Origin of the sequence: Nocardioides litoris (assembly GCF_006346315.1) — a bacterium.
Classification (GTDB): Bacteria; Actinomycetota; Actinomycetes; order Propionibacteriales; family Nocardioidaceae; genus Nocardioides; species Nocardioides litoris.
In genome coordinates this window covers 1-57031 of the sequence record NZ_VDMR01000003.1, presented here as the reverse complement: position 1 = coordinate 57031, position 57031 = coordinate 1, and the positions used below count along the sequence as shown (strand labels likewise).

The window sequence follows — 57031 nt, the reverse complement described above, 5'->3', positions numbered from 1 at the left end:
TCCGGCTCGGCCGAGGGCGACGTGACGTTCGCCCGGTCCGGGCAGGAGGCGCCCAACAGCGGGGCGACGCTGCTCGAGCAGGCCGAGGCCCTCGGGCTCTCGCCGGAGTTCGGCTGCCGCATGGGCATCTGCTTCTCCTGCACGTCCCGCAAGACCGAGGGCACGGTCCGCAACGTGCTCACCGGCACCACCTCGTCGATGCCCGACGAGGACATCCAGATCTGCGTCAGCGCCCCCGAGGGCGACTGCACCGTCGAGCTCTGACCACCCGCCAGAGGAAGGACACACCAGCATGGTTGCCGCACCCAGCTACATCGACGAGGTCCTCGAGCACGTCGACCTCCAGGAGACCAAGCGCCTGACCGAGGAGCAGCTCGAGCAGTTCGGCGCCGAGATGGACGCCATCCGCCAGCGCATCCTCGACGACCTCGGCGAGAAGGACGCGAGCTACATCCGCAAGGTCGTGAAGTACCAGCGCGGCTTCGAGATCGCCGGCCGCGCGCTGTTCTACCTGCCGCCGGCCTGGCCGCTGGCCGTGGCCTCGCTCTCCATCTCCAAGATCCTGGAGAACATGGAGATCGGCCACAACGTCATGCACGGCCAGTACGACTGGATGGGCGACCCGGGCCTGAACTCCCGCATGTACGACTGGGACAACGTCTGCCCCGGCGAGCAGTGGAAGTACAGCCACAACTACATCCACCACACGTTCACCAACGTGCTCGGCAAGGACCGCGACATCGGGTACGGGATCCTCCGCATGGACGAGGACCAGAAGTGGCACCCGTACTACCTGGGCAACCCGCTGTACGCGTTCCTGCTGATGATCTTCTTCGAGTGGGGCGTGGCGATGCACGACCTCGAGGTCGAGAACATCGTCAACGGATCCCGCAAGATCGAGGAGAACAAGGCCCTCCACGCGGGCATCATGCGCAAGGTCAAGCGCCAGGCGCTCAAGGACTACCTGCTCTTCCCCGCGCTCACCGGCCCGCTGTTCCCGCTGACCTTCGCGGGCAACGTGACGGCCAACCTCATCCGCAACATCTGGGCCTTCAACATCATCTTCTGCGGCCACTTCCCGGCCGGCGTCGCCACCTTCACCCAGGAGGAGTGCGAGGACGAGAGCCGCGGCCACTGGTACTACCGCCAGCTGCTCGGCTCGGCCAACATCACCGGCGGCCCGCTGATGCACCTGATGTCGGGCAACCTCTCCCACCAGATCGAGCACCACCTGTTCCCCGACCTGCCGGCCCGCCGCTACCCGGAGGTGGCCGAGGAGGTCCGCGAGATCTGCGAGCGCTACGGCCTGCAGTACAACACCGGGCCGCTGCACAAGCAGCTGGGCAGCGTGGCCAAGAAGATCTTCACGATGGCGCTCCCTCCGAAGAAGGGCTGACCGGACCGGTCATCCCGGCCGGCGCGGGCCGCGTGTGACGCGGCCCGCGTTGGCGTCGTGACCTGGGACGTCCACACTGGGGGGATGGGCGACCAGGGCACGGGCCGTGACCACCTGAGCAAGGCCGAGATCAACAAGGACACCATCCAGGCGACTGCCGAGGCGGCCGCCGGTGCCGTCGGCGAGGTGGCCACGATCATCACCAAGGCCGTCAAGGACGTCGCGGGCGCCATCGGCGGCTTCGCGACCGAGGTCTTCGAGATCCGCGAGTCGGCCCGCCGGGCCGGCGAGGAGCACGGCACCGACTGACCGCTGACCCGTCGTGGGTTCACGACGGGTCAGCGTCGTCTGCGGCCCCGTCGAGCAGCCGGGCGAGCTTCCTCGGCGCCAGCAGCCGGTAGCTCTCGTTCACCAGCTCGGCCACCTCGGCCCAGTCGGTCTCGTCGTCGAGCACCATCGCCACGACGGTCGGCGCCCAGTCGGGCTTCAGGAACGGGAGGCCGTGGGCCTCCAGGGCCAGCAGCTCGTCGCCGCAGGACCGGAAGGTGACGACGGTCCGCTCACCCAGCCCGGGCGACCAGCGCTCGGCCCAGTGCCCGGCCAGCACGTGCACGTGCGCGAACGTCCGGGTCCGCACCCGCCAGCGGACGCCGGTCCAGGCCTCCTCCTCGTCCGCCTCCGGCAGCGCCCGCGCCAGGGTGCCGACCCGCTCGACGAGGTCGAGCGGCGGCTCGGGGCGGCCCTTGACCACGTGCGACCGCGCCCGGCCTCAGCCGAACGACATCCGGAACGACGCCATCCGCACCGACGCCAGCGGCCGGGCAGCCTGCAGCCAGCCCAGCGGGCCGTCGGCGGCGAAGTCCCAGCGGGCGCGGGCGGGCAGGGTCTTGGCGGTGCCCTGCAGCACGGCGCTCTTCTCCCCGCCGCCCTCGGGCAGCTCCGGCTGCCAGGTGACGCCCTTGAACGGCGTGCGCGGCGCCACCCGGGACAGGTCGGTGAACGACGCGCTCGCGACCGGGCGCCGCTCGAGCGTGGCCGACCAGTCGGTGGTCGTGAGCGGACCGCGGTGGCTGGTGTCGAGGTCGAAGTCGGCCAGGCCCTTGGGGATCGCCCACAGCTCGCGACCGCCGGCCACGGACTCGGGGGAGTCGACCCAGATGTCGGTGATGGAGACCTTGCTGCGCAGCGCCGCCAGCGGGCTGCGCGACCCGGTCGGCAGGGCCCGCGCGACCAGCAGCTCGGAGTAGGTGAGCGGGCTGCCCTCGGCGTAGGAGACGAACGCCGCGCCGTACACGCCCCGCGGCCGCGGCGTCCCGTCGACGGCCACCGCGTCCTGCCCGAGCCGCAGCACCGTCAGCCACATCGAGCCGACCATCGGCCACGGCGCACCGGGGTAGGTGATGCCGGCGGGCTTGGTGTAGGGCGCCTGCGCGGGGGTCGTCATGGCGACCAAGACTAGGGTCGGGGCGTGATCGTGGTGAACCGCTTCCGCGTGCCGGAACCCGACGGCGACGCCTTCCGCGGCGACCTGCAGCGGGCCCACGACGCGCTGGCCGCCCGGCCCGGCTACCTCGCGGGCGCGATCGGCCGCAACGTCGACGACCCGACGCTGTGGGTTCTCACCACCACCTGGGAGCACGTCGGCGCCTACCGACGCGCCCTCTCGGCGTACGACGTCAAGCTGCACGCCGTGCCGACGCTGAGCCGCGCGCTCGACGAGCCCAGCGCCTACGAGGACGCCGAGCCCGGATCGGACCTCAACGTGCGTGCCTCGAGGTCGTTAGGCTGACCGCTCCTCGGTCGGCAGCCAGCCGACCGTCGGACCCAGGAGCCACCCGTGCCCAAGCGCGCCGCGACCGCCCTCGCCGACGTCGTCTCCCTGGCCCGGCGGCGGGGCTTCGCCTATCCCTCCGGTGAGGTGTACGGCGCCACGCGGGCGGCCTGGGACCTCGGCCCGCTGGGGGTCGAGCTGCGCGACAACCTGCGGCGCCAGTGGTGGCGCGCCGTCGTCCACGGCCGCGACGACGTGGTCGGCCTCGACGCCTCGATCATCCTCCCGCCGGCCACGTGGGTGGCGAGCGGCCACGAGGACGGGTTCGCCGACCCGCTCACCGAGTGCCGCAGCTGCCGGCAGCGGTTCCGGGTCGACCACCTGCGCGACGGCGAGACCGGCGACGACGACGGCAGGCCCGCCGACCTCGTCTCGGCCGTCTGCCCCTCCTGCGGCACCCGCGGTGCGTGGACCGAGCCGCGCCGCTTCTCGGGCCTCCTCACCACCCACGTCGGCGCCGCCGAGGGCGACGAGGGCGAGGGCGGACGCCACCACCTGCGGCCCGAGGCCGCGCAGGGGGTCTTCCTCAACCTGGCCAACGTGGTGACGACCAGCCGCAGCAAGCCGCCGTTCGGCATCGCCCAGGTCGCCACGTGCTTCCGCAACGAGATCACCCCGGGTGACTTCCTGTTCCGCACCCGCGAGTTCGAGCAGATGTCGCTGGCCTGGTTCGTGAAGCCGGGGGAGGGCCCGCGCTGGCACACCTACTGGCTCGAGGAGCGCACCCGCTGGTACGTCGACCTCGGGATCGACCCCGACGACCTCCGCCACCACGAGCACCCCCGTCCCGGGCCCGGTGAGCACACCACCCACACCGTCGACATCGACTTCCGCTTCGGGCTGCCCGGCTCGGAGTGGGGGGCGCTCGAGGGCGTGACCGACCGGGCCGACCACGACCTGCGCGCCCACGCGGAGGCCTCGGGCCGCGACCTGTCCTTCTTCGACCAGGCCGCGGGGGAGCGGTGGTTGCCTCACGTCGTCGAGCCCGCGGCCGGCCTGTCGCGGGCCGTGATGGCCTTCCTCGTGGCCGCGCACGCCACCGACGAGGCACCCAACACCAAGGGCGGCGTCGACCAGCGCACCGTGCTGCGGCTCGACCCGCGCCTGGCCCCGGTCAAGGCCGCGGTGCTGCCCCTGAGCCGCAACGCCGAGCTGTCGCCGCGGGCCCGCGCGCTCGCGACCGAGCTGCGGGCCTCCTGGCCCGTCGAGTTCGACGACGCGGGCGCGATCGGCAAGCGCTACCGGCGCCAGGACGAGATCGGCACGCCCTACTGTGTGACCGTCGACTTCGAGACCCTCGACGACGAGGCGGTGACCGTGCGGGAGCGCGACACGATGCAGCAGACGCGGGTGCCCCTGGCCGGCGTCGCCGACCTCCTGGCCCAGAAGCTGCGGGGCTGCTGAGGTGCCCTCCCGTCACCGCGTCGTGACGTCGGCGGCCGTCCTCATCCTGGCCCTGGCCCTGGCCGGCTGCGGGGGCGGCGGGGCCGGCGGCGCCGCGGCCCCGTCCGCTGGGTCGACCTCGACCTCGACCTCGACCTCGACCGAGCCCAGCGCCACCCCGACCTCGACGGCGCCGTCCGCCCCCAGCGCCACCGCGACCGACTACCTCCCCGTGCCGCCCGACCGCACCCTCACCCCGCCCGGCACCGACCTGCCCTTCCGCGAGGGCGCCCTCGTCGCCTGGCAGCCGCGCCAGGACCTCGTCGGCGTCGTCGGCGTCGAGGTGCTGCGCGTCGAGCGCTCGACCGTCGCCGACCTGCTCGACGGCTACGACCTCGACGCCCAGGCGGCCGCGTCGACGCCGTACCTCGTCACGATGAAGGTGGGCAACGGCGGTGACACCGACCTCGGCGGCCGCACGCTGCCGGTCTACGTCGTCGACAGCGAGCAGCGCCTCGTGCCGCCCACCGGCACCGACCGCACGTTCGCACCCTGCCGGGGCTCGGTGCTGCCGCCGGTCTTCGCGCCCGGCGACGCCGCCCGGTCGTGCCTGCTCTTCCTCGTCCCCGACGGCGCGAGCCTGGCCTCGGTGATGTTCCGCCCGCCCGAGGGCGTCGTGCCGATCACCTGGACCGGCCCGGTCAAGGACCTCGGCAAGCGGGGCGGCACCCGCGGTCGCACGCCCCGCTGATTCCGCCCGACCCGCGCGGGCGCGGCATCATGGACCGGTGACCGCCCCGACCGCCCCGTTGCAGCTCGGACCCCTCACGGTCGCGACGCCGGTGGTGCTCGCGCCCATGGCCGGGGTCACCAACGCCGCCTTCCGGCGCCTGTGCGCCGAGCAGGGCGCCGGCCTGTACGTCTGCGAGATGATCACCTCCCGCGGGCTCGTCGAGGGCGACCAGCACACCCGCGACATGCTGGTCTTCGACGAGGCCGAGACCGTCCGGTCGGTCCAGCTCTACGGCACCGACCCCGTCTACGTCGCCAAGGCCACCGAGATCCTGTGCGGCGAGCACGGTGTCGCCCACGTCGACCTCAACTTCGGCTGCCCCGTGCCCAAGGTGACCCGCAAGGGCGGCGGCGGGGCCCTGCCCTGGAAGCGGGCCCTGCTGGGCCGCATCCTCGAGCAGGCCGTGGCCGCGGCCGCGCCGTACGGCGTCCCGGTCACGATGAAGACCCGCAAGGGCCTCGACGACGACCACCTCACCTACCTCGACGCCGGACGCATCGCCCAGGAGTCCGGCGTCGCCGCGATCGCCCTGCACGGTCGCACGGTCGCCCAGGCCTACAGCGGACGTGCTGACTGGGACTCCATCGCCCACCTCGTCGACCACGTCGACATCCCGGTGCTCGGCAACGGCGACGTCTGGGAGGCCGCAGACGCCCTGCGCATGGTCGAGCAGACCGGCGCCGCCGGCGTCGTCGTGGGCCGCGGCTGCCTGGGCCGCCCGTGGCTGTTCCGCGACCTCGCCGCCGCCTTCGCCGGCGAGGAGGCGCAGACCCTGCCCGCCCTCGGCGAGGTCATCACGATGATGCGCCGCCACGCCGAGCTCCTGTGCGAGCACATGGGGGAGGAACGCGGCTGCAAGGAGTTCCGCAAGCACGTCTCCTGGTACCTCAAGGGCTTCGCCGCGGGCGGCACCGTACGCCGCTCGCTCGGCCTGGTCTCGACCCTCGCCGACCTCGACGCGCTGCTGGCCGACCTCGACCCGACCGAGCCCTTCCCGGTGGCCGAGCTCGGCACCCCCCGAGGCCGCCAGGGCAGCCCGCGCGACCGGGTCGTGCTCCCCGAGGGGTGGCTCGACGACACCGACGGCACCGACAGCATCGCCGCCGAGGACGCGGGCGAGACCAGCGGCGGCTGACCGCCCCGTCGGGTGTGGACGGTGCGTCGGCACGCTGACCTGCGGTTTTTGCCGACGTGACCGACCGCACCGTGTGAAGGAAGCATGCAGATGCCGTGCCGGCGTCCGGGCTGTGCTTGACTCGCCATTCATGCCCGCCGTGACCCGGTGGGCATCGCCCTGTCTTCGACCGCAAAGGATCAGCGCTGTGGCAGATCATCGCCACAAGCGGGACACCAATGCCCGCCGGCTCCTCGGAGCCCTGCCCACCCGTCTCAAGGCGACCACGCTCGCCGCTCCGCTGGCCGTCGTGGCGACCGCCGGGATCGTGTCCTTCGGCGTCCTCGGCGCCGACGTGACGCCCGCCGACGTCGCCGGCGCGGCGCCCGTCGTCGGAGACTCCCTCGGCCCTGCCGCCGAGGCGGCCTCCGTCGCCGAGCGCACCCCGACGCTCTCGCGCGGCACCGCCGCCCGGTCCGACGCCGTCCAGGGTCGCGAGGCCGCGGCCCCCGTCGTCCCCGCCGAGCCCGCCACGCCGACCAAGCCGACCAAGGCCGAGCTGTTGATGCGCGCGCCGGCCGTCAAGGCCGCCATCAAGGACGCCGAGACCGAGCTCTGGACCACCGAGGCCCTCAACCTCTGGGCCAACCCCTCCGAGGACGCCCGCCAGCTCGGCGAGATCGCGCCCGGCGAGCAGGTCACCGTCACCGGTCGCTCGCTCAACGGGCGCGAGGAGATCGTCTGGAAGGGCGAGGACGTCCGCTGGGTCACCGCGGGCTACCTGTCCGAGGAGGAGCCCTTCACCCTCGGCGGCGACTGCACCAACGGCACCACCGTCCCCGCCGGCGTCTCGGAGAACATCAAGAAGGTCCACGCCGCCGTCTGCGCCGAGTTCCCCGAGATCACCACCTACGGCACCTTCCGCGGCGACGGCGAGCACGCCCAGGGCATCGCCGTCGACATCATGGTCTCCGGCGACCGCGGCTGGGAGGTCGCGGAGTTCGTCCGCAAGTACTACGCCGACCTCGGCGTCAGCTACGTCATCTACTCCCAGAACATCTGGTCGGTCCAGCGTTCCGGCGAGGGCTGGCGGGGCATGGAGGACCGCGGGTCCACCACCGCCAACCACTACGACCACGTCCACGTCACCACCTACTGATCTGGTCGCCTCCGGGCCCGCAGCCGCGGCGCCCCCGCGTCGCTTCCCGAAGGCTGCCGCGACCTGGTACGGCGGGGCCGACCCGCGACCGGCAGGCCCTCCGGCTCCGTGCGCCCTCTGGCCCGGTCCTGCTGCGGCCCGGGCGCCAGCGCGTGCTTGTCTTGGTCGCCTCCGGGCCCGCAGCCGCGGCGCCCCCGCGTCGCTTCCCGAGGGCTGCCGCGACCTGGTACGGCGGGGCCGACCTGCGACCGGCAGGCCCTCCGGCTCCGTGCGCCCTCTGGCCCGGTCCTGCTGCGGCCCGGGCGCCCCGCGTGGTCGGAGACCATGGCCGACCCCACGGTGGTCGAGGAAGGCCGCCTGGCGGCCTGTCTCGAGACCACGCACCCCCGGCCCTAGGCTGCACCCGATGGACCCGACCGAGCTGTACGACGAGGCGGCGCGGGAGCGGCTGGTGGTCGAGCCGCCCAAGCGCGTCGACGCGCCGGTGCGGGCGCCGTTCGAGCGCGACCGGGCGCGGGTGGTGCACGCCGCGTCCTCGCGGCGCCTGGCCGCCAAGACCCAGGTCGTCGGGCCCCAGTCCGACGACTTCGTCCGCAACCGGCTCACCCACTCCCTCGAGGTCGCCCAGGTCGCCCGCGACCTGTCCCGCGCGCTCGGCAGCCAGCCCGACATCGCCGAGACCGCGGCCCTGGCCCACGACCTCGGCCACCCGCCGTTCGGCCACAACGGCGAGCGGGCGCTGGCGGCCGTCGCCGAGCCCTGCGGCGGGTTCGAGGGCAACGCGCAGACGCTGCGCCTGCTGACCAGGCTCGAGGCCAAGACGGTCGACGCCGAGGGCCGCTCGGCCGGCCTCAACCTGACCCGCGCCACCCTCGACGCCTGCACCAAGTACCCCTGGGAGCGCGCCGCGGCCGGACCCGACGCCCGCAAGTTCGGGGTGTACGCCGACGAGCGGGCGGTCTTCACCTGGCTGCGCGACCAGACGCCCGGCCGACGGCTCTGCCTGGAGGCGCAGGTGATGGACCTCGCCGACGACGTCGCCTACTCCGTCCACGACGTCGAGGACGGCGTGGTCGCGGGACGCCTCGACCTCACCGACGTCGACCGCCCGGCCGTGTGGGAGACCCTGCGCCACTGGTACCTCCCCGACGCCCGCGACGACGACCTCGACGACGTCCTCGACGGGTTGCGCGCCGTCGGCACCTGGCCCACGGCGCCGTACGACGGCAGCCGGCGCCACCTGGCCGCGCTGAAGAACCTCACCAGCGACCTCATCGGTCGCTTCTGCGGCGACGTGCAGGCCGCGACGTTCGCGGCGGGCGCCGGGCCCTTCGTCCGGCACGACGCCGACCTGGTGCTGCCCGAGCGCACGGTGCTGGAGATCGCGGTGCTCAAGGGCCTCGCGGCCCACTACGTCATGCAGGCCGCCGACCGGGTGGCCGCGCTGGAGCACCAGCGCGAGCTGCTGACCGAGCTGGTCGCGGCGCTGCTCGGCCGCGGCCCCGACGCCCTCGACCGGCCCTTCGCCGACGACTGGCACGACGCGCCCGACGACGCCGCCCGGCTCCGCGTGGTCGTCGACCAGGTCGCCTCGTTGACCGACGCGAGCGCCGTGGCCCGGCACGCCAGGATGGTGTCGTGACCGACCGACCCGACCCGCTCGTGTGGCTGCCCTTCGACCCCGACGAGCTCGGCGACCCGCCGACCGGCCTGCGCTACGAGGTGGTTGACCCCGTCGACGGCGACGTCCCCGACTCGATCGGCGACGTGCGGTTCTACGTGCCGCCCTACCGCCTCGGCCCCGAGGTCACCGAGGTCCTCCCGCGGATGACCTCCCTGGAGGTCGTCCAGACCCTCACCGCCGGTGTCGACAACGTCCGCCTGCACCTGCCCGACGGCGTCACCCTCTGCTCCGGACGCGGCATCCACGACGCCTCCACGGCCGAGCTCGCCGTCACCCTCACCCTCGCGTCCCTGCGCGGCGTCCCGGAGGCCGTCCGCGGCCAGCAGCGGCACGCCTGGGCCGCGGGCTGGCGCACCTCGCTGGCCGACCGCCGCGTCCTCGTCGTCGGGTACGGCGCCATCGGCCGCGCGATCGAGGCGCGGCTCTCGCCGTTCGAGGTCGAGGTCGTCCGGGTGGCCCGCACCGCGCGTGACGGTCGCGACGGCGGCCCGGACGTCCACGGGTTCGACGAGCTGCCGGTCCTGGTCCCCGAGGTCGACGTCGTCGTCCTCGTCGTGCCGCTCACCGACGAGACCCGCGGCCTGGTCGACGCCGGCTTCCTGGCCCGCATGCGCCCGGGTGCCCTGCTGGTCAACGTGGCCCGCGGACCGGTCGTCGTCACCGACGACCTCGTGGCCGCGCTGGTCGAGCGGAGGGTCACCGCGGCCCTCGACGTCACCGATCCCGAGCCGCTGCCCGCCGACCACCCGCTCTGGGACGCCCCAGGCCTCCTGCTCACCCCGCACGTCGGCGGCATGACCAGCGCCATGTGGCCCCGGGCCCACCGCCTGGTCCGCGACCAGCTCCACCGGTACGCCGCCGGGGAGCGTCTCCACAACGAGCTGACCGGCGCCTACTGACCCCTCGTCGGCCCCGTAGGATCGCGACGTGGCAGGGCGGATCCGCGAGGACGACATCGCAGAGGTCCGCGAGAAGACCCGCATCGACGAGGTCATCGGCGAGTACGTCACGCTCCGCAACGCCGGGGGCGGCTCGATGAAGGGCCTGTGCCCCTTCCACGACGAGAAGACGCCGTCGTTCAACGTCAACCCCCAGCGCGGCTTCTTCCACTGCTTCGGCTGCCAGGAGGGCGGCGACGCCGTCACCTTCGTGATGAAGATCGACGGCCTGGGCTTTGCCGAGGCCGTCGAGCGGCTGGCTGAGAAGGCCGGGGTGCAGCTGCGCCGCGAGGAGACCGACGGCCGCGAGCAGCAGCAGCCCAAGGGCCCGCCGCGCCAGCGCCTCGTCGAGGCCAACCGGCTCGCCCAGGAGTTCTACGCCGAGCGCCTCGGCGGCGCCGACGCCGTCGAGGCCCGCCGGTTCCTCTCCGAGCGCGGCTTCGACCAGGACTCCGCCGAGCACTTCGGCGTCGGCTTCGCGCCCCGCGACGGGGAGGCGCTCGTGCGCCACCTGCGCGGACGCGGCTTCAGCACCGACGAGCTCGTCGCCGCCGACCTCGCCGGGGTCGGCCGCTCGCCGTACGACCGGTTCCGCGGACGGCTGCTGTGGCCGATCCGCGACCCGGGCGGCGCCACCATCGGCTTCGGCGCGCGCCGGATCTTCGACGACGACCGTGTCGACGCCAAGTACCTCAACACCCGCGAGACCCCGCTCTACAAGAAGAGCCAGGTCCTCTACGGCATCGACCTCGCCCGCACCTCGATCGGCAAGACGTCGCAGGCCGTGGTCGTCGAGGGCTACACCGACGTCATGGCCTGCCACCTCGCCGGCGTCACCACCGCCGTCGCCTCCTGCGGCACGGCCTTCGGTGATGAGCACACCCGCGTGCTGCGCCGCTTCCTCCACGACCACGAGACCATGACCGGCGAGGTCATCTTCACCTTCGACGGCGACGCCGCCGGCCAGGCCGCGGCCCTGAAGACGTTCAAGGGCGACGACAAGTTCGTCGGCCAGACCTACGTGACCGTGCAGCCTGATGGCCTCGACCCCTGCGACCTGCGCATCCGCGACGGCGACGAGGCCGTCCGCGACCTCATCGCCCGCCGCGAGCCGCTCTACCGCTTCGTGCTGCGCAACGTGGTCTCCAAGTACGACCTCGACCGGGCCGACGCCCGCGTCGCGGCGGTGCGCGAGGCGGCAGGACTGGTGGTCAGCAGCCGCGACTCCGCGGTGACCAAGGGCTCCTTCGCCCGCGAGATCTCGGCGCTCACCGGCGTCGACCCCAACGACGTCCAGGCCGAGGTCGAGCGCGTCGGCCGGTCCTCCGGCCGCGCCGCCCCGGCCGCCCCCGAGCGCCCGCGCCAGGCCGGTCCCGACCTCCGCGACCCGCGGTTCACCGTCGAGCGCGAGACCCTCAAGCTCTGCCTGCAGCACCCCATGGTCATCGGCCGGGCCACCACCGACATCGGCGTCAACGACTTCACCCACCCCGTCTACCGCGGGGTCTGGGAGCGCGTCGAGGCCGCCGGGGGGCTCGTCGCCGGCTCCGACGACCCGGCGTGGGTCGGCCGCATCCGCGACGCGGCCTCCGACGACCCCGAGGTCGCCTCGGCCGTCAGCGCGTTGGCCGTCGAGCCGCTCAAGCGCACCCCCGACGCGGCGTACGTCGTGCAGCACGTCTTCCGGTTGCTCGAGCTCACCGCCGCTCGCCGCATCGCCGAGGTCAAGTCGCGCATGCAGCGCACCAACCCCGAGAAGCAGGAGGCGGAGTACAACCGCATGTTCGGAGAGCTCGCCGCCCTGGAGCAGTACCGCCGCCAGCTGCGCGACCAGATCGTCGGCGTCCAGTGAGGGCGCGGCGGCGGCGCCCCGACCTCGAGGTCGGGCCGGGGGAGCGGTTGCTCGCCTGGGCCACGACCGACGACGGCGTGGTCATCGGCGGCACCCGGGACGCCTTCTACGCCCCCGTCCGCGTGCCCTGGGAGCAGGTGGAGGCAGCCGACTGGGACTCCGAGACCGGGTCGCTGCGGCTCAGCGAGGTCGGCGAGTGGGGCCGCCCCCGACCCGAGCACGTGTACGCCGTCGCCGATCCCGGCCGGTTGCTGCAGCTGGTCCGCGAGCGGGTCACCGCGTCGGTGGTCTACCAGCGGCACGTGCCGATCACGGGTCGCCGCGGCATCCGGGTCATCGCCCGCCGGCCACCCGCCCGCACCACCGAGGTCACCTGGGTCTACGAGTTCGACGAGGGCATCGACCCCGACGACCCTTTCACCCGGCTCGCGGCGGCCGAGGCGCTGGCCGCGGCCCGCATCGAGGTCGGCCTGGAGTGAGCCCCGTCGCGGGTTACCCTCGTCGCGTGCGGACGGCGACCTGGGGACGACTCGTGGCCGCGGCCGCGCTCGCGCTCGCGCCGCTCGTCCCGGTGGTCGTCGCCGCCCCGGCCGTCGCGGGGGCCGCCGGGTGCGAGCAGGGCCTCACCGGCGGCAACGAGGAGCCCTCGACCACGTCGTGGGCCCAGGAGCGCCTCGCCTTCGCCCGGGTCCGCGAGCTCGCCACCGGCAGGGGCCAGACCGTCGCGGTGATCGACAGCGGCGTCAGCAACCTGCACCCGCAGGTCAAGCAGATCCGCTACCGCGACCCGGCCAACTTCGTCTACCCCGGCAGTCCCGTCATCGACTGCGAGAAGGTCGGTCACGGGTCCGGCGTCGCCGGGGTCATCGCCGCGCCGGTGCAGACCGACGTGGGGTTCGAGGGCATCGCGCCCGGCGCCGAGATCGTGCCGATCAAGCAGTACGACAGCGACGACGACGAGCTGGACACGCCCGCGACCCTGGCCGGCAGCATCGACTACGCGGTCGCTGCCGGGGCCGACGTCATCAACATCTCCCTCTGGATCCCCGAGGACGACCCGGCCGTCCGCCAGGCCGTCGTCGACGCCGGCAAGGCCGACGTCGTCGTCGTGGCTGCGGCCGGCAACATCGTCGAGGGCGCAGAGACGTTGTTCCACTTCCCGGCCGAGTACGCCGGCACCGGACCGGAGTTCGACCACGTGCTGGCGGTCGGCGCCACCAACCGCGACGACACCCTGGTCGAGGAGTCCGTCCGGGGCGCCTTCGTCGGCATCGCTGCGCCCGGGGGCGAGGTCCTGCTCCCGACCGGGATCGAGGGCTACCACGTCACGAGCGGCACGAGCTTCGCCGCGCCCTTCGTGAGCGGCGCGGCCGCCCTGGTGCGCGAGCGTCACCCCGAGCTGTCAGCCGCCGAGGTGGTGACCCGCCTCGAGGCCACCGCCGACCGGCCCGGCGTCGCGGTCCCCGACGACGGCTACGGCTGGGGCATCCTCAACCCCTACGTCGCCCTGACCTCCGAGCGCGACGACGGCGCGCCGCTCCCGGCCGCCGAGGCAGCCGCACCGATCCCCGCCCCCGACCTCCCCGGCCCCGAGGACCGCACCCTGCAGAACGTCGCGTACGCCGTGACCGGCGGCCTCGTCGCGGCCGGCGCGGTCGTCGCCGTCGGCGCCGCCGCCTGGCGTCGTACGTCGGCCGAGCACGCGCGCGGCAGCAGCTCGGCCGCGGCCGGCCCGCCCGTCTAGGCCTCAGCCGGTGGGGCTCGGCTCTTCGACCGGCAGGACCTTGCCGGTCATCGACCCACGGTCCACGGCCACGACGGCGTCGGCCACGGCCTCGGTCGGCACCCGCGACGGGAACGCGTCGGGGGCGATGGCGTTGACCCGCACCCCGAAGGTGGCGAACTCCTGCGCGGTGTAGCGGGTCAGGTGGTTGAGCGCCGCCTTGCTCGCGGCGTACACGCCCTGCCCGCCGGGGTAGACCCGGCTGCCCGAGAGGCTCGAGACGTTGACGACGTTGCGGTTGGCCGCGCGGTTGCCGTGGTCGTCGTGCCGCCAGGACCGCTGCGAGAGCCGGACGGCGAGCCGCGCAGGCACCTCCACGTTGAGGGCGAAGTAGCGCGCCATGTCGTCCAGGGCGGCGTCGCCGTCGCCGAGACCCGCGTGGAAGCGCATCACGGCCGCGTTGTTGACCAGCAGGTCGACCCGGCCGTAGCGGGCCAGCACGAGGTCGACCAGGTGCTCCGGCTCGCCCTCCTTCTCCAGGTCGGTCTGCACGACGAAGACCCGGCCCCGGTCGGAGGTGGCGCCGGGGTCGAGGGGGTCGACGAAGGAGTCGTGCTGCGACGGGGCGGCGGGCGCGCGGTGGCGGTAGACGGCGACGATGTCGTACTCGTCGGCGTACTTCTGGCAGAACGCGTTGCCGAGGGTGCCGCCGGCTCCGGTCAGGAGGCAGACGCGTCGCTCGGCCGTGCGCGGCCGGTCACTTCCAGTAGACAATGTTCTCGCCTCCCCAGCGCTCGATGACGTCCTGCTTGCGGCGGTGGACCCACATGACGACGCTGGTGCGGGGCGTCCGGTTGCTGAGGAACGCGTGCCAGCTGAACGGCGTGCACTCGAAGAAGACCGCCGAGTTGTTGATCGGCGGCACGGCGGCCGCGGGGCCGAGGTGCGCGCCGCTGGCGGACTCGAACAGGCCGGTCTCACCACCGTCCCCGGGCGACCACTCCGGGTTGCCCAGGTAGAACAGCGCAGCCACGCCCCGCACGGTCTCCCGGGCCTCGACGCCCTCGGCGCGCTCACCGGTGTGCGCGTCGACCTCGGTGGTCGACAGCCCGACCTCGTGCCTGCCCGGCTCGTCCGCCCCGGGGAACCACGCCGTGGTGAGGTCGTTGTGGGGCCAGCCGCTCCGGCCGCCCGGTGCGTGGTGGTGCAGGCTCGCGATCACGTCGCCGGTCGCCTCGACGTCCCACAGGCCAGCCATCACGTCGTGCCAGGCCCGGGACAGGAACACGTCGAGCGGCCCGCCGGGGTGCTGCTGCACCATGCTCGACGAGGCGTCGTAGCGGCCCATGTTGCGCTCGCGGAAGGTTTCCGACTCGATCAACCCGGTCACCTGGCGGTGCAGGGCGTCGTAGAAGTCGGGCACGAAGACGTCGCGGGCCACGACGTGCGAGAACGGGCGGGCCTTGCGCACCCAGCCCCGGTGGGCGAGCAGCGGCGCCAGGTCATCGACGTCGCGCAGGCCGCGGTAGGCGCTGACGGACCCGGCCGTCCCCGGCCGGGTCGTCTGGTCGGTGGTCATCGTGGTCCTCCGGGGGGGCGGTGGGGGTGGGGGTGGGTAGGTGCCCGGCGGCGGCGGCCAGGCCGTCGCGGGTGGGGCCGGTGGCCCAGCCGTGCGGGGGCGCCGCGCCAGGGCCACCCCGAGGGCGGCGAGGCCGAGGACCACCAGGGTCGCGAGGCCGACGATGCCCGGGACGAGGCCGGACGAACCCGCTCCGCCGGGATCGGCGCCGGTGGCCTCCGGCGCTGGCGGCCCGGCGCCCGGATCGGCCGGGCTGTGGAGCAGTGGCGCCGGTCGCCGGCCCTGCGAACGACGCCGCGGACGACGCGAGGGCGAGCGCCACCGCGGCTGCTGACCGGGGAGCTCGCCGTCGCATCGCTGTCCTTCGTCAGCCGGGGGCGCTCATCAGGGAGCGCCGGGGGGTGGGGGCGGAGGAGGCGGCGGGGCGGCGCCCGGCTGCGGCGGCCACGGCCCGGCTGGAGGTCCTCCGGCGTGCGGCCACGTCGGGGCCGACGGGCCTCCGGCCGGCGACCGGCGGCGGCTGCTGGCGACGACGAGCGCGACCACACCGAGGACGGCGAGGACGCCGAGGCCCACGATGCCCAGCACCAGGCCGCCGGAGCCGCTCGACTCGCTCGAGCCGGCGCTCTCGGTGTTGTCGGACGGAGGGGCCTGCCCCGGGTCGGTTGGAGGAGGGGTCGTCTCCGGCGTGGCCGGGGTGGACCCGGAGCCGTCCGGCTCCCCGGCGCCCGTCCCCGGGCTGCCGCCCGGCGGGACGGCGGCGTCGAGGGCGTCGTAGATGGGGTTGGGCGCGTCGGCGGGGATGTCTTCCTCGATGGCTCCGCGGGGACGGATCGTCCCGAGCCCGGAGCTCGGGTCGCGGACACCGGTCTGCTTGCTGCCGTCGAGCGGGGCGGCCGTGGCCAGGACGCGAGCCACGAGCTCCCTGGACGGCATGTCGGGGAACGCAGCACGGACGAGCGCCAGCGAGCCCGAGACGATCGCAGCGGCACCGCTGGTGCCCTCGGCCTTGAAGGCCTCGTCGGTGCCGGGCTTGAAGTTCAGCAGGTCGTCACCAGGACCCACGAGGTACATGTTGTCGGGTGTGGCACTGCCGCTCCACATGCGCAGGTCGGGACCGTCGGCGGTGTTGCCGTAGAAGCCGTAGGCGCCGACCGTGATCACCCCCGCGCAGTTGCTCGGGTAGTTGGACGGGGTCGACGGGCCGTCGTTCCCCGGGCCACTGACCAGGATCATGCCGGCGTCGACGGCGACCCGGACGGCCTGCTGGAGACCAGCCGGGCAAGGTCCGTCGTCGCCGTAGGACATGTTCACGATCTCCGGGGGGTCGGGCAGCTCGGCGAGGCGCTGGAGAGCATCGGCCGTCCCGTCACCCAGGGCCTTCTCCGGGCCCTTGACGGGGAGGATCGTCGACTCCGGAGCCATGCCCAGGAGGCCGGGCCCGGTGCCTCGACCAGCGATCGCGGCAGCCATGCCGGAGCCGTGGAACCTGGTCGGCTCCCCAATGTCACCGCGGCCGCCGCCACTGAGGTCGAAGCCCTTCTCGACGGCGCCCTCGAGGTCACCCGTGGGTTCGACACCGGTGTCGATGACCGCGACCACCACGCCTGCGCCGCGGGTGTGGTCCGCCCAGATCCGTTCGGCGCCGAGCGCGTCGAGCCACCACTGCTCGGCCCGGACGTCGAAGTTCGGCTTGGCGGCCGGCGGGACGGTGTCGCTGGGAGAGCCAGGAGAAGCCGACGCGGGACCGAGCAGCGTCGGGACGACGAGGACCGCGGCGGCGAGGGCGCCGGCGGCCAGCCGCCGACGCCCTCGCACGACCCCGAGACGTGAGTTCACAGAACCATTCTCGCTCAGGTGAGGCTCGGGGGCAGGTCGTCGCCACCCCAGACGTCCTCGTCCTCGGACAGCCAGGTGGAGCGCTCGTTCTCCTGCTCCTCGTTCTGGTTGCCGTGCATCGGCATCATGCCGGGCATGCCGCCGCGGGCTCCCGCCGCACCGCCGGCCGCGCCGCCGGCGCCGCCCGTCGGACTGCCGGAACCACTGCCGCCCGCACCGGGCATGCCTCCCACCAGGCCACCGCCGCCGGCGCCACCGGACAGCCCACCGGCGCTGCCGAGCCCACCACCGGGACCGGCGCCCAGGCCGGGGGCACCGGGCCCACCACCGGGGCCGATGCCGGCCAGCTGGGAGCCGTTGTCGAGCCTGATGCCGTCGGCCGGCCCGACGCCCGGTGAGCCGGGGTAACCGGGATAACCGGGGCTGCCGGGGTAGTCACCCGGGCCGCCCGGCAGGCCGGGGAGCTCGGGGGGCGCCTCGGAGGGGAGGCCGGGGGGCGGTGGCGGCTGGGTCGGCGGCGGCTGGCTCGGCAGGCTGGGCGAGCCGATCGAGGGGCCACCGGTGCCGTTGAAGCTGGGGCCGCCGCCGAGGCCGGTCGGAGTGGAGCCGTTGCCACCACCGGTGCCACCGAAGCCCTGGTTGTTCCAGTGCTCCTGCGAGCCGTCGTTGACCAGGTGCGTGCTCGACTGGTTGGGCATCATGTGGACGGCGTCGCGGTAGTTGTCCACGATCTTCTGCAGGTAGGCGCGCGCGTCCTCGTCGCTGGTGTTGTTCATGGTGGTGACGGCGCCGACCCCCACGGCCGCCACCGGCCCGAAGGGTGCGCCCTTGGCCGCACCCTCGAGGAACGAGGAGTCGTCGATGTTGTGGGCGGAGTTCTTGACCTCCACCCAGGACTGCTTGAAGGCCGACAGCGGACCGTGGACGCGGCCGGCCTCGTCGTACATCGCCTCACCGTTCTTGCGCAGGCCCTCCACGGTGCTCAGCGCCGCCTTGGACTCACCGCCGCGCCAGGCGTTGGCCAGCCGGTTGTGGATCGAGGCCAGGCTCGAGGCGACGTGCTCGCCCATGGCCTGGGCGTCCTCCATGCCCGAGATGATCGGGTCGAGCAGGTTGGGATCGCTCTCGAGCAGCTGCTTCTTGATGCCGCCGGCGTCACCCTCGCTGTTGACCGTCCCGCCGGCGAAGCTGCTGGCCCCCGTGCTGTAGCTGGACTCGCGGATGTTGTTCATCCGGTCACCTCCTGGGCAGGTCCGCCCTGGTTCACCTGGTTGACGTTGGTCGCGACCTGCTGGTCGGTGTCGCGGTAGCCGTTGGCCGTGGAGCGGCAGGCCTGCTCCAACCACGTCAGGCCCTCGACGAGCGCGGTGTACTTGTTGCTGATGCTCTCGTACTGGTCGTTGTAGACGGCGACCTTGTAGTCGTTCAGCGACCCGCCGTCCTCCTTGAACAGCGACGTCCACGCGGTCGCCATCTGGGACGGCGTCGCGTTCGTCTGGAAGTCCATCTGATTGCCGGTCGCATTGGTGTCACCGGACACGTCGTCGAGCAGGTCGGCGATCGCGTCGGCGATGCTCAGCAGCTCATCGGGGTCGACCTCGACACCCGAGCCCTGTCCTGTCATGTGCTCTCCCCTTTCTGAGTTCTACGCCCGACAGCGGCCGGGGGCCGTGGCCCCCGGCCGCTGTCCGTGACGTGCCCGTCGGTCGGCCCGCCGGCCTGGCCTCAGGACCAGGTGTTGGTGGCGGCCTTCTCGGCGTTGGTGTAGTTCTGGTGCGCGTTGCCGACCAGCTGGCCGATCTGCTGGAGCGTGGTGGACATCTGCTCGGCGGCGGAGTCCCACTCCTGCTTGCACCGGTAGTAGGCCTCGCGGGCCTCACCGTCCCAGGTGGAGAGCATGGGCTGCAGGCTGGCCTCCAGGTCGTCGAGCGTGCCGACGAGCTGGCCGTGCGTGGTCATGATGCCGGCCTGGCCGCCCTCGAGGGAACCAAAGTTGACGCGGATCTCGCTCATGTGTCTGCTCCTCAAGCCTCGTTGATCTGACCAGCCATGCTGGTGATGTTGGACGTCTCCTGCTCCTCCTGCGTCGCGTACGTCTTCTGCGTCGCGCCGAGGGCCTCGTGCATCGCGCGGAGCGCGTTGTTGATGCGGTTGGCCTGAGCCTCGAAGTTCTGGTGCAGGACGCCGAAGGCGTTGGACGCCTCACCGCCCCAGCCGCCGCGCATGGTGTCGACCTCGGTGCGCAGGGTGTTGATCTGGCCCTGCACCTGCTCGGTGGTCTCGTTGACGGCGACGGCACCTGCCGCCATCGCCTCCTGGCTGGTTCCGAATCCGGCCACGGTGGGTTCCTCCTTGGTTGGTGGTCACGTGACCACATGCCTTCCCGGCGACCACACCCCTAAACCGCACGAATCCGCGCGATCTTCGAGGCCTCCGGGGCCGAGCTCGTCCGGAGACGGTCAGGAGCCGGCAGCGCCGGCGACCGGGGCGGGCTCCTCGGCCCCGGGGTCGAGCACCTGCGGTCGCCTGGCGTCCTCACGGTCGAAGCCGGGGCCGTCCGGGATGACGGCGACCAGCTCGTCAGGGAGCGTCTGCACCTGGTCCTCGGAGTACCCGAAGCCGCCGAGGGTCGCCAGGTCGGTGGCCGGGAACCGCAGGCCAGGGCCCAGCACCAGGTTGACGGCTGCGGCCTGGGGCGTCCTGGCGAGCAGCCCGGAACCCGTGCGCACGTCGACCCGGTCGACCAGCCCGGCCGTCGCGTTGGGGCCGTCGGCCGTGGGCGGACGGGTCGCGGGGTCCGTGCGCGGCACGCCCAGGACTGCGGGCTCACCGCCGCCGTCGCGACCGTCGAAGGTGGCGCACACCCCGACCTGGTCGACGGCGTCGTCGCTGAGCTCGGGCGTGGCGTCGGGGAGCCCGCGCGTGAGGTCGTTGAAGTCGGCGACCTGCTCGTCGGACGGAGCCGCCTCCACGATGTCCGCCTCGGGGAGGGACACCGGCGGCGCCGGCTGCTCGCGCTGCGGCAGGGCCAGCAGGAGCTCCGCCTGCAGCGACGTGACCGGGATCAGGCTGTCCTCACCGACGACGACACGCTGGTCCTCGGGATCGGTGTCGGAGGTGACGAGCTGGCCCACCTCGAGCGCCCGGCCGGCGACCTGGACGGGCTGACCGCGTCCGGGCACCTCGAGGGGCGCCAGCGGGGTGGGGCTGACCGGGAGCGCGGCGAGGAAGGAACGCCCGACGGGGACGGCCTGGTCGGCCGAGAACAGGGCGTCCTCCACCCGTTCGTTGGCGATCGGGTAGCGCACGCCCCCGAGGAGCAACGAGCTCTCGTCGGGTTCGCCCGACGACGTCAGGGTGGTGACCAGGACCCCGGTCCCGTCGGGGAGAGGATCGGGCGCCTCGCCCGTGCCGACCTCGAGCGAGACCTCGGTCCGGGCGCTGGCGTTGCCCTCGGCGGAGGCGGACTGGGAGCACAGCACCACCGGCGCCTGGATCAACGACTCCTCGGACGGGACCGAGTCGGGCAGCCCGGCGATCCCGATGGTGTCGCCCGGCGGGAGCTCGTCGAGCTTGTCGCTGCGCACGAGCTCGACCTTGACCTTGCCCTGGGACCCTGACGCGAGCACGGCCGACGGGTAGTTGAGGACGGGGTGGAGCTCCTCGCCGAGGATGACGTAGCGGGCCCCCGTGTCGCGCTCGACGATGACGACGCCCTCGGCCTTCCACTGGTCGCCGCCACCCGGGCGCAGCAGCCCGATGATCGCGAACACGGCCGCGACGGCGATGGCCACCATCACGCCGCTCAGGGTCATGACGACGAGGCGCCGCATGGGCGGCTCGACCGTGTCGGGCTCGCCCGTGACGAGTGCGGACATGGCCCGCCGCGTCATGAAGCGGTAGGCGTGCAGCTGGTCGCGGCGGGTCTGCACCGACGGCTCCTTCGTCCGGCACGACAGGGACCCGCCACACCCTACGGCTTCGTGCATACTCGGCCGCATGTCGCGGTCGGTCCTCGTCCAGCTCGTGCTGCTGGAGGTCGCGGTGGCGGGCGTGCTGGTCGGCCTCGCCGAGGAGGGGCTCTGGCTCCCCGTCGGCGTCGCGGTGGCCGTCGTGTGCCTGGTGCTGCTGCTGCCGTGGCGCCGCCGCAGCCTCTACCGCTCGCTGCGCTCCTCCCTCGGCATGCGGGCGCGCCGTCGCGCGCTCCGCGGCTCCGGCATCGCCTCCCTCGTCGGCGGGACCTACGAGGTCGTCACGGTCCCGCGCGGCAGCGGGGGAGTCTCGGTCGGCGCCGTGCGCGACGCCGCGACGTGGACGGTGGCGCTCGGGCTGCCCCTCCAGGACGTGTTCAACGAGGACCCGCCGGTGCCGGTCGACGGGTTGGTCCGCCTGCTCACGGTCGAGGACGTGCCGTTGTCCAGCGTCCGGGTCGTCACCCTCCTCTCGCCGCCCACCCCCGGCGGCGGCCAGGCCCCCGGCCTCCGTGGTCCGGTCAGCCGGCTCGTCACCCGGTTCATGGTGCTCACGCTCGACACGCGGTACGCCGCCGAGGTGATCTCGCGGCGCGGGGGGAGCGCGGCCGTGCAGCAGGTGCTCCGGCGCTGCGTGCTCCGGGCCGAGGAGGTCATGAACGGTGCGGGCGTCGTCGTGCGCCGCCTCCCCGCGAGCTCGGTCGAGATGCACAACGCCGGCAGCCTCGGCCCGCTGCCACCCGGTCCGGACGGGCAGGTCCCGCCGGCCCGCGAGCACGCCGACCACGTCGCCGTCGGGGGGTCGGCCTCGATGACCTTCGCCCTGCGGGGCTCCGAGGCCGTCGCGCACGTCGACCACCTCGCGGCGTCCCTCGCCGCCCCGGTCGTGGCCACGACCGTCGCGGTCCAGCCCGGCCCGCCCCCGCACCGCGTGCCCGTCACCCGGGTGCTCGTGCGCGTCACCGGGCCCGAGCCCGTCGTGCGCGACGCCGCCCGCGCGCTGGAGGGGATGGCCCGCGAGCGCGGCCTCTCGATGGACCGGTTGACCGGGGAGCAGGTGCCCGAGCTGCGCGCCACCATGTTGCTCGGCGTCCCGGCAGGGGTGGCCTGATGGCACGCCACGCCGCGGGCCGCGGCCAGGACCCGTCGTCGTACGCCGCGCCGCCGCCCTTCACCGGAGCCCCGGCCACGCGCGGTGCGGCCGGCACCCCCCCGCCGATCGAGGAGCCGGCACCGGACGGCCCGCTGCTGCCCGCGGCCCTGAGCGGGGCCTACCTCGGCTCGGGCCGACGCGGACCCTTCGTCATGCGGCTGCTGCGACCCACGCCGACGCGGGTGCTCGTCTTCTCGGGTGGGTTCGCGGCGCAGCTGCTGACGCTGCGCTCGGCACTGTCCGGCGTACCTGTGCGGGTGCTGAGCGCCCGGTCGTCCGCGTGGGCGCCTGTGCTCCAGCACGGCGCCGACGCGCGGCTGCTGCCGGGGGAGACCTCGCTCGCCGGCCACTCGGGCCCGCTCGTCGTGGTCGACGACCTGGCCGAGCAGCGGCGGGCCGTGCGCGAGGTCGGCGCCTGGCAGTGCCTGCTCGACGTCCGCACGCTGCCGCACGCCGCCGGGCGTGACCTCGCGCTGGCCTTCGTCCAGGCCTTCGCCTCGGCCGACGTCGCCGTCTTCGGAGTGCTCAACCACGACCTCGCCGGTGCCGCCGCTCGGGTCTGGGGACTCGACGAGCGCACCACCTCCGAGCTCTCCGCGGGCCTGCCCGCCCAGGCCGTCGCCGTGGTCACCCGTGGCAAGGCCGCCGTGGTCCGGGTGGACGCGACACCCACCGAGGCCCAGGTGCTGCGCTCGGCGGTGCTGCACTCCGGTGCCCGCTGAGCCTGGTCGGGACCAGGACGGCCACGGTCAGAGCAGGCCGCGGATCCAGTCGTAGACACCGATGACGCCGAGGATCAGCGGCAGCACGGAGAGCACCAGGATGGCCTCGACGACGTCGGCCGCGCGCCCGCTCGGCGGGTTGTAGCGGCGACCAGGCAGCACGATCCCGAGCGCGAGCATGCCGAGGGCCAGCAGGCCCGCGGGCAGCACGACGGCGAGCAGCCGCATCGTGCCGTCGGTGTGCAGGGCGAGGTCGGCCAGGACGGCCACCGCGGCGACGGCTCCCGCGAGCAGGAGCGAGGTGCGCTGCGAGCGGCCGGTGAACAACCGCGCCCGGAGCAGGCAGATGCCGACCACGACGCCGGCCAGGACCTGGGCGGCCGTGCCGGCCCCGGAGAGGATGACCGCGCTGCCCCCGAGGACCGCGGCCAGCGCGACGACGTGGCCCGTCATGAACTGGTCGGCCCGCGCGGCCTGGGCCAGGACGCGGGTGCCCTCGACGGTGCTGGTGTCGGCCCGCAGGTCGGCGGCGCCGGTCGGCACGAAGGGGAGCGCGAGGCGCGAGAGCTTGAAGGCCACCATCGGGATCAGCGGCGAGAGCAGGAGGGCCACGCCCGAGGTGAACGCGGCCGTGGCGGCGACGTCGAAGTCGCCGAGGTCGGCCGCAGCGGCGCCGATCGCGGTCAGCAGCCCGGTGACGGTGACGGCCACGAAGCCGGGCACGCCGCGCGTGAGCAGGACCAGGCAGACGACCGAGACGAGGACGGCGGCCGCTCCGGCCGGCATCACCTGGGTGACGCCCCACGCCCACGGCTGCTCGTCGCCGCCCACGACCATCGCGCCCGCGACCGTGCCGGCGACGACCGCCCAGGTGGCCGCGGTCAACGCCGCGCCGTGCTGCTGGTAGGCCCGGTCGAGGGCCACCGCCGCGCCGACCAGCAGGATGGCGAGCCCGCCCGTGACCGCGGCCGGCACCGCCCAGCCGGGGCCGGTCAGCAGCGCGGCCACCACGACGAAGGCGGCCAGCAGGGACATCCCGACCAGGCAGGCCCGGGCGGTGTGGTCGGCGGTCCAGCGCACCGAGCGGGTCAGGACCCCGGTGGCCACGGCGTCCAGCACGTCGTCGTACGCGACCTCGGGCATCTGGGCCGACCGCATGCGCAGGTGCAGCACGTCACCGTCGCGCACGTCGCTGGCCCGCAGCGAGGTCGCGGGGTCGAGCGGTGCCTCGGCGGCGCGCTGCAGGACGAAGCCGCCGGCGGCGGCGCCCTGGTCGGAGACCTGGGGACCGAGCGTGCGCAGGAGCGTCACCATCAGCTCCGAGACCGTGAGGTCGAGCGGGACGGCGAGATCCAGGCGGGTCTGCGTGGTCATCACGGTCACCCGGCACAGGTTCGTCGTGGCAGTGGCGGCCACGGCACCTCCTTGGACGTCGTCGGTGGCGGTCGTTACCATCCTGACCCATCCGCAGCCCTGGCGCCGCCACCGGGCAGAGAACGGCGCGGTGACCCCCTCGGAGGTGCACGTGAGCACTCACCTGTTCCGGCGCCCGGCGCGCCAGAAGGCGCCCGCTGAGCCGCGGGGCGAGATCGTGCTCGAGTCCCCGCCCGAGCTGCCCGAGACCACGGTCGGCGGCGGCGCGGCCCAGGCGTTGATGGTGCTGCCGATGCTCGCCGGTGCCGGCGGCATGGGCCTGATGCTGACGGTGCGCAGCCAGGGCGGCGGCGGCAACAACACGCTGCAGATGGTGGCGATGGGCATGCTGGCCATCAGCTTCGGCGCGATGGCCCTCGGCGGCATCGGACGGCAGGCGGGGGAGAAGCGCCGGCAGCTCGACGCCGACCGCCGCGACTACCAGCGCTACCTCGTCCAGGTACGCCGACGCGTGCGCAAGGCGGCCGACCAGCAGCGCAAGGCCGCGCTGTGGCACCACCCCGACCCGGCCACCTTGTGGTGCATCGCCATGGGCACCCGGTTGTGGGAGCGGCGTGCCAGCGACGTCGACCACCTCGCCGTCCGGATCGGCCGCGGCCCGCAGCGGCTCGCGGTCGCACTGGTCACGCCCGAGACCAAGCCGGTCGAGGACCTGGAACCCATCTCCTCCGGTGCCCTGCGCCGCTTCGTCAGCACGCACAAGCGTGTCTCCGACCTGCCGGTCGCGGTCTCCCTGCGCGCCTTCGGCCTCGTCAGCATCGACGGGCCGGTCGAGGACGCCCGGGCCCTGGCCCGGGCGATGGTGGCCCAGCTGGCCACGCTGCAGACGCCCGACGACGTCCGCATCGCCGTGTGTGCAGGTCGCGCCGCCGCGGGCCGCTGGGAGTGGTTGAAGTGGCTGCCGCACGCCCTGGCCGACGAGGACGACGCCGTCGGCCAGGTGCGCCTGGTCAACGAGGACCTGCTGACCATCGAGTCCCACATGGGTGACGCGCTGCGCAACCGGCCCCGGTTCGGGGCGGAGGCGACGGCCGACGGACCCCACCTCGTGGTGATCCTCGACGGTGGACGCGTGCCGCCCGAGGCCCAGCTGACCTCCGGGCTGGTCGCCGGCGTGACCGTCATCGACATCCGGGCCGTGCTGCCCACCGACCGCACCCAGGGCGTCCTGCGCCTGGAGCTCGGCGGGGGTTCCATCGCCATGGTGCGCAAGGAGGGCCGCCAGGGCGAGGTCACCCGGTCGACCATCGGCGTTCCCGACGCCCTCTCGCTCGTCGAGTGCGAGACCCTCGCCCGCTCCATGTCGGGCTACCGGATGTCGTCGGGCTCGGCCGAGGAGCCCACCGACCTGCTCACCGTCGACATGACGCTGCCCGAGCTGCTGCGGCTCGGCGACCCCTACCTGATCGACGCCACGACGACGTGGCGCCCGCGCGCGCCACGCGACCGGCTCCGGGTGCCGATCGGCATCGGGCCGTCGGGCCAGCCCATCGACCTCGACATCAAGGAGTCGGCCCAGGGCGGCATGGGCCCCCACGGCCTGGCCATCGGTGCGACCGGGTCGGGCAAGTCCGAGCTCCTGCGCACGCTCGTGCTCGGCCTCGCCGTGACGCACACGCCCGAGATGCTCAACTTCGTGCTCGTCGACTTCAAGGGCGGCGCGACCTTCGCCAGCCTCGACGTGCTGCCGCACACCTCGGCGGTCATCACCAACCTCGAGGACGAGCTCATCCTCGTCGACCGCATGAAGGACGCGATCGAGGGCGAGATGGTGCGCCGGCAGGAGCTGCTGCGCGCCGCGGGCAACTACTCCTCGCTCAAGGACTACGAGAAGGCCCGCGAGCAGGGCGCCGACCTGGAGCCGCTGCCGTCGCTGTTCATCGTCGTCGACGAGTTCAGCGAGCTGCTCAGCGCCAAGCCCGACTTCATCGACCTCTTCGTCATGATCGGTCGCCTGGGCCGCTCGCTCGGCGTCCACCTCATGCTGGCCTCGCAGCGCCTCGAGGAGGGCAAGCTGCGCGGCCTCGACACCCACCTGTCCTACCGCATCGGCCTGCGCACCTTCTCCGGCGCCGAGAGCCGGTCGGTCCTCGGTGTGCCCGACGCCTACGAGCTGCCCAGCGCCCCCGGCCACGGCTACCTCAAGGAGGCCACCGAGGGCCTGGTGCGGTTCCGGGCGGCGTACGTGTCGGCGCCGTACAAGCGCACCACGACCGTCACCGCCGGCGGGTCGGGCACCCGGGTCGAGGACCGGGTGCTGCCCTACCAGGTCGACTACATCCCGGTGCACGAGGAGGCGGCCCCCGAGGAGCAGGTCGTCGAGGCTGCGCCGACAGGGCCGAGCGAGACCCTGATGGACATCATCGTGGGCCGGCTGCGGGGGCACGGGGCGCCGGCCCGCCAGATCTGGCTGCCGCCCCTCGACGCGCCGCCGTCGCTCGACGCGCTGCTGCCGCAGCTGGTCACCAGCCCCCGCGGCCTGCACCCGCAGCGCCAGGACCCGGCCCGCTTCCTGAGCGCGCCGGTCGGCATCGAGGACAAGCCCTTCGAGCAGCGGCGCGACCCGCTGTGGGTCAACGTGTCCAACTCGCACATGGTGGTCGTGGGCGGCCCCCAGAGCGGCAAGAGCACGATGCTGCGCTCGCTCATCTGCAGCCTGGCCCTGACCCACACCCCGCAGGAGGCGCAGTTCTACTGCATCGACTTCGGCGGCGGCACGCTGACCAGTCTCGGCGACCTGCCGCACGTGGGGTCGGTCGCGACCCGGCTCGACCCGGAGCGCCTGCGCCGCACCGTCGCGGAGATGCGGGCCCTGCTCGACGCCCGCGAGGCGACGTTCACCGAGCACCGCATCGACTCCATGCAGACCTACCGGCGGATGGTCCAGGCCGGGCGGCTGCCGGGCGACGGGTTCGGCGACGTGTACCTGGTCGTCGACGGCTGGGGCACGATCCGCTCCGACCACGAGGACCTCGAGTCCCAGATCACCCAGATCGCCACGCGCGGCCTGGGATTCGGTGTGCACATCGTCGTCTCGATCCAGCGGTGGCTCGAGCTGCGACCGGCCATCCGTGACCTCATCACGACCCGGCTCGAGCTCCGGCTCGGCGACCCGGCCGAGTCCGACGTCGACCGCCGGGCGGCCAAGAACGTCCCGGAGAAGTCGCCCGGTCGCGGCCTGAGCCGCAACAAGCTCCACTACCTGACCGCGCTGCCGCGCATCGACGGCTCCGACGACCCCAGCACCCTCGGCGACGGCGTCGCCGACCTGGTCAAGCAGATCAGCGGCGCGTGGTCCGGCCCGGCCGCGCCGCAGGTGCGGCTGCTCCCGCGCAAGATGCCGTACGCCGAGCTGCCGGCCCCCGATCCGGAGCGCAACGCGCTGCCGATCGGCATCGACGAGGAGACGCTCTCGCCGGTGTTCGTCAACTTCGACGCCGAGCCGCACTTCCTCGTGCTCGGCGACGTCGAGTCCGGCAAGTCCAACCTGCTGCGCACGATCGCCCGGGGCATCACGACGCGCTACACGCCCAAGCAGGCCAAGATCGTCACCTTCGACTACCGCCGCGGCATGCTCGGCGCCATCACGACCGGGCACCAGCTGGCCTACGTGATGAACTCCGCCGACGCGCCCGAGATGGTCAAGCAGATCGCGGCCGCGCTGCGCGAGCGGTTGGCCGGGATCAAGGTCGACCCGACGGCCCAGGAGGTCCCGCGCTGGGAGGGGCCCAAGCTGTTCCTGCTCATCGACGACTACGAGATGATCGCGGCGATGCAGCCCAACCCGATGCACGCCCTGCTCGAGTTCCTCCCGCAGGCGCGCGACATCGGCCTGCACGTCGTGCTGAGCCGGGCCGCCGGTGGCTCCGGGACGGGCGGCTTCGAGCCCATCCAGAAGCGCCTCAAGGAGCTGGGCACGCCCGGCGTCCTGCTCTCGGGCTCCAAGGAGGAGGGCGTGGCCCTGCACGGCAACAAGTTCGAGCCGATGCCGCAGGGACGGGGCAAGCTGGTCGACCGCCGCATCGGGACCAAGGTCATCCAGAGCCCGCTCATGAGCCTGAAGTAGGCGAGCGGCATCCCGGTTTCGGATGCCGCGCGGGCCTTGCTAACGTATGGCCCGCACGATCCCCTGTAGCTCAACTGGCAGAGCATTCGGCTGTTAACCGGAGGGTTGTTGGTTCGAGTCCAACCGGGGGAGCAAGCGACGAGGGCCCGGGCCGCCACGGCGGTCCGGGCCCTCGTGCGTCTGCGGCGTACCGTCGAGGGCGTGGAGAGGGCGACCCGCCGGCGTGCGTACTTCTGGATGATGGGCACCTGCGTGGTGCTCATCCTGCTGGCGTGGAACCTGGTGCGCCTGTGGTCGACGACGGCCGCGGTCGTGATGACGATCGTGGCTGCGGTGATCCCGCCGGCCGCGGCCGTGGTGGCCAACCTCGGCGCCCTGGACCGCTCGGCCCCCGCGGCCGGCGACGAGCTGCCCCGCCGGCCGCGCTGAGACCCGGGCGCCACCGGCCCGAGTGCCGGGTCCGCACGCCACCCGGGTGCTAGTTTGTGGCGCCGGACCGCCCGGCGCGCGAATGTGCGCCCTCCCGACGCGAGGACGTCCCACCGAGATGAGCCACCACGCATGAGCGACCCGGTGGGCAACGACCCCGAGTCCCGTCCGGCCGGCGGCAGCCGCCGGGCCGCGCGGTCGTCGCGGTGGCCGGGGCGGCTCGGCCGGAGCACGGGGGGAGCGCGCGCCCGCCGCGAGCGGCGCCGCGCCCGCGGCTTGGCCGGCACGGTCGGGCTGACGACCCTCGGGGCCTTCGTCCCCGGCTCCGGCTACCTCCTCACCGGGCGCCGCGCGCTCGGCGCGGTCGTGCTGCTCGCCTGGCTCGGCGCGGTGGGCGGGCTGGTCTGGTACTTCGGCCGGGGGCTCGACCAGGCGCTCGACCTGGCCTTCAACCCCACCGCCGTCCGCTTGGCCGCGGTCGGGCTCGGACTGGCTCTGCTGGCCTGGGCGTTCGTGGTGGTCACCTCCCACCGGATGATCCGTCCCCGGGTGCGGCCGCGCTCGCACACCGTGCTCGGGAACGTGCTGGTGGTCGCGCTCGTGCTCGTCGGCGCCGCCCCCGTCGTCCGCGCGGCGCAGTACGCCGCCGTGACGGCCAACGGGGTCGAGGACGTGCTCGACGAGAACCCCGAGAGCGCCACGGCGCCCCGGGGCGTGACGGCCGAGGACCCCTGGGCCGGGCAGGAGCGGGTCAACGTGCTGCTGCTCGGCGGCGACGGCGGCGACGACCGCACGGGCGTGCGCACCGACTCGGTGATCCTCGCGAGCATCGACACCCGCAGCGGGCGCACGGTGATGTTCAGCCTCCCGCGCAACATGATGTACGCCCAGTTCCCCGAGGGCTCGCCGCTGCACGACCTCTACCCCGACGGCTTCCGCACCGGCCAGGGCGACGACGGCTTCGACATGCTCAACGCGATCTACGGCCAGGTGCCACAGCTGCACCCCGGCGTCCTCGGCACGAGCGACAACGAGGGTGCCGACGCCGTCAAGCAGGCGGTCGAGGGCAGTCTCGGCATCCCGGTCGACTACTACCTATTGGTCAACCTCAAGGGCTTCCAGTCCGTCGTCGACGCCCTCGGTGGCATCACGGTCAACATCAACGAGCGGGTCGCGATCAACGGCAACCAGTCCGCCGGCATCGAGCCGACCGGGTGGCTCGAGCCCGGCCCCGAGCAGCACCTCGACGGCTTCCACGCCCTGTGGTTCGCGCGAGGTCGCTACAGCTCCGACGACTACGCCCGCATGGACCGCCAGCGCTGCGCCATCGACGCGATGATCGAGGCGGCCGACCCCGCCACGCTCTTCACCCGCTACGTCGACATCGTCAAGGCCGGCAGCGAGATCGTCTACACCGACATCCCCCGGCGCATCGCGCAGGACTTCGTGCAGCTGATGCTCAAGGTCAAGGAGGGCAAGATCCGCTCGGTCGTGTTCAAGCCGTCCGCGCAGTTCAGCTCCAGCGACCCCGACTACGACTACGTGCGCGAGACCGTGGCCAACGCCCTCGACCCGCCGCGACGGCCGGCGGGGACGCCCAAGGTGCGGCGGGCGGAGAACCCGGTCGACGTGTGCGCGTGGAACCCCGTCGACGGCGAGGGGACGACCGGCTCGGCCGCCGCCGACTGACCCGGCACCTGCGGCCCGGGCCGGCTCGGCTCAAGACAACCGCTCCTGCAGGGCCAACGCGTCCCACGGCGCTCGCCCGCGGGCGTCGTTGTCGAAGAAGACGTACACGTCGGCCTCCCGGGCCCACGCCCGGCACCGCTCCGCCCACCGGTCCAGCGACCCGGGGGAGTAGCCGCCGGCGTACAGCTCGCCCTCGCCGTGCAGCCGGACGTGGACGACGTCGCTGGTGACCGCGTCGAGCTGGGGCCACCGTTGCGCGGAGTCGGCGACGACGCAGCCCACTCCGTGCCGGCGCAGGAGCGCGAGGGCCGCCGGCTCGCCGAAGCTGGGGTGGCGGGGCTCGAGCACGTGGCGCAGCGGCCGGTCGACGGTGGCGGTGGTCAGGGCACGGTCGTCGGCCAGCCGGTCGTCGTGCCGGGCGGCGACCTCCGCGGCCCTGGCCGTGGACCGCGGCAGCAGGTCGAGGAACGCCTCCATCCGGTCGGGGTCGAAGGACAGCCGCTCCGGCAGCTGCCACAGCACCGGGCCGAGGGCATCGCCCAGGGCGAGGAGCCCGCTCGCCAGGAAGTTGGCCAGCGGCACCTCGACGTCGCGCAGCTTCCTCAGGTGGGTGATGAAGCGGCTGCCCTTGACGGCGAGCTCGACACCGGGCGGGAGGACGTCGCGCCAGGCGGCGTACGACGTGGGCCGCTGCAGGGCGTAGAACGAGGCGTTGAGCTCGATGGCCCCCATCCGCTCGGCGCACCACTGCAGCTCGTCGCGCTGGCGCAGGCCGGGCGGGTAGAAGTCGCCGCGCCAGTGCGGGTAGCTCCACCCGGAGACACCGACGCGCACCTGCCCCACCTCGCCGAGGCTGGCACGGGCGCCACCGGACCGCGGCACCCGCAGGGGCGGGCACGGTCGGAGGTGCACTAGCGTGGGCGCGCCACGGGGCGGTAGCTCAGCCGGTCAGAGCAGAGGACTCATAAGGCCAAATTTGCCGTTCTAGAAAACTGCTGGAGGTCGACGGTCATTGCCGAAAACCCCCTCTGACCTGGACGAACGTCTCGGAGTGACGATGCGACGGTGATGACCATTTGTGGTCTCAATCGGTCGGTCGTGGCTCTGATGCGGACTATTTGCGGACTGCTGGCCCTCGGGCAACCTGGACCGGCTTCGTCATCGCGTGGATTTCGCTCGAGGCCGTCGACGAGCAGTTTTTGCGGACAGGTTTGCGGACTGATTGCGGACCAAGTGCAGCCTAGGCCAATACGCAACTTCAACTCCTTTGCTCGTCAGATTCTCGGAGTCGACTTGCCAAGTTTGCAGCAGGCTCCTGGTCCTGAGGGGAATGGTCACGACGTCGCGTTGCGCCCCTACGGCGGCATGATCGGGCGTTTGGCGTTCTGACGAGCCGAGCGGACAGTCGTGGCGTGGCTCTACAACCTGGCGTCCTGCTCACGGACCTATCGCCGTGAGTGCTCGGCGTCAGACCGTCGAGCACTCACGGCCAACTAGATCTCAGTCGAGCAGTGTCTTCATGGTCTCGATCTCTGCGCTCTGCGACTCGATGATGTTCCTGGCGAGGTCGATAGCGGGCTTGTACTGACCACCTTCTGTCTCAGTGTTCGCCATCTGCACGGCTCCGGTGTGATGCTCGATCATCATGGTGAGCCACATGTCCTGGAACTCGGAGTCGGGGGCGGATTCCAGGGCGGTCATCTCGTTGGCGCTCATCATGCCGGGCATGTCGGTGTCCATGCCTTCCATCGAGTCACCCATGTCGCCGGAGTCGTCTATGTCGTGGTCGGCGTTGGCGTGGTCGCGCATGGTGGCGGGGACTTCTTCGTCCCAGTCGGTGAGCCAGCTGCTGAAGCTCTCGATCTCGGGTGCCTGAGCCTCACGGATCTCATCGGCGATGGCTTGGACTTCGGGGTCGAGGGTGCGGCCCTGGGTCAGGTCGACCATTGACAGTGCCTGTGCGTGGTGCTGGAGCATGTCGGAGGCGAAGGTGACGTCGGCGTCGTTGTGCTCGGTTGCGGACGGCTCGGTGCTCGCCGAGTTCGGGTCGCCGGTGTCGTCGCCGCAGGCAGCGACGGTGAAGGCGAGGGTGAGGCCGAGGGCGGTTGCGCCAAGGGCGCGAGACGTACGGACGGTGCGGTTGGTGCGCATGATGGGTTCTCCTGTTGGGTGCTGACGGGTGGGGTCGCGTGCCGCGCCTCGGCGTTGTCGCGGGAAGGCGGCTGGCTACCTGTCAGCACCTGATGACGGAGAACTCCCATGTCGGTGGTGGTCCGGTCGCGAGGCGGGCTGTCGTTCGTGTGATGACGGCGCAAAAAGCGGGAAGGCTGGTGCGCCAGGTTGCACTGGTACGGCCAAGCGCAAGAAGGAGGAGAGTTGCTCCGGCTGCGGCGGCGAGCATGACGGCGCAGAGCATGACCATGGAACCCGTCTGACCGCCGTGACCGTCGCCCGTGGCGGCGACTGCGGGCGCATCGACAGCAGGGGTAAGGGCGGTGTGGGAGGCGGAGGACGAGGCCCCGTAGCGGTGGCTCATGCCGCTCATGCCGCTCATGCCGCTCATGCCGTTTGTGGCGGCCGTCGGGACTGACGAGTTGGTGCTGGGCATCGCGCTCATGCGGGTCATGCCCGGACCGTGATGGGTCCCGTGAGCCGTGAGGACATGCATCGCGAGGATCCCGAGAACGATGGCGGCGACAGCGACGACGAGTCCGAGGCGCGCGCGTTCGCGGTCCTGTTCAGCATCAGGCCGGTTTGCCGCGGCGGTGGTCATGGTGTCACCTCCTGCGGCCATGTTATCGAGGACTGTTCACCCACCGGAATATACCCCCCCTGGGTACCCGTTAGGCCCGACATCTGACCGATGCCACGAACGGAGCGACGAGCGATGAGCGACACGCCTCACCAGACCCACATCAGCCACCACACCGACCACCACACCGAACACGAGGCGCACGGCGGGCACGGCGGGCACGGCGGGCACCATGACAATGGGTCGATGGCTAACCGCGCAATGGCCGTCAGCGCCACGCTGCACTGCCTCACCGGCTGCGCGATCGGTGAGATCGCCGGGCTCATGATCGGCACCGCCGCCGGGCTGAGCAACGGGTGGACCATCGTGTTGTCGATCGCCTTGGCGTTCGTGTTCGGCTACACCCTGTCCACGCTGCCGCTGCTCAAGGCCGGACTCGGTGTCGCTACCGCGCTCAGCGTCGTCCTTGCCGCCGACACCGTCTCGATCGCGACCATGGAGGTCGCCGACAACGTGGTCATGGCCCTTATCCCAGGCGCGATGGACGCGGGGCTCGTGAACGTCACCTTCTGGGTCGGCATGGCGATTGCGCTGACCGTGGCCGGGTTCGCGGCCTACCCGGTCAACAAGTACCTGCTTGCCCACGGCAAGGGCCACGCCCTGACCCACGAGTACCACGGTGCGAGCGGCCCGACCGAGGGGTTCCGGGCACACACTCCGTCCCTTGCCACCAGCACGCTTGTCGCAGCCATTACTGCGTTCATGCTCGGCGGGTTGGTCGTCTCCGTGGCTGATTTCATGGGTTCAGACCAGGACTCGGCGCATAACCCAACCTCCAGCAGCACCCACTAGGGACCGCCGTCATGCTCCTCACCCTCACCTGTCACAGCTGCGACCACGCGGTGTCGGCCGACGACCTGGAGCACCTCGTAGCGCAGACCACGCCATGGCCACGGACACACTTCAACGCCACTTCGCGAGCACGTCATCGTTAAGATTCGTCGGGAGAACCCTGAAGTACCCGCAGGCGACTGATGTCGAGCCCGACTTTCGGCAGTGTCGGGCGCTTGTGCCAGGTCCTCGGTTCACCGATGGCCGTGGCCGGGACGGTGTGCAGTCCGCAGGGAGTCCGCAGAACAACCGCAACAGGCGCTAGAGGACACCGAACGTCCATGACTTCAGTGCAGGTCAGCGCATAAGCCCGCAATCCCCGTCACCGACCGTTCCGTCGTGGTCAGTTTTGGATCAACGACCCAACGGTGGTTCATTAGAGATCGCTGAGCTTGGGTCCGCGACACAAAAGGACGCCGCCTCAACGCGCCGCTCATAACCCAGAGGTCGCAGGTTCAAATCCTGCCCCCGCTACAAAGTGAAACAGCAGGTCAGAGGCGGGTTCGGAGGGATCTGACGCCGGCCAGTGCTCCGGTGACGGCCCGTGGTGATCATGCGCGAAAGCTGGCACGGTGCTGGCGAGGGTTGTGGCGCTCATCGAGGCTTCGGGTAGGCGGTCAGGCCTCTTACTGATTCTGCCTTCCCCGTCCGGCTGAAGTGCGGTGCCCCTTGGGTTGCCTCACTCCAATTGCGAGGCATGCGCCTTGGGGTGCAGCGGTGCCCGTCGGCGGTAGGTGGATTCAGATTCGCCTCAGGGCGCGCCGTTGATGCGGAAGTCGACTGTCTCGACCTTGGAGGCGACGCCGATGGCTTCGAGGTCGCGGCGGTCGATGCGGCCGTCGGCGTTCTGGTCGGTGACGACGGCGGGTGCGTCGTTGTAGATGCCGTCGTGGTTCAGGTCGTCGATGACGGCGACGGTCAGCGTGGTGGTGACGTCCTTGCCGGCGATCGGGGCGCCGACGATCCAGGTGTCCCTGAGCTCGACGTCGTTCTTGGAACGGTCGGTGACGCCGGTGAGGTTGAACAGGTTGGCCAGGTTGGTTCCCGGGCCGGAGAAGCCGGGCAGGGTGTTGTTGGTGGTGCTGGTGAGCACGACCAGGCCGGGCATCCGGTCGTCGGTTCCGGTGGAGAAGGTGCCGGGGAACGGAGCGGTGTTGTTGTGCGCGAGCGGACCGGTCAGCTGGTTGGCGGTGAATCCGGTGCCAGCGAGCGAGGTGTCGTCGAATTCGATGTCGAGGTCGACGAACCACCCGGCTCCGCCGATGCCGGCGTTGTCGCCGCGTCCGGGGGCGAGGATCTCGACGTCCACGGTCTTGGCCGCTTGCTGGCGGTCGCGGTGGCCCGGTCCAGGGGTGGCGGAGGCGCCGCCGGCGGTGGCGGCGTAGGTGCCGGCGAGCGCTGCGGTCACGGTGAGAGCGGTCAGGGCGGTGGCGGTCTTCTTCATGGTGGGTCCCTTTCGTCGGATGTCAGGCAGGAGTACGCCGTCTCCCGCGGATCGGTTCACCTGGTTGCGGTGGAGAGCACTAAATCGCCGTCGGAGTCGGTGACGCGCACCTGGGCCACGTCTTGGGGGGCGAGTGCGGCGGCCCCGGTCACCTGCGCCTCGCCGTTGTCGGTCGATCCCCAGGTGGCGACCTGCTGGCGCTCCCCTTCGGGCGAGACGAGCCAGGCGACGAACTGCTCGTCTTGTGGGAGCCCCCGCAGGTCGAGGTCGACCGACGTGCCCCACGGCTTGGCCCTCAATGAGGTTGCTCCGGTTGCGCTCACGCCCGCCGGGGCGCTCAGGGCGAGGGTCGTGGAGACCGGTTCATCGGGTCCGAGGACCACCGCCGTGCCGGCACCCGCTCCCGCGACCAGCACGACCGCGGCGGCAGCGGTGAGGAGCAGCCGGCGTCGACGACGGGTCCGCAGGGCTTCGATCGCGTCCCCCAGGCCGGCGTCGGGAGTCACGCGGAGCGCGGATGCGGGCGCCCCGGCCCGCAGCAGCGCCGGCAGCCCGGCGTACGTCGCGAGCTCGTCGCGACACGGCGCGCAGGTCGGCAGGTGGGACTCGAGCTGGGCCCGGTCGTCGGCGTCGAGACCGCCCAGGACGTAGGGACCCAGCAGCTCGCGCAGCCGGGTGTGGGCCCGGTCCTCCTCGTGCTTGTTCATCGCTCGACTCCCATCTCCTCGAATGCGGTCCGCAGGATGCGGATCGCGTAGTACGAGCGTGACTTCACGGTGCCCGGGCGCAGTCCGAGGGTGGTCGCGGCCTCGGTGACCGTGGCACCGCGGTAGTAGAGCTCGTCGACCACGGCCCGGTGCTCGGGTGAGAGCCGGTCCAGCGCCTGCACGACGACGTAGGCGTCGACGAGCGCGTCCGCACGGTCACCGACCGCCTGCGCCGCGACGGTGTCGTCGTCGCCGACGAGTCGTGGGCGGCGCTCGTCGGCGCGCCACAGATCGATCACCAGGTTGCGGGCCACCGCGAACAGGTAGGCCCGCGGGTCGCCGCGGGTCGGATCAATTCGGTCGAGATTGCGCCAGCCGCGCAGCATCGTCTCCTGCACGACGTCCTCGGCCCGGCCCCGGTCATCGACCAGGCGCAGCACGAAGGTCATCAGGGCCGTCCCGTGCCGTAGGTAGAGCTCGGTCAGCACCCGCTCGTCGGCCTCGGCCGTCGTCCTTCCGGGTGCCCGAGAGCCAGGGCGCAGCGATCTCACGATCCTGGGTACGACTCGCGCTCCGGATCGGTTCACCGTGTCGCGCCACGCACGTCTGCTCCGCGCGGTCTCATGGGGCAGCGAAGCGCTTGAGGCGTTGGAGCATCGCCTCGAGGACCGGACCGGCCTGGTCTGTGGCGAAGATGTTCTGCGCGTGGGCCGAGCCCGGCAGGATCGTCACCTCGTTCTCCTCACCGGGGGAGGAGGCGGCCAGCTCCGTCGAGACGTTGGCCACGGGCTCGTCCTCGCTGGCCACGAAGAGCTTCGGCTCCTCCCCGAGACCGTCGACCGTTGCGTTCGGCGACAGCAAGATCAGCTGATCGGCCAGACCTGGGTCCTGGCTCGCGAGATCGAGGATGGCATCGGCCCCAGCGCTGGCCCCGACGAGCGCAACGTCAGCGACTCCCTGATCCTGCAGCAGTTCTACCGCGGCGCGAATCGCATCGGAGTCGATGTCCTCGACCGCGACCACGGTGGCTCCCTGGTCGGCGATCGCGACGGCTTGCTCCTCCCAGCTGGCAGCGTCGAAGGCGGCGCCGTGCGCGAGGACGACCCCGTAGTCGCCCTCGCCCCATCTCAGCGCTGGGGAGCCGGCCACGGAGATCGTCTGTCCCGAGGAGTCGCCAGCCGGGCTGCTGGTCGTCTCGGGTGCCCCTCCGCAGCTGGCGAGGGCCAGCACGACGAGAGTTGTCATTGCGGTTCGCCTCAGAGTCCCGAGCATGTCCGCCACAGTAGGTCGCCTGGTGGCCGACGTGCGCCTACGAGGGGTCGGCGGCAATTGGCTTCGCACCAGGGAGTGGGCCGCTCACCGGCAGAGATCTGCGGCTCGTTCCAGTGCGGCGGTGGTCCGCTGGAGAGCCTCCTGGCGCCGGTGTCCGTTGACGGGTGAGGGATGGGGAACGGCCAGGGTGGGGACGACGACCGGATGCTCGGCGAGCGTGAGGTACCTCATCCAGCCCTCGAGCGCCGCGCTGCCGAGGGGCACGACCACCCGGAGGTCGACCAGCTCGGCGAGCAGCGCGCTCAAGGCGGGCCGGGCGTCTTCCAGGTCATCGACCCGGGGGCTGCGGCGCCGACCATCAGGTCCGGTCAACGCCCAGGGGACGACGTTCCACCGCAGGCACTGCGCCGGGTCGAGCCTGGAGGGGGTCAGCGCCCGACGGACCTGACGGGTGGTGGGATCGTCGTTGTCGAGCGAACTGAAGCCGAGGTCGCCCGCGGCGACCGTCCTGGGCCCCGGCGCCTCCATCAGCAGCAGGACCTGGGCGCGGGTGCCCGCGCCGTCGGGGTCGAACCAGGGCACGAACCTGGAACTGCTCGGGCCTGCTAACCGCCACCGTTCGGCGAGCTCGTTCAAGCGGCCAACCGGGTCGTCGTGGACGCGCGCTCGTTTGCTGGCGGGGTCAGCCAGCACGGTGTCCGCTCCAGCCCACGGGCGCAACACCGACAGCCAGGCAGATGCCCGCGAATCCGGCGGCCAGCGGGAGCGGGAACGCCTGCTCATCCCGTACATGCGGCGGCGACGTCACAAAGGAAACCCTATGCCGAACCAGCGGCGAGCCATGTGCCCGCACCCGGCTCCACTTCGTGGGCCACCAGTTCATTGTGTAGGCGCTCTGGTGGTCAGCGCTCAGCCGCACGCGCGATCGCGACGAGGTCACGCACTACCCCGGCCGGCGGGTTCTTGGTTCCGACCCAGACGGCGCGGAAGTACCGTCGCAGATCGAGGTCCAGTACGGCCACGACGCTCAGGCTCCCGGAATCCACGTCGCGCGCGACGACGCGACGGCTGAGGAACGCCGGCGCGCTGCCGGCAAGGACTGCTTCGCGGACGGCGGTCGCGGTGGTGAGCTCCACCTCCGGGTCGCCCACCGCCAAGCCATGTTTGGCCAAGGCGATCTCAAGAACCTCGCGGGTTCCCGAGCCCTGCTCACGACTGGTCAGCGCAAGTTCTGCCACCTCCTCGGGCAACAGCGGGGTGCGTCGTCGACTCAGCGGTGTGCCGGCCGCCGCGACCAGAACGAGCTCGTCCTGGGCGACGGTCACCGACCGCACCGCCGCCGGCGCCTCGACTCCCTCGACGAAGCCCACGTGGGCTGTTCCTGCGCGAACCGCTTCGACCACGTCTCGGCTGTTGGAGGCATTGAGACTCACAGCCGTCGCCCGGTAGCCCTCGCCAAGCTGTCGTTGGCGCAACTGCACCAGCCAGCGGGGGATGAGACTCTCCGCGATCGTCATGCTGGCCCACACCACGAGCTCGCGACTGCGGTCGCCGCGCAACCCCTCGATCGCGGTGTCTACCTCGTCGGCTAGATCGAGCAGCCGCGCCGCCCACTCGGCTACGACCACGCCGGCCTCGGTGAGCTGTGATCCACGTGCGCCGCGTCGCACGAGCGTCAGCCCTGTCTGGGCCTCCATTCCCCGCACACGTTCGGACGCGGCCTGCTGGCTCATGCCGTTGGCGCGTGCCGTGCCACCGATGCTGCCATGGCGGGCGATGCCTACGAGCAGCCGCAGTCCATCGAGATCGGGAAGATGGGAAGACACAGGGCAAACTTACCGGTAGTCACAAGCCTTGGTTGTGGATGCACAGCTGGGCGGGGACTACTGAGCGACTGTGCGCGCTCGCAGACTGAAGTCATGAGCATTCTCGAATCCCGCACCAGCTCCAGCGTGCGCCCCGCGGATCGTCGTACCTTCCTGAGCGCTCTCGAGGGACGGCCCGCGTTCGGATTTATCGGTCCGAACTGGTTCGCCTCGGTGATGGGCACCGGCATCGTCGCGAACGCCGCCGCGACCTTGCCCGTCGAGGTCCCCGGTCTGCTGCTCTTCGCACGGGCCGTGTGGGTGCTCGACGTGATCCTGCTCGCTGTCATCAGTATGGCCACGCTCATCCACTGGACGCAGCACCCCCGCACCGCGCGGGGACACCTCGACGACCCGGCGATGTCGCACTTCTACGGCGCCCCGGCCATGGCGCTGATGACCGTCGGGGCAGGCGCCCTGCTGGTCGGTCAGCCGCTAGTCGGCCAGGGCACAGCCGTGGGCATGGACTTCGTGCTCTGGACTGCCGGCACCCTGCTCGGTCTCTGGACCGCGGTGGCGGTGCCCTACAAGGCCTTCACCACCCACGAGGTGAAGCAGGACGCGGCCTTCGGGGGCTGGCTGATGCCCGTCGTGCCGCCCATGGTCAGCGCGGCCACCGGTCCGCTGCTGCTGCCCCACCTGCCCGCCGGTCAGTGGCAGCTCAGCATGCAGCTGGCCTGCACGATGATGTTCGGCCTGACCATCGTGGCCAGCCTGGTCGTGATCACGATGATCTGGAGCCGGTTGGTGCACCACAAGGTCGGGGCCGCCGCCGCGGTGCCCACGCTGTGGATCGTGCTCGGCCCGCTCGGCCAGTCGATCACCGCCGCGCACACCCTCGGCGCGACAGCTGTCGACGTCTACCCCGCACCGTATGGGCGCGCCTTCGAGGCCGTGGGGCTCGTCTATGGCGCACCCATGTGGGGGTTCGCCATGTTGTGGCTGGCGCTCGCGATCGCCATCACGATCCGCACCGTGCGAGCAGGCATGCCCTTCTCGCTGACTTGGTGGTCCTTCACCTTCCCGGTCGGCACGGTCGTCACCGGGACGTCAGGACTGGCAGCCATTACGGGTGCGCACTTTCTGGTGTTCGCCGCAGTGGTCTTCTACACCGGTCTCCTGGTCGCTTGGGGCACGGTGGCGGTTCGTACCGGGCGGGGTGTGTTCTCCGGCCACCTCCTGCGCGCCCCGGCCTGAGCCTGCGGCGATGTCGCCAGCGTTCTCAGACGCTGCGTGGGGGCGGTGACGTGTCCGGGCGGTCGGGTCGCCCGCGTGGCCCGGAGTTGGTTAGCATGGGCGCACACGATGGCGGTGGGGCTCGCCGACAACCGTGGCGCCGGGCCACCAACAGTCCCTACCTGAGACAGGTAGGAGTTCGTGTGCCCGAAAGCAATGACCCCATGGCGGTCGATCGCCTGGTCAACCTCCCCATGGATCCCGACACGGCGACGGACACCGTCGCGAACGGGCCGCACCGTTGGCTCTCCTTTCTGAGGTCGCGGTGGGACGTGCTGCTGGCCATCAGTGCCGGCGGAGCCCTGGGGAGCCTGGCCCGGTGGGGTGTCGGGGCACTCGTCCCGTGGACGGGCTCGACCTTTCCGTGGGCGACGTTCATCGAGAACATCTCCGGGGGCTTCGCCCTCGGCGCGCTGATGGTGTTCGTACTCGACGTGTGGCCACCACGTCGCTACCTGCGCCCCTTCCTCGGCGTCGGCGTCCTGGGCGGCTACACGACGTTCTCGGCCTACATGCTGGAGACCCGGCACTTGCTCGCCGAGGGCCAGCTGGTCACCGCCTTCACCTATCTGGGCGGGTCGCTGCTGGTCGGGCTGTGCGCGGTGTGGCTCGGCATCGCTTCCGCACGCATGGTGGCGTTCGGATGGCCGCGCCGACGACGGCGTCGGCACCCCGAGCAGTCCACCATCGAGCCCACCGATTACCAAGTGAGGAATTCATGACGCTAGAAGGGCCTGCGACCAGGCTGACCATCATGGTGGGGGAGTCCGACCAGACCCACCACCACCCGGTCTACACCGAGATCGTGCACCGGGCACACCGGGCTGGACTCGCCGGCGCCAGCGTCCTGCGCGGCATCGAGGGGTTCGGCAAGTCCAACTACATCCCCACCACCCGGCTGTTGTCGCTGAGCGAGGACCTCCCCGTCGCAATATGCATCGTCGACGCCGAGGAACGGATCCGGGCCTTCCTCCCCGAGCTGGAGGACTTGAGATCGAGGGGCTGGTGATCCTGGACCCGGTCGAGGTCGTCCGGTACGCCGGCCGCCGCCCGTCCGGACGAGCAGAGGACCACCGGTGACGGTCGCGATGGTGCTGCTCGGCGGCGCGATCGGCGCGCCCCTGCGCTACCTCACCGACCTGTTCGTGCAGTCCCGACACGACAGCGTCTTCCCCTGGGGCACCTTCACCGTCAACGTCCTCGGCTCCCTGATCTTGGGCGTCACCGCAGCCGCGGTCATCGACCTCGGGGCGCCGGGGTGGGTGCTGACGTTGGTCGGCACCGGGCTCTGCGGAGCGCTCACGACCTTCTCTACCTTCGGGTTCGAGACCATCCGGCTGCTCGAGCAAGGGTCGGTCCTGACCGCCGCAGCCAACAGTGTCGCAAGCCTGGCCCTCGGACTGGGCGCCTGCGCGGGTGGCTTCGCGGTCGCCGCCGCGATGTTGTGAGACCGCCTTGGGACCCGCGACCGAACCTCATGCGCGAGCCGCCCAGGATCACGCAGCTCTACACCACCACCGGGGACTTGACCTCGCCGTCTCGGCGTGTTCCAGAGCCCGACTCACCGCGACGGCCGACCCGTCTGGTCAGGCGCTGGCTCGATGGGCATACCCCGACTGGCCGGTGACGGGGGACTCCTGCGTTGGCGTAGCAGCTTTGGTACGGCAGGAGCGCACACCGTCAATGGACCTGCCGTCGGTGTCTGCCGGTGCGATGCTCAGGCGAGTCCGAGTTGCGACATGATGCCGGCTTCGTCAGTGTCGCCCCAGCGCTCGACGAGCGTGGCGTTCTCGTCGAATTTGCTGATCTGCACCCCGCGGACCGCGAACGGCTTGCCAGTCGTGCCGTGGCCTTGGACGGGCCCGTCGTGAGTGCCGGTCAGCGTGTAGGCGAAGGCGACGTTGTCGTCGTCGGCCACAAGGTGCTCGACCTCGACCTCGACATGGAGGTCGGGGAAGGCAGCACGCATCTCGTTGAAGAAGGCCACGAAGCCAGCCGCTCCGTCCACCTGGCCCGGGGTGGGGTCGTGATCGACCTTGCCGTCGGCGACCAAGTCATGCAGAGCCGTGAGGGTCACCAGTGTTGACAGCCTCGCCAAAGGCTTGTTGTGCTGTGATGTTCGTGTCCTTGCTCATTGTTGACTCCTTGGTCGAGACGCGTTCTCGTCGTGAGACTGGTGCTGAGCCGCGGCACGACTGAACTGCCTCGCGTGGGTGGGGCGGATGCTGGGGTGTGGCCCGGGTGGTCGCGTCCCGTCGATGATCGGACTCGACTATCGTTGTCTTGCATTGTCGTCACGCATCCAGGAGATCTGTGTCCACGCTCCCGCTCGCCTGGTTGTTGTTGATCTTCGTCGGAGCTGCGGGTGCCATCTGGGTCGCTGGTGTGCAGTTGTCGAGGCAGACCGACGTGTTGGCCACCCGGCTCGGCTTGGGCTCCGCGCTCGGAGGCCTGGTCTTGCTCGCGGTTGCGACCAACCTGCCGGAGATTGCCATCGTGGTCAGCGCGTCGTTGGCCGGGAACGTCGGGGTCGCGGTCGGCAACATCTTGGGCGGGATCGCCATACAGACCGTCGTCTTGGTCCTCCTCGACGCCTTCGGCGTCAGGGGAGCCCGACCCCTCACCTACCGGGCAGCATCGCTCGTCCTGGTCCTGGAGGCCGTGCTGGTGGTCGCGATCCTTGCCGTGGTCGTGGCCGGCAGCCAGTTGCCGGCGGACCTGATCGTGTTTCGGCTCGAGCCCGGCGCGGTGCTGATCGCGGGGCTGTGGGTGGTCGGTCTGCTGCTGCTGCGCCGGGCCAGCCAGTCTCTGCCCTGGCACGAGGCCGGCGAGGCCCCTGACAACCAGGACCCCCCGCGTGGCCACTCCCGAGCACAGACAGAGCAGAAGGCCACCGAGAAGGGCGTGGCGACCTCGCGTGCCGCGATCGTGTTCGGGGTCGCGGCCTTGGTCACCCTCGTCGCCGGCGTGGTCCTGGAGCGCAGTGGAGACGCCATCGCCGGTGACATCGGTTTGTCTGGTGTGCTCTTTGGCGCCACCGTCCTGGCGGCGGCGACCTCTCTGCCCGAGCTGTCGACCGGTCTGACGTCGGTGCGCCAGGGTGACTACCAGCTGGCGATGAGTGACATCTTCGGTGGCAACGCGTTCCTGCCCGTCCTGTTCCTGCTCGCGGGTCTGATCTCGGGGCAATCAGTCCTGCCACAGGCCCAGGACACTGACATCTATCTCACCGCCCTTGCCATGCTGCTGACCCTGGTCTACGCCGCGGGCCTGGTCTTCCGGCCCGAGCGGCGCACGGCTCGGATGGGGCTGGACTCCTGGGTGGTCCTGGCGCTGTACGCACTCGGCGTCGCCGGCCTGTTCTCGATCGCCGCTGTCGGATAGTTCTGCTGAGCACGTGGCCCGGTAGAGATCATGGTCTGCCCGGGTCCGCGGGTCCGTCGTGGGAACCTCGGGTGCGCACTGGATGAGGAACTCGCCGAAGGAACGCAGGGCAAGATCGGCACCCGAGACGCTGCCGGGTCGCAGCAAGCACCCGATCTGCTCCAGGTAGCGCTGCATGACGTGCACAAGTTCGGGGCGCACTGAGAGTTCCTCCCAGGTCGCCAGCGGCTCGGGCGCAATCATCGCGCACCTGCCGGGCGTGCGGCGTAGACCTAGGCATCGATGACCTCGGCAGCCTTGCGGTACTGCGAGGTCAACCAGTCATCGGCCAGATGGAGGTAGATCCGGGTCGTTTCGATCGAGGCGTGCCCGGCTTGGGACTGAACGGCCTCGAGCGGCATCCCTGCTTCACGCAGCCGGGTCAGGCAGGTGTGGCGCAGTGCGTGGCAGGTCGCGTGGCCGATGCCGGCGCGGGTGCGTGCGGTGAGAAGGATCTGGTCGAGCCCTGCTGCGGTCAAAGGTCGGCCGCGACCGCCTTGCTTCAAGACCACGAACAGCTGATCGGTGGTGGCATCGGGTGGTCGTTCGGCGTCGAGGTAAGCCGCGACGTGGTCGAAGAACCGCGAGGAGGTCGGAACCAGTCGCTGGTGACCGCCCTTGCCGTCGGCGATGAAGACCCGCCGCTCGGCCACCCGTAGATCCTCCACCCGTAGCCCGACGACCTCGCAACGCCGCAGCCCACCGAGCTACATCGCAGCCAGCATCGCGCGGTCGCGGTGGGTCCGCAGCGCGGCGGTGAGCTGGTCGACCTCGTCGGGGGTCAGGATCCGTGGCACCGTCCGCGACGAGCGAACCAGCGGCACGCCCTGGTTCGGGCGGTTGCGTTCGCGTCGGGTCGGCAGACCGCGCGGGACCGGGTTCTTCGCCACGTCGCCGCGCGCGACAAGGTAGGCGTAGCCCGGACACCACCGAGAGCCGGCGCCGCAGGGTCCGGTTCGAGACCCCCGACTCATCACCGGCCACCGAGACAAGCGGGCCGCCGGTGCCGCTGATTGAAGACTTCCCGGCGCGCTGAGCAGTCATGAACGCCATAACCTCACGCGGCGTCACCTCCTGCGGCGCCACACCCACCACCGAGAAGAACACCCGCAAGTCATAGGCCGTCGCAAGCACCGTGTTCGGCCGGCAACGACTCGCCACAAAGTCCAGGTAGTCATCAAGAAGCTTCACCCGAACCGCATGACCGGCTCACCCGAAGACCCCCTGGACCTGATCAGACACACATCAACGAACGACATTCCGGGCGCCTCCTGCCGGCACAGAACACCCGGCGGATCCGGGCACTCAGTCCTACGAGGGATACCCGCATATCAAGCATGTGAGGGCGTATAGGACTCGGCGCCTGCCGTTCGAACCCCACCGGTTCGCCGACACGCCGACGTTAGTAGTCCCCATGCCGCCTATGTCCTGCTCGCCGAGCTGGACCCGTGACGCGACGTTCCTCCACCCAGCATCTGAGATATCGACGGTTGTTCATGTACCCGATCAAAGTTCCATAATCGCGCCTAGGAACGCTAGAAGAATAGGCGGCACGTATGCTACGAATGTCCGTAGTCGGGTCGCCTTCGGGTGGCCCGTATTCGCATTTCTAGGATAATTGACGGAAATCGATTGTGGCTGATTGTTGGTGAATTGACGTGCATGGCGGGATGAAGGTCTACCGCGGCTCAGCTACTGCTGCGCGGACCTATGTCGAGGCTGATCGGTCGCGGGTCGATGACTACTACCTGGCCGAGGGCACGGGTCTGGCCGAGCGCCACGTCGCGGTCAGCGCCGCTGGTGAGGCAGCAGGTCGCGGCGCTCCGGGTGTCCGCGCCGGCCGCGCCATGGACGGCGACGCCTACGAGGCGTGGGTCGCAGGCCGCGACGCGGCCACGGGCCGCGGCAAGGGCCGGGTCCGGACTGATGACCAGGCGGTGCGGTTCGTGGAGGTTGTGGTCAACGGGCCCAAGACGTGGTCGCTGGCCGCGACGGTGCATCCGGAGGTCTCAGCTGCTTACGACGCGGCGCAAGACCGGGCTGCGGGTGAGGTGGTTGGGTGGCTGGTCGAGCACGCGACCACGCGGGTGGGGCCGCGGGGGCGGCAGGTCCAGGTGCCGGTGGAGGAGATCGAGGCCGCGGTCGTGCGGCATCACACTTCGCGTGCTGGTGATCCGCACCGCCACTTGCACTTGCAGGTCAACGCCCGGGTCTGGGCCCAGGGGGCGTGGCGGGGGATCCACACGGTCGGGGTCCGCGACTGCCTGGACGCGATCAACGGCATCGGACACGCAGCCATCGCCTGTGACCCGCAGTTCCGCGCAGTGCTGAGCAAGCACGGGTACACGCTGGATGCTGAGTCCGGGGAGATCGAGCAGCTGTCACCGTTCGCGGGTGCGTTCAGTGCCCGGGCGGCGCAGATCGGCCGCAACGTCGACACCTACGAGGCTCAGTGGCGCACCGCGCATCCCGGTCAGGAACCCGGCCCCAGACTGCGACGCACGTGGGATGCCCGGGCCTGGGCTGATGCGCGTCCGGACAAGGTCGTGCCGAAGGACGGGGCCGAGTTGCGGGCACGGTGGCTCGAGGAGCTCGCCGACCTCGGCTTCCACGCACCCACCGCGCCGGCTAAGTCGGCTGAGCCAATGGCGCCGAGGATCGGGCAGCTGAACCGTGACGTGTGCGTCGAGGTCGTGCTGTGCCGCCTCGGTGCACGCCGGTCGGGGTGGAACGCAGCCGATGTGCGCGGTGAGGTCGAACGGCTCGTGGCCTCGGTCGGGCTGGTCGCCGAGGCGCCGGCGCGGGTCGAGCTCACCGAGGACCTCACTGCCCGGACCCTGGCCCAGTGCGTACCGCTACTTGACCGGACTGATGTGCCCGAGCACATTCGGTCGTTGACCTCGTCGAAGGTGTTGTCGGTCGAGAACGAACTGACGGCCCGCCTGACCAACCGCTCACCCATCACCGACACCAAGTCCGGCGCCGGGCCGGCGGAAGTCATCGCAGCCAACCGCGGGCTTGATGTCGCTCAGCAGAACGTCGCTGCGCACCTTGCCGGCGGGGCGCGGCTACTGCTGGTCGAAGGCGCTGCAGGTGCTGGGAAGACCTCGACCCTGGCCGCTGCCAACCAGGCCATGACGCAGGCCGGGCGGGGCCGGATGGTCGTGGTGACGCCGACCTTGAAGGCCGCCTCGGTCGCCGCCGAGGAACTGGGGACCGAAGCGTTCTCGGCGGCGTGGCTGGTCCACCAGCATGGGTTCCGGTGGGATCAGGACGGCCGTTGGTCGCGGGTTCTGGCTACGCCTGAGGATCGGGCGCGGTTGTTGCCGGGGGATCTGTTGCTTGTCGATGAGGCCGGGATGCTCGACCAGGACACTGCGTTGGCGTTGATGAAGATCGCCGACCAGTCAGGCGCACGCCTCGCGCTGGTCGGCGACCGGCACCAGCTGCCAGCGGTCGGACGTGGGGGAGTCCTGGACCTGGCCGCCGACGCAGCCCCCGACACGGCATGTCTGACTCTGGAGACGGTCCACCGGTTCGCCGATCCCAACTACGCGCACCTCACACTCGAGATGCGGACCGGGCAGAACGCCGCCGAGGTCTTCGAAGCTCTCCTGGCTCGAGGTGACATCCAGATCCATCCCAGCGACATCGAACGAGTTCAGGCCCTGACCAACTTCGCCGACGTCACCGGTATTAGCCACGACGGCGCGGAACATCAACGGACGCTGGTGGTGGCTGACACCCGCGAGCAGGTCGCCGCGCTCAACGCCGCGATCCGCGACCGTCGCCAGACCGACCAGAGGCACGACGACGGGCAGGCGCTCACGACCGCCGCGGGGGAGCGCATCGGTGTCGGCGACACCATCACCACGCGCCGCAACGACCGCTCTCTGGGGGTGGCGAACCGGCAGACCTGGACCATTACCGCGGTCGCCGACGACGGCGCCCTGACCATCGCCGGCGAACCCCTCGCGGTCGGCCCCAGCAGGCCAGGAACGCAGGGGGGAACGCAACCAGCAGCAGGACACCGAACAGGGACAAAGCCCCAGGTCAGCAGGGGGGAACGCACCCTTCCGGCGGCCTACGTCCAGCAGCACGTCGAGCTGGCCTACGCCCAAACCGTCTACGGCGCGCAGGGCGAGACCGTGGACCGTGCCCACTTCGTCCTGGGGGAGCAGACCGGTGCCGCGTCGGCGTACGTGGCGATGACCCGGGGCCGGGAGGCCAATACCGCGCACCTGGTCGCTGAGAGCGTCGATGAGGCCCGCGAGCAGTGGGTCGCTGTGTTCAGCCGCGACCGCGCCGACCTCGGACCAGCACGCGCAGCGACCAGAGCTGCAGAGGATCTCGACCGCTACGGCAGCCTCGACTGGGAGACCGCCGAAGCCATCCAAGTCACCGAGTCTGCGGCCGCAACACGCCTGCGACCGGACCGCGGCAGCCCAGCCGAGCTCCGCCCTGAACCGGCTCGTCCTGGCCGTTCGCGGTGACCCACCGCGGGTAGTCGACGAAAGTTTTTGGTCCGCAGTGATCGCCAGGGACCCCATCTTCGCCTTGGTCCTTAGTGAGAGAGCAAATTCCAGGCGCCGGGCTCGGCCGGTACGCGACGACGACGCCTCCAATCACGAGAGGACCCACCATGACCAACCTCGACAGCTCGTCCACCCCTGCGGCACAGGCCGGCATGTCCACGATCGGCTCCATGACCATCGGCTCGCTCGACGATCGACCCGACGCCGACTTCCTGACCCTGCCCGAGGTCGCCGATGTACTGCGGGTGCCGGTCAACACCTTGCGGTGGTGGCGCCAGCAGGGCACCGGGCCGCGCTTCTTCAAGATCGGGCGACGTCTGGTCACCACGGTCGGCGACCTGACCAGCTGGGTGGAGACGCAGAAGACCGGCACAGGCCCCGACGCGGCTTAAGACGCTCGGCGCGTCTGTGGGTTGTCCACAGGCGCGCCGAGTGCGCCGTTGTCCACAGCCACGTCCGGACCGCCAGCGCGGACCCGCCATTCGGACGTCGAATGCTGGGAAGCGGCACCGCCGCTCCTTCGTCGACCCCTCGAGATCAGGAGAATGCGCATGGCCAGCTACAGCGTGGCCAAGAGGCCCAACGGTCAGTGGAGAGCCCGCTACCGGGGCCCCGACCACAAGGAACGATCCCGGCACTTTGATCGCAAGGTCGACGCCGAGCGATGGGCGCGCACCGAGGTCGCCCGCCTCGACCGCGGCGAGTGGACCAGCCCCGAGCTCGGACGCCTCACCGTCGGCGAGTACTCCCAGGAGTGGCTGCGCAGCAAGGTCCGCATCCGCCCATCCACCCGACTGATGTACGACGTCGTCCTGCGCAACCAGGTGCTGCCCACCTGGGAGAGCGTCCGGCTCGACGCCGTACGCCACGAGGACGTCGGAGCCTGGATCGCCAAACTCCACGGCAACGGGCTCTCGGCCGCACGCACCCGGCACGCCTGGGTCGTCCTGTCCCAGATCCTCGAGCTCGCGGTCCGCTCGCACCGGATCCCGAACAACCAGGCCAAGGGAGTCGAGCTACCCGCCCTGCCCAGCAAGAGCGAGCGGGACAAGACCCGGTTCCTCGACGAGCGAGAGGTGTGGGCACTGGCCGAAGCCGCCGGCGACTTCTCGCTCTCCGTGCTCGTCCTGGCCTGGTGCGGGCTGCGGTTCGGCGAGCTCGCCGCCCTTCGCTGCAGCAGCCTCAACGTCACGAACCGCGAGCTACGCGTCTCGGCCACGCTCTCGGAGAGCAACGGCAAGCTCGTCGAAGGCCCACCCAAGACCGAGACCAGCAACCGCACCGTCCCGGTGCCGGCCTGGCTGTGCGACGAGCTCGCCGCACGGACCGAGGGCCGCGAGCCCACCGACCACCTGCTGACCTCACCCAACGGCGGGCCACTGCGCAGCGGCAACTGGCGCTACCGCGTCTTCGACCCGGCCGTGAAGAAGACCGGCCTGGCCTCCCAGCAGCGCGGCGACATGCTCCGCCCGCACGACCTACGACACACCTGCGCATCGCTCCACATCAAGCACGGAACGCCACCCAAGGTGCTCTCCACGATGCTCGGACACGCCTCCGTCGCGATCACCCTCGACCGCTATGGTCACCTCTACCCGGGCGAGGTGCACATGTTCGTCGACCGGCTCGGAGAGGTCGCTCTGGCCGCACGTGCGGACTATTTGCGGACAGCAGGCCGATCCGAGGCTCCGGACGGAGCGCCAGATCAGCCCTAGCAAGCCGCTGACCTGGGACAATGGAAAATGCGGGGCGGTAGCTCAGTCGGTTAGAGCAGAGGACTCATAATCCTTGGGTCGTGGGTTCGAGCCCCACCCGCCCTACCCCGATCGCGGTCGTTCAGCGACGCGCGGCCCGCAGCAGCCGGTCGACGGTCGGGCGGAAGTACGAGCCGAGCAGCGACGAGACCCGCCGACCGATGTGTATCTGGTCGACGAACACGGGGAGTCCCCGGAAGCGCCCTCGGCACCTGGCGGCATCGCAGAGCGCGTCCGCCGGGCGGACGAGGCGACTGTCGCGCCCGAGCAGGCGCTGGAGCGAGCGCACGCGGCTGATGTTCTCGCTGTAGTCCTTCAGCGCGCCCACCCGGGGCAGGTCGCACTGGTACCGGCCCCGTGCGCACGGGGGCGAGCCGCTCCAGACCATCGGCATGGGCGTGACCAGGTCGGTCGGCACGCCGATCTGCCGCAGCGCTCGGAACGCCCGGGCCTGCCCCTGCTGTGCCTTGCGCGCGTTGAGCCGGATGTAGTCGTGGATGTACCCCGGGTACAGCTCGTCGGCGCGGTCGGGAGGCGCGACCGCGTTGTGGTAGAGCTCCCACGCGGAGGAGACGACGACGCGCAGGTCCTGCCCGGCCCGCTCGCGCTGGCGCAGCCACTGGATCACCTTCGTGCCGTAGACCTGGCACGCGTTGAGGCCAGGACGGGGCCGTGGGTTCATCGGGGGACACGAACCCATGAAGAAGAACGCGAGGTTGACCCGTCGTGATCGGGTCGCCGCCTCGACCGCGGCCAGCAGCTCGAACGCGTGGGAGTCGCCCCACAGCACGACGGTGGGAGCGCCCGGCCTCCGCGGACCGACCCAGCACGGGTCCCACCGCCGCCGGGGGTCCTGGCCGCCGATCGAGGCAGCGCACGCGGCTGGCACCTCGACGAGGTCGCGGACGTCGAACGGTCCGAGGGGGTCGTTGTCGGCCCGGGCGGGAGGTGTCGTGGAGAGGCCGAGGACGACGAGGCTGACCACGGTGGCCAGGACGACCAGGGCGCGGGAGGGACGTCGACGCAGGCCGCCGGGGGGATCGACGGGTCGGGGCACGTGCGCATGCTGCCACCGATCGGTCCCGACCGGGCCCGCACGCCCGATCGCGAGGGTGGCGACAGCCCGGTCTGGTCAGGGCCGCCTGCTGGCCTCGACCGCGAGCCGGTCGACGAGGTCGTTCATCGGGTGCCCGGAGTGGCCCTTGACCCAGGCGAAGGCCACCTCGTCGCCCGGAGCGCGGCCGGTGACCTCGGCGACCAGCGGTTCCCACAGGTCGCGGTTGGCCACGGGCTGGCGGGCGCTGTTGACCCAGCCCCGGGCCAGCCAGCCTCGCCACCAGCCGTCGCGGAAGCAGTTGACGACGTACGTCGAGTCGCTGGTGACCAGCAGTGGGCCGGGATGGGCCCGCACCGCCTCGAGCACGGCGCGCAGCTCCATGCGCTGGTTGGTGGTGGGCGACTCGGAGCCCGACGCGTGCTCGGTCGACGAGGTCGCCCAGGCCCAGCCGCCAGGGCCGGGGTTGCCGCGGCAGGCGCCGTCGGTGAACACCTCGCGCGCGCCGGCCGGCACCTGCATCGCCGGGGGACGCGGACGCCGGGCACGGGGCTTGCGGGCCGCGCCGCTCACGGGGTGCTCACGGGCGGGTCGCCGGCGTACGTCGCGCGGTAGGTGAGCAGCAGCGCACGGCCCTCGGTCATCGCCGCGGCGAGCTCGGGCAGCAGTGCGGTCGCCCCCGAGAGCGAGTGCGCGTCGGCCTGCAGCTCGACGGCGCGGGCAGCGGCTCCGGCTCGTTCGGCGCCGAGGTTGAGGGCGCTGCCGGCGATCTTGTGCGAGCGGGCGCGCACGGTGTCGAGGTCGCCCGAGGCCGCGGCGGAGCTGATGGCCTCGACCGCCTCGACCGAGTTGACCTGGAAGTTGCCGATCGCCCGGTCGAGGTAGGAGGTGTCTCCCGGGTCGAGGTCGCGCAAGGTGTCGAGCCGCTCCACGTCCAGGCCGTCGATCGGCGCCGTCGCCGGCCCGGGCACCGGGTGCCGGATCGCGTCGCCCACGTCAGGCGTCGCCCGCGATCAGGAGCCGGCCGTCCTCGTCGGCCAGCTGCAGCGAGACGGTCTCGGTGCGGCTGTCGCCGTTCTCGAGGTCGTAGGAGTAGGTGTAGGTGACCGTGAGCGCCTCGGGATCGGCCGTGACCGACTGCACCCGCACGTCGGTCACCGAGCCCCAGAAGCCGTCGCGGTAGCCGGCGAACCCGCCGCTCGCACGCTGGAAGTCGGGCGTCAGCAGGTCGAAGCCGGCGCGGGGGTCGGCCGCCGCGGTGGTCACGTAGTTCTCGGCGAAGCCCTCGATGTCGGCGGCGGTGGGGCCCTCGGACGTCGTCGGGCTGCTGCTGGGCTCGCTCGGCTCGCTGCTCGGCTCGGTCGTGGTCGAGGTCGGGTTGCCGGGCGCCACGGTGGGTTCCTGCGGGTCGTCCTGCAGCACGAGGAAGCCGATGACGGCCAGCAGCACGACGACCAGGGCCCCCACGAGGACCGGCAGCACGGCCCCACGCCCCTGCCGCTCGCGGGCCGCCGGCGGCGCAGACGCCCGTGCCGGGGCGGGCGTGGGCTCGGGCGCCGGGGTGGGTGGGGTCGCCGCGCGGGGTGGCGGGACCGGTGGAGCAGCGGTGAGAGGACGGGTCGGCGGGTCGGCCTCGACCGGGGGCACCGGGGCCGCCGCGGCACCTGCGGACCCGTCGGGCTCGTCGGGGGCGGCGGCGACCAGCTCGAGGACCCGCGCCACGTCGCCCATGCTCCAGCGGCGTCGGGGGTCGTGGTTCATCGTGGCGAGCAGCACGGGGGTCAGCTCGCCGGCATTGTCGAGCCGCGGCGGCGGCTCGTTGACGATCTGGTAGAGCGCGCCGAGCACGTTGTCGCCCACGTCGTACGGCGGCCGCCCGGCGATCGCGTGGAAGAGGGTCGCCCCGAGCGACCAGACGTCGCTGGCCGTGGTCGCGAGCTTGCCCGAGGCCACCTCGGGCGAGAGGTACGCCGGCGAGCCGGTGACGAGGCCAGTCTGGGTGAGTGAGGGGTCGGCCTCGCTGCGGGCGATGCCGAAGTCACTGAGCTTGGCGTGGCCGTCGTCGCGGACCAGGATGTTGGAGGGCTTCACGTCGCGGTGCACCACGTGCTGCTCGTGGGCCGCGGTCAGCGCGGCGGCGACCTGCGCGAGGATCCGCGCCGCCTCGCGCGTGGTGAGCGCGCCCCCGTCACGGACGAGGTCGGCCAGGGTGCGGCCCTCGACGTACTCCATGACGAGGTAGGAGTGGTCGCCGTCGTCGACGAGGTCGAAGACGCCGACGATGTTGGGGTGGTTGAGGCTGGCCGCGATGCGGGCCTCGCGCTCGGCGCGCAGCAGGTCGGGGCTGGTGCCGCCGGGGGCGACCCCGACGCGCTTGAGCGCCACGGGGCGGCCGAGGACCTCGTCCCGGCCGAGCCAGACCGAGCCCATGCCGCCGCGGCCGACCTCGCGGTCGAGCGTGTACCTGCCGCCGATCACCCTGCTGCGTCCTCCGTCCCCGCGGGCGCTCCGCGGTCCGCCCCACAACTTACTGCCGCCGGACCACCGCGCCTGCCACGATCCGGGGTGAGGCAGGCTTGCCCGGACACCACCTGGATGGAAGGCACCCGACGTGACCGTCGACCCGACGCTGCTCGACGACCTCGCGTGGCGTGGGCTCCTGGCCCACACCACCGACCTCGACGCCCTGCGGGAGGCGTTCTCCTCGCGCAGCGTCCGGTACTACGTCGGCTTCGACCCCACGGCGCCCAGCCTGCACATGGGGCACCTCGTCCAGGTGATGACGGCCCGTCGGCTGCAGGAGGCCGGCCACACGCCGTACCTGCTGGTCGGCGGGGCCACCGGCATGATCGGCGACCCCCGCGACTCGGGCGAGCGCACCCTGAACACCGCCGACACCGTGGTGGAGTGGACGGCACGGGTGCGCGCTCAGCTCGAGCCGTTCTTGTCCTTCGACGGCGACAACGCCGCCACGATGGTCAACAACGCCGACTGGACGCGCGAGATGTCGGTCATCGACTTCCTGCGCGACGTCGGCAAGCACTTCCCGGTCAACCGGATGCTGGCCCGCGACACCGTCAAGCGGCGGCTCGAGAGCGGGATCAGCTACACCGAGTTCAGCTACGTCCTGCTGCAGTCCATGGACTTCCTCGAGCTGCACCGGCGCCACGGCGTCGAGCTGCAGTTCGGCGGGTCCGACCAGTGGGGCAACCTCACCGCGGGCGCCGAGCTCGTGCGCCGCACGACGGGGGAGCACGTGCACGCGTTCGGCACGCCCCTGATGACCAAGGCCGACGGCACCAAGTACGGCAAGACCGAGGGCGGCGCGCTCTGGCTCGACCCGACGATGCTCTCGCCGTACGCCTTCCACCAGTTCTGGCTCAACGTCGAGGACGAGAAGGTGGGCGAGCTGCTGCGCGTCTTCACCTTCCTCTCCCGCGAGGAGATCGAGGCCCTCGAGGCCCGGCACCTGGAGAAGCCCTTCGCCCGCGAGGCGCAGAAGACCCTGGCCGACGCCGTGACGACCTTCGTGCACGGTGCCGAGGAGACCGAGCAGGCCAAGGCCGCGGCGGCCGCACTCTTCGGGGGTGGGGACCTGGCGTCGTTGGCGCCGGCCACGCTCGCCGCAGCACTGCGCGAGGCCGGCACGACGACGGTGCCGCGCGGCGACGGCCTGCCCACCGCCAGCGACCTGCTCGTCGCGTCGGGCCTGGCCAGGAGTCGTGGCGAGGCGCGACGCACCGTCGCGGAGGGCGGGGCCTACGTCAACAACGAGCGCGTGACCGACGCCGACGCCGCGGTGGCGGAGTCCGACCTCATCGACGGAGCCTGGCTGGTGCTGCGGCGCGGCAAGAAGAAGTTCGCGGGCGTCGAGGTGCGCTGAGCGTGGGCGACGACGCGCTCTGGGTGGCGTCCCTGGCCGAGCGGGCCCGTGGCCTCCTGCCCGAGCCCGTCGCGGACTACATCGACCAGGGCGCCCGAGACGGGATCTCGACGGCCGAGGCCGCCGCGGCCTGGCGGCGGCTCCGGCTCCGTCCCCACGTCCTGCGCGACACCCGCGTCGTCGACCCGTCGGTGACCGTGCTCGGACGCGCTCTCGACGTCCCCCTCGGGGTCGCCCCCACCACCTTGCAGCGAGCGGTGCATCCCGACGGGGAGTGCGCGGTGGCGTCGGCCGTGGCCGAGGTCGGTGGACTGCTGGTGGTCTCCAGCAACGCCGGCACACCGTTCGCCGACATCGGCGCGACCGGGGTGCGGTGGTGGGTGCAGTCCTACCTGCCCGCCGACCGGGCGCTGGCGCTCCCGCTGCTGGCGCGGGCGGTCGACGCCGGCGCCGAGGCCGTGGTCCTCACGCTCGACACCCCCGTCGTCGGCACCAAGTACGCGCGACCCGGCGTCCCCGTCGTCTGGGACGTCGTCGACCCTGCTCTGCTCCGGGTCAACTTCGACGCGGGGTACGCCGAGGCGCCCGGCTCGGAGAAGGCCCTCGACCTCGGCCCCGGTGACATCACCTGGCTGGGGCGCACCACCGGGCTGCCCGTCGTGGTCAAGGGCGTGCTGCGTGGTGACGACGCCGTCCGGTGCGTCGAGGCCGGCGCCGCGGCGGTGTGGGTCTCCAACCACGGTGGACGTCAGCTCGACCGGGCCGTGGCCACGACTGGTGCTCTGCCCGAGGTCGTCGCCGCCGTGGACGGCAGGGCCGAGGTCTACGTCGACGGGGGAGTGCGCACCGGGCTCGACGTGGCGACCGCGCTGGCCCTCGGCGCGTCCACAGCTTTCGCCGGACGACCCGTCCTGCACGCCCTGGCCGTCTCCGGGGCCGGCGGCGTGCGCCGTTGGTGGCAGGAGATGGCCCTGCAGACGGTCGAGGCGCTGCGGCTGTGCGGCGCCGCCACGGTTGCCGACACGCGTGACCTCGTTGCGCCTGACGGCCTGGCAAGCCTCTGACCTGCACAAACGCTGTTCGGGGCTCCGTGTGGCCCGGGTCACGCCGACTCGATTTGTGCGTCCTGGCGGTCTCGTCTAATGTTCTCTTTGTCGCCAGGGAGCGGCGGGGAGCAAGGCCGGTCTGGCCGGGCTCCCGGCCCCGAGGCGGCCGCCTCCTCTTCACCGTAGTCGGTGGCAGGACGTCCCACGAGGATGATCCGAAGTCCGGCACGAAGCGGTGTGGAGGGATCAGCAGTCACCAGTTCGGCCTCGCAAGGGACGAGCAGGTGTGCGCCTGATGTTTGAGAACTCAACAGTGTGTCATAGTCGACGGATTAGTTTGTAGGCTCGTCTGTTTGTTGGATGGGTTGATAGTTTTTTTCGGCAATGATTCTGGCTAGCGATAGTCAGTGATCG

The 57031-nt window shown here is 71.8% G+C and carries 55 protein-coding genes, 2 tRNA genes and 1 pseudogene (1 of these 58 cut by a window edge); 32 read left to right on the top strand and 26 right to left on the bottom strand.

The features are described from left to right. From FJQ57_RS12445 to FJQ57_RS12435, 3 genes are all read left to right on the top strand, one after another. Positions 1-264, top strand: the 3' portion of a protein-coding gene (locus FJQ57_RS12445) for a ferredoxin reductase (RefSeq protein WP_139980745.1). Its footprint begins 858 nt before the window's first position; only the last 264 of its 1122 coding nucleotides appear in the window; its start codon lies off the left edge, out of view; the stop codon is at positions 262-264. Positions 265-292: 28 nt separating this feature from the next. Next, on the top strand, positions 293-1396 hold the full coding sequence (locus tag FJQ57_RS12440; protein ID WP_139980743.1) for a fatty acid desaturase family protein: 1104 nt from the start codon (positions 293-295) through the stop codon (positions 1394-1396). An 84-nt stretch (positions 1397-1480) separates the two neighbouring features. Further along, on the top strand, positions 1481-1705 hold the full coding sequence (locus FJQ57_RS12435) for a hypothetical protein (protein WP_139980742.1): 225 nt from the start codon (positions 1481-1483) through the stop codon (positions 1703-1705). A gap of 19 nt (positions 1706-1724) precedes the next feature. Here FJQ57_RS12435 and FJQ57_RS12430 read toward each other — a convergent pair whose 3' ends face one another. Both FJQ57_RS12430 and FJQ57_RS12425 read right to left on the bottom strand, forming a co-directional pair. After that, positions 1725-2147 (bottom strand): MmcQ/YjbR family DNA-binding protein, encoded by a 423-nt coding sequence (locus tag FJQ57_RS12430; RefSeq protein WP_139980740.1) that lies wholly within the window; start codon positions 2145-2147, stop codon positions 1725-1727. A gap of 18 nt (positions 2148-2165) precedes the next feature. After that, positions 2166-2840, bottom strand: coding sequence for an acetoacetate decarboxylase family protein (locus tag FJQ57_RS12425; RefSeq protein ID WP_139980738.1), 675 nt, complete (start codon positions 2838-2840; stop codon positions 2166-2168). 24 nt (positions 2841-2864) lie between these two features. Between FJQ57_RS12425 and FJQ57_RS12420 the strand changes: the two genes are divergently transcribed. The 10 genes from FJQ57_RS12420 to FJQ57_RS22520 all read left to right on the top strand — a co-directional run bounded on the left by FJQ57_RS12420 (position 2865) and on the right by FJQ57_RS22520 (position 13894). Beyond that, a complete protein-coding gene (locus tag FJQ57_RS12420; RefSeq protein WP_139980736.1) occupies positions 2865-3185 on the top strand; it encodes an antibiotic biosynthesis monooxygenase family protein in 321 nt (106 codons plus the stop codon). Positions 3186-3233: 48 nt separating this feature from the next. Then, positions 3234-4631 carry a glycine--tRNA ligase gene (locus FJQ57_RS12415; protein ID WP_139980734.1) on the top strand — a complete coding sequence of 466 codons (1398 nt, stop codon included), beginning with the start codon at positions 3234-3236 and terminating at the stop codon, positions 4629-4631. Between the two features lies 1 nt (position 4632). Then, complete coding sequence (locus FJQ57_RS12410) at positions 4633-5361, top strand: hypothetical protein (RefSeq protein ID WP_139980732.1); 729 nt, start codon at positions 4633-4635, stop codon at positions 5359-5361. A gap of 37 nt (positions 5362-5398) precedes the next feature. Then, positions 5399-6538 (top strand): tRNA dihydrouridine synthase DusB, encoded by a 1140-nt coding sequence (gene dusB, locus FJQ57_RS12405; RefSeq protein WP_139980730.1) that lies wholly within the window; start codon positions 5399-5401, stop codon positions 6536-6538. Between the two features lie 187 nt (positions 6539-6725). After that, positions 6726-7676: a VldE C-terminal domain-containing protein gene (locus tag FJQ57_RS12400; protein WP_139980728.1), complete on the top strand. Its 951-nt coding sequence runs from the start codon at positions 6726-6728 to the stop codon at positions 7674-7676. A 406-nt stretch (positions 7677-8082) separates the two neighbouring features. Then, the gene (locus tag FJQ57_RS12395) at positions 8083-9318 is read left to right on the top strand and encodes a deoxyguanosinetriphosphate triphosphohydrolase (protein WP_139980726.1); all 1236 of its coding nucleotides are present in this window, start codon (positions 8083-8085) and stop codon (positions 9316-9318) included. Continuing rightward, on the top strand, positions 9315-10259 hold the full coding sequence (locus tag FJQ57_RS12390) for a 2-hydroxyacid dehydrogenase (RefSeq protein WP_139980724.1): 945 nt from the start codon (positions 9315-9317) through the stop codon (positions 10257-10259). Before FJQ57_RS12395 ends, FJQ57_RS12390 begins: the two co-directional genes overlap by 4 nt. A gap of 28 nt (positions 10260-10287) precedes the next feature. Further along, positions 10288-12150, top strand: coding sequence for a DNA primase (dnaG, locus tag FJQ57_RS12385; protein ID WP_139980722.1), 1863 nt, complete (start codon positions 10288-10290; stop codon positions 12148-12150). Continuing rightward, a complete protein-coding gene (locus FJQ57_RS12380; protein WP_211348908.1) occupies positions 12147-12629 on the top strand; it encodes a hypothetical protein in 483 nt (160 codons plus the stop codon). The genes dnaG and FJQ57_RS12380 overlap by 4 nt, the downstream gene beginning before the upstream one ends. Positions 12630-12655: 26 nt before the next feature. Further along, on the top strand, positions 12656-13894 hold the full coding sequence (locus FJQ57_RS22520) for a S8 family serine peptidase (RefSeq protein WP_170219420.1): 1239 nt from the start codon (positions 12656-12658) through the stop codon (positions 13892-13894). A gap of 3 nt (positions 13895-13897) precedes the next feature. Here FJQ57_RS22520 and FJQ57_RS12370 read toward each other — a convergent pair whose 3' ends face one another. The 8 genes from FJQ57_RS12370 to eccB form a co-directional block, all read right to left on the bottom strand. Continuing rightward, on the bottom strand, positions 13898-14647 hold the full coding sequence (locus FJQ57_RS12370; protein WP_139980720.1) for an SDR family oxidoreductase: 750 nt from the start codon (positions 14645-14647) through the stop codon (positions 13898-13900). After that, positions 14631-15452 (bottom strand): 2OG-Fe(II) oxygenase, encoded by an 822-nt coding sequence (locus FJQ57_RS12365; RefSeq protein WP_211348907.1) that lies wholly within the window; start codon positions 15450-15452, stop codon positions 14631-14633. The genes FJQ57_RS12370 and FJQ57_RS12365 overlap by 17 nt, the downstream gene beginning before the upstream one ends. Before the next feature lie 384 nt (positions 15453-15836). Beyond that, positions 15837-17291 (bottom strand): S8 family serine peptidase, encoded by a 1455-nt coding sequence (locus FJQ57_RS23615; RefSeq protein ID WP_139980718.1) that lies wholly within the window; start codon positions 17289-17291, stop codon positions 15837-15839. 14 nt (positions 17292-17305) lie between these two features. After that, positions 17306-18523, bottom strand: coding sequence for a hypothetical protein (locus FJQ57_RS12355; protein ID WP_139980716.1), 1218 nt, complete (start codon positions 18521-18523; stop codon positions 17306-17308). After that, entirely contained in the window at positions 18520-18915 is a 396-nt protein-coding gene (locus tag FJQ57_RS12350; protein ID WP_139980714.1) for a hypothetical protein, read from the bottom strand. Before FJQ57_RS12350 ends, FJQ57_RS12355 begins: the two co-directional genes overlap by 4 nt. A gap of 101 nt (positions 18916-19016) precedes the next feature. Then, complete coding sequence (locus FJQ57_RS12345; RefSeq protein WP_139980713.1) at positions 19017-19304, bottom strand: WXG100 family type VII secretion target; 288 nt, start codon at positions 19302-19304, stop codon at positions 19017-19019. An 11-nt stretch (positions 19305-19315) separates the two neighbouring features. After that, entirely contained in the window at positions 19316-19630 is a 315-nt protein-coding gene (locus tag FJQ57_RS12340) for a WXG100 family type VII secretion target (protein ID WP_139980711.1), read from the bottom strand. A gap of 120 nt (positions 19631-19750) precedes the next feature. Next, entirely contained in the window at positions 19751-21223 is a 1473-nt protein-coding gene (gene eccB / locus FJQ57_RS12335; protein ID WP_170219419.1) for a type VII secretion protein EccB, read from the bottom strand. 67 nt (positions 21224-21290) lie between these two features. On the opposite strand from eccB, the gene FJQ57_RS12330 reads away from it, so the two are divergent. Both FJQ57_RS12330 and FJQ57_RS12325 read left to right on the top strand, forming a co-directional pair. Continuing rightward, positions 21291-22373 (top strand): type VII secretion protein EccE, encoded by a 1083-nt coding sequence (locus FJQ57_RS12330; protein WP_139980707.1) that lies wholly within the window; start codon positions 21291-21293, stop codon positions 22371-22373. After that, positions 22373-23137 (top strand): hypothetical protein, encoded by a 765-nt coding sequence (locus FJQ57_RS12325; RefSeq protein WP_139980705.1) that lies wholly within the window; start codon positions 22373-22375, stop codon positions 23135-23137. Before FJQ57_RS12330 ends, FJQ57_RS12325 begins: the two co-directional genes overlap by 1 nt. A 27-nt stretch (positions 23138-23164) precedes the next feature. Here FJQ57_RS12325 and eccD read toward each other — a convergent pair whose 3' ends face one another. Beyond that, on the bottom strand, positions 23165-24553 hold the full coding sequence (gene eccD / locus FJQ57_RS12320) for a type VII secretion integral membrane protein EccD (RefSeq protein WP_170219418.1): 1389 nt from the start codon (positions 24551-24553) through the stop codon (positions 23165-23167). A 109-nt stretch (positions 24554-24662) separates the two neighbouring features. Here eccD and eccCa point away from each other — a divergent pair, with 109 nt between their 5' ends. From eccCa to FJQ57_RS12300, 4 genes are all read left to right on the top strand, one after another. Further along, on the top strand, positions 24663-28637 hold the full coding sequence (eccCa, locus tag FJQ57_RS12315) for a type VII secretion protein EccCa (protein ID WP_139980701.1): 3975 nt from the start codon (positions 24663-24665) through the stop codon (positions 28635-28637). Between the two features lie 59 nt (positions 28638-28696). Then, positions 28697-28769, top strand: a tRNA-Asn gene (locus tag FJQ57_RS12310). A gap of 69 nt (positions 28770-28838) precedes the next feature. Continuing rightward, entirely contained in the window at positions 28839-29066 is a 228-nt protein-coding gene (locus tag FJQ57_RS12305) for a DUF3099 domain-containing protein (protein ID WP_139980699.1), read from the top strand. Between the two features lie 132 nt (positions 29067-29198). Further along, on the top strand, positions 29199-30755 hold the full coding sequence (locus tag FJQ57_RS12300; protein ID WP_139980697.1) for an LCP family protein: 1557 nt from the start codon (positions 29199-29201) through the stop codon (positions 30753-30755). Positions 30756-30785: 30 nt separating this feature from the next. On the opposite strand, the gene FJQ57_RS12295 is transcribed toward FJQ57_RS12300, so the two are convergent. From FJQ57_RS12295 to FJQ57_RS12285, 3 genes are all read right to left on the bottom strand, one after another. Continuing rightward, positions 30786-31598, bottom strand: a complete 813-nt coding sequence (locus tag FJQ57_RS12295; protein WP_139980695.1) for a DUF72 domain-containing protein — start codon at positions 31596-31598, stop codon at positions 30786-30788. A gap of 657 nt (positions 31599-32255) precedes the next feature. Then, entirely contained in the window at positions 32256-32906 is a 651-nt protein-coding gene (locus tag FJQ57_RS12290) for a DUF305 domain-containing protein (RefSeq protein WP_139980693.1), read from the bottom strand. Positions 32907-32988: 82 nt separating this feature from the next. Then, on the bottom strand, positions 32989-33528 hold the full coding sequence (locus FJQ57_RS12285) for a hypothetical protein (RefSeq protein ID WP_139980691.1): 540 nt from the start codon (positions 33526-33528) through the stop codon (positions 32989-32991). A gap of 114 nt (positions 33529-33642) precedes the next feature. Between FJQ57_RS12285 and FJQ57_RS12280 the strand changes: the two genes are divergently transcribed. Continuing rightward, positions 33643-34359: a DUF4396 domain-containing protein gene (locus FJQ57_RS12280; RefSeq protein WP_246081780.1), complete on the top strand. Its 717-nt coding sequence runs from the start codon at positions 33643-33645 to the stop codon at positions 34357-34359. A 790-nt stretch (positions 34360-35149) separates the two neighbouring features. Here the strand turns inward: FJQ57_RS12280 and FJQ57_RS12275 are convergent. The 6 genes from FJQ57_RS12275 to FJQ57_RS12250 all read right to left on the bottom strand — a co-directional run bounded on the left by FJQ57_RS12275 (position 35150) and on the right by FJQ57_RS12250 (position 39647). Next, positions 35150-35842 carry a hypothetical protein gene (locus tag FJQ57_RS12275; RefSeq protein ID WP_139980689.1) on the bottom strand — a complete coding sequence of 231 codons (693 nt, stop codon included), beginning with the start codon at positions 35840-35842 and terminating at the stop codon, positions 35150-35152. A 56-nt stretch (positions 35843-35898) separates the two neighbouring features. Continuing rightward, the gene (locus tag FJQ57_RS12270; RefSeq protein WP_139980687.1) at positions 35899-36549 is read right to left on the bottom strand and encodes an anti-sigma factor family protein; all 651 of its coding nucleotides are present in this window, start codon (positions 36547-36549) and stop codon (positions 35899-35901) included. Next, a complete protein-coding gene (locus tag FJQ57_RS12265; RefSeq protein ID WP_246084129.1) occupies positions 36546-37037 on the bottom strand; it encodes a sigma-70 family RNA polymerase sigma factor in 492 nt (163 codons plus the stop codon). The genes FJQ57_RS12270 and FJQ57_RS12265 overlap by 4 nt, the downstream gene beginning before the upstream one ends. A gap of 133 nt (positions 37038-37170) precedes the next feature. Beyond that, complete coding sequence (locus FJQ57_RS22975; RefSeq protein ID WP_211348906.1) at positions 37171-37779, bottom strand: alpha/beta hydrolase; 609 nt, start codon at positions 37777-37779, stop codon at positions 37171-37173. A 126-nt stretch (positions 37780-37905) separates the two neighbouring features. Beyond that, positions 37906-38457, bottom strand: a complete 552-nt coding sequence (locus tag FJQ57_RS12255) for a uracil-DNA glycosylase (RefSeq protein WP_170215389.1) — start codon at positions 38455-38457, stop codon at positions 37906-37908. 266 nt (positions 38458-38723) lie between these two features. Then, positions 38724-39647 carry a LysR family transcriptional regulator gene (locus FJQ57_RS12250; RefSeq protein WP_139980683.1) on the bottom strand — a complete coding sequence of 308 codons (924 nt, stop codon included), beginning with the start codon at positions 39645-39647 and terminating at the stop codon, positions 38724-38726. Positions 39648-39740: 93 nt separating this feature from the next. Between FJQ57_RS12250 and FJQ57_RS12245 the strand changes: the two genes are divergently transcribed. From FJQ57_RS12245 to crcB, 4 genes are all read left to right on the top strand, one after another. Then, on the top strand, positions 39741-40883 hold the full coding sequence (locus tag FJQ57_RS12245; RefSeq protein WP_139980681.1) for a TDT family transporter: 1143 nt from the start codon (positions 39741-39743) through the stop codon (positions 40881-40883). A 182-nt stretch (positions 40884-41065) separates the two neighbouring features. After that, positions 41066-41644 carry a fluoride efflux transporter FluC gene (locus FJQ57_RS12240; RefSeq protein WP_211348905.1) on the top strand — a complete coding sequence of 193 codons (579 nt, stop codon included), beginning with the start codon at positions 41066-41068 and terminating at the stop codon, positions 41642-41644. A gap of 32 nt (positions 41645-41676) precedes the next feature. Then, positions 41677-41931 (top strand): DUF190 domain-containing protein, encoded by a 255-nt coding sequence (locus FJQ57_RS12235; protein ID WP_246081779.1) that lies wholly within the window; start codon positions 41677-41679, stop codon positions 41929-41931. Between the two features lie 67 nt (positions 41932-41998). Next, positions 41999-42370 carry a fluoride efflux transporter CrcB gene (gene crcB, locus FJQ57_RS12230; RefSeq protein WP_139980679.1) on the top strand — a complete coding sequence of 124 codons (372 nt, stop codon included), beginning with the start codon at positions 41999-42001 and terminating at the stop codon, positions 42368-42370. Between the two features lie 269 nt (positions 42371-42639). On the opposite strand, the gene FJQ57_RS12225 is transcribed toward crcB, so the two are convergent. After that, a complete protein-coding gene (locus tag FJQ57_RS12225) occupies positions 42640-42999 on the bottom strand; it encodes an ester cyclase (protein WP_211348904.1) in 360 nt (119 codons plus the stop codon). 236 nt (positions 43000-43235) lie between these two features. On the opposite strand from FJQ57_RS12225, the gene FJQ57_RS12220 reads away from it, so the two are divergent. Beyond that, positions 43236-44306 (top strand): sodium:calcium antiporter, encoded by a 1071-nt coding sequence (locus FJQ57_RS12220; protein WP_139980677.1) that lies wholly within the window; start codon positions 43236-43238, stop codon positions 44304-44306. 272 nt (positions 44307-44578) lie between these two features. Here the strand turns inward: FJQ57_RS12220 and FJQ57_RS22970 are convergent, their stop codons facing one another. Next, entirely contained in the window at positions 44579-45043 is a 465-nt protein-coding gene (locus FJQ57_RS22970) for a tyrosine-type recombinase/integrase (protein WP_281284272.1), read from the bottom strand. A 972-nt stretch (positions 45044-46015) separates the two neighbouring features. Between FJQ57_RS22970 and mobF the strand changes: the two are divergent. From mobF to FJQ57_RS12195, 5 genes and pseudogenes are all read left to right on the top strand, one after another. Beyond that, positions 46016-46939: pseudogene (mobF, locus tag FJQ57_RS23800) on the top strand (MobF family relaxase); the annotation flags it as partial. 51 nt (positions 46940-46990) lie between these two features. Further along, a complete protein-coding gene (locus FJQ57_RS12210) occupies positions 46991-48838 on the top strand; it encodes an ATP-dependent DNA helicase (protein WP_425465424.1) in 1848 nt (615 codons plus the stop codon). Positions 48839-48987: 149 nt separating this feature from the next. Next, positions 48988-49272 carry a helix-turn-helix transcriptional regulator gene (locus FJQ57_RS12205; RefSeq protein ID WP_246081777.1) on the top strand — a complete coding sequence of 95 codons (285 nt, stop codon included), beginning with the start codon at positions 48988-48990 and terminating at the stop codon, positions 49270-49272. A gap of 159 nt (positions 49273-49431) precedes the next feature. Then, complete coding sequence (locus FJQ57_RS12200; protein ID WP_170215388.1) at positions 49432-50595, top strand: tyrosine-type recombinase/integrase; 1164 nt, start codon at positions 49432-49434, stop codon at positions 50593-50595. Positions 50596-50626: 31 nt separating this feature from the next. Beyond that, positions 50627-50700 (top strand) — tRNA-Ile (locus tag FJQ57_RS12195). A gap of 16 nt (positions 50701-50716) precedes the next feature. On the opposite strand, the gene FJQ57_RS12190 is transcribed toward FJQ57_RS12195, so the two are convergent. From FJQ57_RS12190 to FJQ57_RS12175, 4 genes are all read right to left on the bottom strand, one after another. Beyond that, positions 50717-51691, bottom strand: a complete 975-nt coding sequence (locus tag FJQ57_RS12190; RefSeq protein WP_139980671.1) for an SGNH hydrolase domain-containing protein — start codon at positions 51689-51691, stop codon at positions 50717-50719. Between the two features lie 75 nt (positions 51692-51766). After that, the gene (locus FJQ57_RS12185) at positions 51767-52261 is read right to left on the bottom strand and encodes a ribonuclease H family protein (protein ID WP_246081776.1); all 495 of its coding nucleotides are present in this window, start codon (positions 52259-52261) and stop codon (positions 51767-51769) included. After that, positions 52258-52683, bottom strand: a complete 426-nt coding sequence (locus FJQ57_RS12180) for an Hpt domain-containing protein (protein WP_139980669.1) — start codon at positions 52681-52683, stop codon at positions 52258-52260. Before FJQ57_RS12180 ends, FJQ57_RS12185 begins: the two co-directional genes overlap by 4 nt. A 1-nt stretch (position 52684) precedes the next feature. Next, positions 52685-54166: a serine/threonine-protein kinase gene (locus FJQ57_RS12175; RefSeq protein ID WP_139980668.1), complete on the bottom strand. Its 1482-nt coding sequence runs from the start codon at positions 54164-54166 to the stop codon at positions 52685-52687. Between the two features lie 133 nt (positions 54167-54299). Between FJQ57_RS12175 and tyrS the strand changes: the two genes are divergently transcribed. Together tyrS and FJQ57_RS12165 are read left to right on the top strand one after the other, a co-directional pair. Further along, a complete protein-coding gene (tyrS, locus tag FJQ57_RS12170) occupies positions 54300-55571 on the top strand; it encodes a tyrosine--tRNA ligase (RefSeq protein WP_139980666.1) in 1272 nt (423 codons plus the stop codon). 2 nt (positions 55572-55573) lie between these two features. Continuing rightward, positions 55574-56635 (top strand): alpha-hydroxy acid oxidase, encoded by a 1062-nt coding sequence (locus tag FJQ57_RS12165; RefSeq protein WP_139980664.1) that lies wholly within the window; start codon positions 55574-55576, stop codon positions 56633-56635. Positions 56636-57031: the final 396 nt, after the last annotated feature.

Bases quoted from the DNA above. Each gene is read 5' to 3' on its own strand.
- FJQ57_RS12270 (WP_139980687.1), bottom strand. From the start codon at position 36,549: ATGAACAAGCACGAGGAGGACCGGGCCCACACCCGGCTGCGCGAGCTG.
- FJQ57_RS12435 (WP_139980742.1), top strand. From the start codon at position 1,481: ATGGGCGACCAGGGCACGGGCCGTGACCACCTGAGCAAGGCCGAGATC.
- FJQ57_RS12245 (WP_139980681.1), top strand. From the start codon at position 39,741: ATGAGCATTCTCGAATCCCGCACCAGCTCCAGCGTGCGCCCCGCGGAT.
- FJQ57_RS12200 (WP_170215388.1), top strand. From the start codon at position 49,432: ATGGCCAGCTACAGCGTGGCCAAGAGGCCCAACGGTCAGTGGAGAGCC.
- FJQ57_RS12330 (WP_139980707.1), top strand. From the start codon at position 21,291: ATGTCGCGGTCGGTCCTCGTCCAGCTCGTGCTGCTGGAGGTCGCGGTG.
- FJQ57_RS12210 (WP_425465424.1), top strand. From the start codon at position 46,991: ATGGCGCCGAGGATCGGGCAGCTGAACCGTGACGTGTGCGTCGAGGTC.
- FJQ57_RS12325 (WP_139980705.1), top strand. From the start codon at position 22,373: ATGGCACGCCACGCCGCGGGCCGCGGCCAGGACCCGTCGTCGTACGCC.
- FJQ57_RS12280 (WP_246081780.1), top strand. From the start codon at position 33,643: ATGAGCGACACGCCTCACCAGACCCACATCAGCCACCACACCGACCAC.
- FJQ57_RS12235 (WP_246081779.1), top strand. From the start codon at position 41,677: ATGGTGGGGGAGTCCGACCAGACCCACCACCACCCGGTCTACACCGAG.
- FJQ57_RS12285 (WP_139980691.1), bottom strand. From the start codon at position 33,528: ATGACCACCGCCGCGGCAAACCGGCCTGATGCTGAACAGGACCGCGAA.
- FJQ57_RS12275 (WP_139980689.1), bottom strand. From the start codon at position 35,842: ATGAAGAAGACCGCCACCGCCCTGACCGCTCTCACCGTGACCGCAGCG.
- FJQ57_RS12440 (WP_139980743.1), top strand. From the start codon at position 293: ATGGTTGCCGCACCCAGCTACATCGACGAGGTCCTCGAGCACGTCGAC.
- FJQ57_RS12425 (WP_139980738.1), bottom strand. From the start codon at position 2,840: ATGACGACCCCCGCGCAGGCGCCCTACACCAAGCCCGCCGGCATCACC.
- FJQ57_RS12205 (WP_246081777.1), top strand. From the start codon at position 48,988: ATGACCAACCTCGACAGCTCGTCCACCCCTGCGGCACAGGCCGGCATG.
- FJQ57_RS12345 (WP_139980713.1), bottom strand. From the start codon at position 19,304: ATGAGCGAGATCCGCGTCAACTTTGGTTCCCTCGAGGGCGGCCAGGCC.
- FJQ57_RS12350 (WP_139980714.1), bottom strand. From the start codon at position 18,915: ATGACAGGACAGGGCTCGGGTGTCGAGGTCGACCCCGATGAGCTGCTG.
- FJQ57_RS12355 (WP_139980716.1), bottom strand. From the start codon at position 18,523: ATGAACAACATCCGCGAGTCCAGCTACAGCACGGGGGCCAGCAGCTTC.
- FJQ57_RS12365 (WP_211348907.1), bottom strand. From the start codon at position 15,452: ATGACCACCGACCAGACGACCCGGCCGGGGACGGCCGGGTCCGTCAGC.
- FJQ57_RS12290 (WP_139980693.1), bottom strand. From the start codon at position 32,906: ATGCGCACCAACCGCACCGTCCGTACGTCTCGCGCCCTTGGCGCAACC.
- FJQ57_RS12395 (WP_139980726.1), top strand. From the start codon at position 8,083: ATGGACCCGACCGAGCTGTACGACGAGGCGGCGCGGGAGCGGCTGGTG.
- FJQ57_RS12300 (WP_139980697.1), top strand. From the start codon at position 29,199: ATGAGCGACCCGGTGGGCAACGACCCCGAGTCCCGTCCGGCCGGCGGC.